Source organism: Provencibacterium massiliense (assembly GCF_900169495.1).
Taxonomy (GTDB): Bacteria; Bacillota; Clostridia; order Oscillospirales; family Ruminococcaceae; genus Harryflintia; species Harryflintia acetispora.
In genome coordinates this window covers 1-57,671 of the sequence record NZ_FWCH01000008.1, presented here as the reverse complement: position 1 = coordinate 57,671, position 57,671 = coordinate 1, and the positions used below count along the sequence as shown (strand labels likewise).

The 57,671-nt window shown below is 59.7% G+C and carries 51 protein-coding genes and 2 pseudogenes (1 of these 53 running past the window's edge); 45 read left to right on the top strand and 8 right to left on the bottom strand.

The genetic code is table 11. The annotated features are described in order from the left end of the window. The 3 genes in view from B5477_RS01070 to B5477_RS01060 are tightly spaced (at most 56 nt apart) and all read left to right on the top strand, a layout consistent with a single transcriptional unit that may run on beyond the window. A protein-coding gene (locus B5477_RS01070; RefSeq protein ID WP_159448888.1) for an ROK family protein crosses the window boundary here: on the top strand, positions 1–111 show its 3' end. It extends 1,119 nt beyond the left edge of the window; the window shows 111 of its 1,230 coding nt (coding positions 1,120–1,230); its start codon lies beyond the left edge, outside the window; the stop codon is at positions 109–111. A 56-nt stretch (positions 112–167) separates the two neighbouring features. Beyond that, positions 168–938 (top strand): amidohydrolase family protein, encoded by a 771-nt coding sequence (locus B5477_RS01065; protein WP_079697996.1) that lies wholly within the window; start codon positions 168–170, stop codon positions 936–938. Positions 939–954: 16 nt separating this feature from the next. Next, a complete protein-coding gene (locus B5477_RS01060) occupies positions 955–2,097 on the top strand; it encodes a Gfo/Idh/MocA family protein (RefSeq protein ID WP_079697995.1) in 1,143 nt (380 codons plus the stop codon). Between the two features lie 78 nt (positions 2,098–2,175). Here the strand turns inward: B5477_RS01060 and B5477_RS01055 are convergent, their stop codons facing one another. Next, complete coding sequence (locus B5477_RS01055) at positions 2,176–2,889, bottom strand: GntR family transcriptional regulator (RefSeq protein WP_159448887.1); 714 nt, start codon at positions 2,887–2,889, stop codon at positions 2,176–2,178. Positions 2,890–3,130: 241 nt separating this feature from the next. On the opposite strand from B5477_RS01055, the gene B5477_RS01050 reads away from it, so the two are divergent. From B5477_RS01050 to B5477_RS01010, 9 genes are all read left to right on the top strand, one after another. After that, positions 3,131–4,459, top strand: coding sequence for an extracellular solute-binding protein (locus B5477_RS01050; RefSeq protein WP_079697993.1), 1,329 nt, complete (start codon positions 3,131–3,133; stop codon positions 4,457–4,459). 37 nt (positions 4,460–4,496) lie between these two features. Beyond that, positions 4,497–5,825, top strand: a complete 1,329-nt coding sequence (locus tag B5477_RS01045; protein WP_079697992.1) for an extracellular solute-binding protein — start codon at positions 4,497–4,499, stop codon at positions 5,823–5,825. Between the two features lie 93 nt (positions 5,826–5,918). Further along, entirely contained in the window at positions 5,919–6,794 is an 876-nt protein-coding gene (locus B5477_RS01040; protein ID WP_079697991.1) for a carbohydrate ABC transporter permease, read from the top strand. After that, on the top strand, positions 6,791–7,642 hold the full coding sequence (locus B5477_RS01035; protein ID WP_242942089.1) for a carbohydrate ABC transporter permease: 852 nt from the start codon (positions 6,791–6,793) through the stop codon (positions 7,640–7,642). Before B5477_RS01040 ends, B5477_RS01035 begins: the two co-directional genes overlap by 4 nt. Before the next feature lie 12 nt (positions 7,643–7,654). Beyond that, on the top strand, positions 7,655–9,223 hold the full coding sequence (locus B5477_RS01030; protein ID WP_079697990.1) for an FGGY-family carbohydrate kinase: 1,569 nt from the start codon (positions 7,655–7,657) through the stop codon (positions 9,221–9,223). Between the two features lie 7 nt (positions 9,224–9,230). Next, positions 9,231–10,499, top strand: coding sequence for a family 4 glycosyl hydrolase (locus B5477_RS01025; RefSeq protein WP_079697989.1), 1,269 nt, complete (start codon positions 9,231–9,233; stop codon positions 10,497–10,499). Positions 10,500–10,513: 14 nt separating this feature from the next. Next, positions 10,514–11,716, top strand: a complete 1,203-nt coding sequence (locus B5477_RS01020) for a MalY/PatB family protein (RefSeq protein WP_079697988.1) — start codon at positions 10,514–10,516, stop codon at positions 11,714–11,716. 307 nt (positions 11,717–12,023) lie between these two features. After that, positions 12,024–13,358: a hypothetical protein gene (locus B5477_RS01015; protein WP_079697987.1), complete on the top strand. Its 1,335-nt coding sequence runs from the start codon at positions 12,024–12,026 to the stop codon at positions 13,356–13,358. Between the two features lie 113 nt (positions 13,359–13,471). Beyond that, complete coding sequence (locus B5477_RS01010) at positions 13,472–14,506, top strand: amidohydrolase family protein (RefSeq protein WP_079697986.1); 1,035 nt, start codon at positions 13,472–13,474, stop codon at positions 14,504–14,506. Positions 14,507–14,585: 79 nt separating this feature from the next. Here B5477_RS01010 and B5477_RS01005 read toward each other — a convergent pair whose 3' ends face one another. Next, a complete protein-coding gene (locus tag B5477_RS01005) occupies positions 14,586–15,398 on the bottom strand; it encodes a DeoR/GlpR family DNA-binding transcription regulator (protein WP_079697985.1) in 813 nt (270 codons plus the stop codon). Between the two features lie 331 nt (positions 15,399–15,729). Here B5477_RS01005 and B5477_RS01000 point away from each other — a divergent pair, with 331 nt between their 5' ends. The 6 genes from B5477_RS01000 to B5477_RS00975 are packed head-to-tail and all read left to right on the top strand — an operon-like array spanning position 15,730 to position 22,001. Continuing rightward, a complete protein-coding gene (locus tag B5477_RS01000) occupies positions 15,730–17,091 on the top strand; it encodes an ABC transporter substrate-binding protein (RefSeq protein ID WP_079697984.1) in 1,362 nt (453 codons plus the stop codon). A 25-nt stretch (positions 17,092–17,116) separates the two neighbouring features. Then, the gene (locus B5477_RS00995) at positions 17,117–18,070 is read left to right on the top strand and encodes an ROK family protein (RefSeq protein ID WP_079697983.1); all 954 of its coding nucleotides are present in this window, start codon (positions 17,117–17,119) and stop codon (positions 18,068–18,070) included. A gap of 58 nt (positions 18,071–18,128) precedes the next feature. Continuing rightward, positions 18,129–19,430 carry a family 4 glycosyl hydrolase gene (locus tag B5477_RS00990; protein WP_079697982.1) on the top strand — a complete coding sequence of 434 codons (1,302 nt, stop codon included), beginning with the start codon at positions 18,129–18,131 and terminating at the stop codon, positions 19,428–19,430. A 35-nt stretch (positions 19,431–19,465) separates the two neighbouring features. Continuing rightward, positions 19,466–20,383, top strand: coding sequence for a carbohydrate ABC transporter permease (locus tag B5477_RS00985; protein WP_079697981.1), 918 nt, complete (start codon positions 19,466–19,468; stop codon positions 20,381–20,383). 12 nt (positions 20,384–20,395) lie between these two features. Continuing rightward, positions 20,396–21,217, top strand: coding sequence for a carbohydrate ABC transporter permease (locus B5477_RS00980; RefSeq protein WP_242942088.1), 822 nt, complete (start codon positions 20,396–20,398; stop codon positions 21,215–21,217). Between the two features lie 49 nt (positions 21,218–21,266). Next, positions 21,267–22,001: a glucosamine-6-phosphate deaminase gene (locus B5477_RS00975; RefSeq protein WP_079697980.1), complete on the top strand. Its 735-nt coding sequence runs from the start codon at positions 21,267–21,269 to the stop codon at positions 21,999–22,001. A gap of 89 nt (positions 22,002–22,090) precedes the next feature. On the opposite strand, the gene wecB is transcribed toward B5477_RS00975, so the two are convergent. Then, a complete protein-coding gene (gene wecB, locus B5477_RS00970) occupies positions 22,091–23,218 on the bottom strand; it encodes a non-hydrolyzing UDP-N-acetylglucosamine 2-epimerase (protein ID WP_079697979.1) in 1,128 nt (375 codons plus the stop codon). A gap of 185 nt (positions 23,219–23,403) precedes the next feature. On the opposite strand from wecB, the gene wsfD reads away from it, so the two are divergent. The 15 genes from wsfD to sdaAA all read left to right on the top strand — a co-directional run bounded on the left by wsfD (position 23,404) and on the right by sdaAA (position 39,522). Continuing rightward, a complete protein-coding gene (gene wsfD / locus B5477_RS00965) occupies positions 23,404–25,092 on the top strand; it encodes a glycan biosynthesis hexose transferase WsfD (RefSeq protein ID WP_079697978.1) in 1,689 nt (562 codons plus the stop codon). Beyond that, complete coding sequence (locus B5477_RS00960; protein ID WP_079697977.1) at positions 25,089–26,195, top strand: hypothetical protein; 1,107 nt, start codon at positions 25,089–25,091, stop codon at positions 26,193–26,195. The genes wsfD and B5477_RS00960 overlap by 4 nt, the downstream gene beginning before the upstream one ends. Next, the gene (locus tag B5477_RS00955; protein WP_079697976.1) at positions 26,192–27,583 is read left to right on the top strand and encodes a hypothetical protein; all 1,392 of its coding nucleotides are present in this window, start codon (positions 26,192–26,194) and stop codon (positions 27,581–27,583) included. Before B5477_RS00960 ends, B5477_RS00955 begins: the two co-directional genes overlap by 4 nt. Positions 27,584–27,626: 43 nt before the next feature. After that, entirely contained in the window at positions 27,627–28,877 is a 1,251-nt protein-coding gene (locus tag B5477_RS00950; protein ID WP_079697975.1) for a glycosyltransferase family 2 protein, read from the top strand. A gap of 14 nt (positions 28,878–28,891) precedes the next feature. After that, complete coding sequence (locus B5477_RS00945) at positions 28,892–31,168, top strand: cellulose biosynthesis cyclic di-GMP-binding regulatory protein BcsB (protein WP_079697974.1); 2,277 nt, start codon at positions 28,892–28,894, stop codon at positions 31,166–31,168. After that, positions 31,158–32,009, top strand: a complete 852-nt coding sequence (locus B5477_RS00940) for a GGDEF domain-containing protein (RefSeq protein ID WP_079697973.1) — start codon at positions 31,158–31,160, stop codon at positions 32,007–32,009. Before B5477_RS00945 ends, B5477_RS00940 begins: the two co-directional genes overlap by 11 nt. Positions 32,010–32,030: 21 nt before the next feature. Beyond that, complete coding sequence (locus B5477_RS00935; RefSeq protein WP_079697972.1) at positions 32,031–32,237, top strand: hypothetical protein; 207 nt, start codon at positions 32,031–32,033, stop codon at positions 32,235–32,237. Positions 32,238–32,328: 91 nt separating this feature from the next. Continuing rightward, positions 32,329–33,630 carry a phenylacetate--CoA ligase family protein gene (locus tag B5477_RS00930; RefSeq protein ID WP_079697971.1) on the top strand — a complete coding sequence of 434 codons (1,302 nt, stop codon included), beginning with the start codon at positions 32,329–32,331 and terminating at the stop codon, positions 33,628–33,630. A 17-nt stretch (positions 33,631–33,647) separates the two neighbouring features. Next, positions 33,648–34,088 carry an ACT domain-containing protein gene (locus B5477_RS00925; protein ID WP_079697970.1) on the top strand — a complete coding sequence of 147 codons (441 nt, stop codon included), beginning with the start codon at positions 33,648–33,650 and terminating at the stop codon, positions 34,086–34,088. Between the two features lie 114 nt (positions 34,089–34,202). Then, the gene (locus B5477_RS00920) at positions 34,203–34,799 is read left to right on the top strand and encodes an SOS response-associated peptidase (protein WP_159448886.1); all 597 of its coding nucleotides are present in this window, start codon (positions 34,203–34,205) and stop codon (positions 34,797–34,799) included. Positions 34,800–34,973: 174 nt separating this feature from the next. Beyond that, positions 34,974–36,395: a lipopolysaccharide biosynthesis protein gene (locus B5477_RS00915; protein WP_143533518.1), complete on the top strand. Its 1,422-nt coding sequence runs from the start codon at positions 34,974–34,976 to the stop codon at positions 36,393–36,395. 22 nt (positions 36,396–36,417) lie between these two features. Beyond that, complete coding sequence (locus B5477_RS00910) at positions 36,418–36,639, top strand: PF20097 family protein (RefSeq protein ID WP_079697967.1); 222 nt, start codon at positions 36,418–36,420, stop codon at positions 36,637–36,639. Positions 36,640–36,957: 318 nt separating this feature from the next. Further along, positions 36,958–37,833 carry a class B sortase gene (locus B5477_RS00905; RefSeq protein ID WP_079697966.1) on the top strand — a complete coding sequence of 292 codons (876 nt, stop codon included), beginning with the start codon at positions 36,958–36,960 and terminating at the stop codon, positions 37,831–37,833. 118 nt (positions 37,834–37,951) lie between these two features. Beyond that, the gene (sdaAB, locus tag B5477_RS00900) at positions 37,952–38,632 is read left to right on the top strand and encodes an L-serine ammonia-lyase, iron-sulfur-dependent subunit beta (protein WP_079697965.1); all 681 of its coding nucleotides are present in this window, start codon (positions 37,952–37,954) and stop codon (positions 38,630–38,632) included. Positions 38,633–38,649: 17 nt separating this feature from the next. After that, the gene (sdaAA, locus tag B5477_RS00895) at positions 38,650–39,522 is read left to right on the top strand and encodes an L-serine ammonia-lyase, iron-sulfur-dependent, subunit alpha (protein WP_079697964.1); all 873 of its coding nucleotides are present in this window, start codon (positions 38,650–38,652) and stop codon (positions 39,520–39,522) included. A gap of 1,290 nt (positions 39,523–40,812) precedes the next feature. Here the strand turns inward: sdaAA and dnaJ are convergent. The 4 genes from dnaJ to hrcA all read right to left on the bottom strand — a co-directional run bounded on the left by dnaJ (position 40,813) and on the right by hrcA (position 45,651). Continuing rightward, positions 40,813–41,970: a molecular chaperone DnaJ gene (dnaJ, locus tag B5477_RS00890; protein ID WP_079698038.1), complete on the bottom strand. Its 1,158-nt coding sequence runs from the start codon at positions 41,968–41,970 to the stop codon at positions 40,813–40,815. Positions 41,971–42,092: 122 nt separating this feature from the next. Beyond that, a complete protein-coding gene (gene dnaK / locus B5477_RS00885) occupies positions 42,093–43,940 on the bottom strand; it encodes a molecular chaperone DnaK (RefSeq protein WP_079697963.1) in 1,848 nt (615 codons plus the stop codon). A gap of 53 nt (positions 43,941–43,993) precedes the next feature. After that, positions 43,994–44,551, bottom strand: coding sequence for a nucleotide exchange factor GrpE (gene grpE, locus B5477_RS00880; RefSeq protein ID WP_079697962.1), 558 nt, complete (start codon positions 44,549–44,551; stop codon positions 43,994–43,996). Between the two features lie 44 nt (positions 44,552–44,595). Beyond that, complete coding sequence (gene hrcA, locus B5477_RS00875) at positions 44,596–45,651, bottom strand: heat-inducible transcriptional repressor HrcA (RefSeq protein WP_159448885.1); 1,056 nt, start codon at positions 45,649–45,651, stop codon at positions 44,596–44,598. A 301-nt stretch (positions 45,652–45,952) separates the two neighbouring features. Between hrcA and B5477_RS00870 the strand changes: the two genes are divergently transcribed. From B5477_RS00870 to mobQ, 10 genes and pseudogenes are all read left to right on the top strand, one after another. Continuing rightward, complete coding sequence (locus B5477_RS00870; protein WP_079697960.1) at positions 45,953–46,609, top strand: hypothetical protein; 657 nt, start codon at positions 45,953–45,955, stop codon at positions 46,607–46,609. A gap of 262 nt (positions 46,610–46,871) precedes the next feature. Next, positions 46,872–47,816 (top strand): DUF6017 domain-containing protein, encoded by a 945-nt coding sequence (locus B5477_RS00865; protein WP_007860264.1) that lies wholly within the window; start codon positions 46,872–46,874, stop codon positions 47,814–47,816. A 36-nt stretch (positions 47,817–47,852) separates the two neighbouring features. After that, positions 47,853–48,326, top strand: a complete 474-nt coding sequence (locus B5477_RS00860) for a PcfB family protein (RefSeq protein WP_007860263.1) — start codon at positions 47,853–47,855, stop codon at positions 48,324–48,326. Beyond that, positions 48,323–48,622 (top strand): annotated as a pseudogene (locus B5477_RS00855) (hypothetical protein); the annotation flags it as partial. The gene B5477_RS00860 and the pseudogene B5477_RS00855, both read left to right, overlap by 4 nt. Positions 48,623–48,654: 32 nt before the next feature. After that, entirely contained in the window at positions 48,655–50,529 is a 1,875-nt protein-coding gene (locus tag B5477_RS00850; protein WP_079697958.1) for a recombinase family protein, read from the top strand. Between the two features lie 78 nt (positions 50,530–50,607). Then, the gene (locus B5477_RS00845) at positions 50,608–50,823 is read left to right on the top strand and encodes a transposon-encoded TnpW family protein (protein WP_079697957.1); all 216 of its coding nucleotides are present in this window, start codon (positions 50,608–50,610) and stop codon (positions 50,821–50,823) included. A gap of 134 nt (positions 50,824–50,957) precedes the next feature. Further along, positions 50,958–51,254 (top strand): hypothetical protein, encoded by a 297-nt coding sequence (locus B5477_RS00840; RefSeq protein WP_079697956.1) that lies wholly within the window; start codon positions 50,958–50,960, stop codon positions 51,252–51,254. 73 nt (positions 51,255–51,327) lie between these two features. Continuing rightward, complete coding sequence (locus B5477_RS00835) at positions 51,328–51,615, top strand: hypothetical protein (protein ID WP_079697955.1); 288 nt, start codon at positions 51,328–51,330, stop codon at positions 51,613–51,615. Between the two features lie 108 nt (positions 51,616–51,723). Then, positions 51,724–52,020 carry a DUF3847 domain-containing protein gene (locus tag B5477_RS00830; protein ID WP_079697954.1) on the top strand — a complete coding sequence of 99 codons (297 nt, stop codon included), beginning with the start codon at positions 51,724–51,726 and terminating at the stop codon, positions 52,018–52,020. A 131-nt stretch (positions 52,021–52,151) separates the two neighbouring features. Next, positions 52,152–53,759 carry a MobQ family relaxase gene (gene mobQ / locus B5477_RS00825; RefSeq protein ID WP_479725089.1) on the top strand — a complete coding sequence of 536 codons (1,608 nt, stop codon included), beginning with the start codon at positions 52,152–52,154 and terminating at the stop codon, positions 53,757–53,759. 59 nt (positions 53,760–53,818) lie between these two features. On the opposite strand, the gene B5477_RS14775 is transcribed toward mobQ, so the two are convergent. Continuing rightward, the gene (locus B5477_RS14775; protein WP_087385313.1) at positions 53,819–54,235 is read right to left on the bottom strand and encodes a hypothetical protein; all 417 of its coding nucleotides are present in this window, start codon (positions 54,233–54,235) and stop codon (positions 53,819–53,821) included. A gap of 87 nt (positions 54,236–54,322) precedes the next feature. Here B5477_RS14775 and B5477_RS00820 point away from each other — a divergent pair, with 87 nt between their 5' ends. Both B5477_RS00820 and B5477_RS00815 read left to right on the top strand, forming a co-directional pair. Beyond that, entirely contained in the window at positions 54,323–56,224 is a 1,902-nt protein-coding gene (locus B5477_RS00820; protein ID WP_079697953.1) for an AAA family ATPase, read from the top strand. Positions 56,225–56,309: 85 nt separating this feature from the next. Further along, positions 56,310–57,551: pseudogene (locus B5477_RS00815) on the top strand (VirD4-like conjugal transfer protein, CD1115 family); the annotation flags it as partial. Positions 57,552–57,671: the final 120 nt, after the last annotated feature.

The following is a 57,671-nucleotide window of genomic DNA, read 5'->3' as shown; positions in this document are numbered from 1 at the left end:
CAGGATGTGCCCAATGCCGCGGCTTTGGGCGGGGCCTTGCGCGGGTATGAGACCTTCTTTAAGCGGTATGCGCCGTCGGCTGAGGGAAACCATCTGGCGGTGAGCGGCTAAAGAAGGGAGACGCACGGCTTGCCGACAGCCGCCTCTGGCGGCAGGAGGAGCGCGCAATGATTGTAGATACCCACTGCCATTATTGGTCGCTGCAGGGCGTGCCCTATTATAACAACGCACCCCTGGAACTTTATCTAAAGGAGCAGAGAATTGATAAGATTTCCCTGATCTGCATGAATGAGAAGGAGAATGAAGGGATGTGCCGGCAGGTGCGCGCGCATCCCGGCACCTATTTTGGGATCGCCTACCTGGATTTTAACCGGATGAAGGATTCCCTCACAAAGCTGCGGGCATGGGTGAAGGAGGGAATTGTCAAGGGGGTGAAGCTCTATCCCTACTTCGAGCACTTCGATGTGGATGATAGGGCGATCTATCCCTTCTATGAAACCGCTGTCGAATTGGGGCTCCCGGTACTGCCGCACATGGGTTGGGTCTGTATGGATGAGGATGCCTCCTGCCATCACAAGGGCAGCTACCGCCATACCGGCTTCCCGGTACAATACGGCAGGGTGATGGAGGACTTCCCCGCCCTCAAGCTGATCGTCTCCCATCTGGGCGGGAACTATTACTACGAGTTTTTGACCATGGCCGAGCGGTTCGGGAGCATGATCATGGAGACCGCCTGGCTGCCAGACTACTGCATGCGGCATTATCCACCGCTCGATATGCCCGGTTGGATCGAGCACGCGGTCCGTTTTCTCGGCCCCGAGCGGGTGATGTATGCCGGGGAGGGCGTCTTCCCACAGGATATTCTGAGGCTCGACCTGCCCATGGCGCAGAAGTCGCTCATTCTCTCGCAAAACGCCGTAAGGTACTTTGGACTGTGAGAAGGGAGTGGTTGCAATGAAAAAATTAAAGGCCTGCATTGCGGGAATGGGGTTTGTCGGCGCGGTGCATGCCGAGGCGCTGCACCGCACCGGGGCGGCCGAGCTGATCGCGGTTGCCGATCCGGCCAAAGCCGCCCAAAAGGCGGAAAAATGCGGGGCTCCGCGCGGGTATGACGACGCCCTGGAGATGATCGAGCGGGAGCGCCCGGACGTGCTGCATATCTGTACGCCCAACCGCTCGCACTATGAGCTCGCCCGCTTCGCGCTGGAAAAGGGGATCCATGTGCTTTGTGAGAAGCCGCTGTGCTCGTCGTCCGACCAGGCGCGCCAGCTCTGTGAGCTGGCAGAAGAGCGGAGGCTGCGCTGTGGGCTGAACCTCAGTTTTCGCTATAACCCACAAATCATGCAGATGCGCTCACTGATTTCACAGGGAAAGCTGGGACGGCTTTTTTCGGTCCACGGCTCCTATTTGCAGGACTGGCTGCTCTACGACACCGACTACAGCTGGAGGCTGGAAACCGACTTTCCCGGCGAGACACGGGCGGTGGCGGACATCGGTTCGCACTGGATGGACCTTTGCCAATTCGTGAGTGGACAGAAAATTACGGCGGTGATGGCCGAGTTTTCCACCTTCCACCGGCAGCGCAAAAAGCCGCTGCATGGGTCGGAGACCTTTTGCGCCGCAAACGGGGCGGCACGGGAATGGCAGGAGGTGCCGGTCGGCACTGAGGATTGCGCCTTGCTGATGTTTCGCTTTGAAAGCGGGCTGGTGGGCAGCTGTACGCTCAGCCAGGCCTTTGCCGGGCGCAAGAACCAGCTCCTGCTTTCAGTCGCCGGCAGTGAGAGCTCCCTTTGCTGGGACAGTGATTGCGGCAACCGGCTCTGGTGGGGCCGGCGGGACGGCTACAATCAGGAGATCGAAAAGGCTCCGGAGCTGCTCGAGGAACCTGCGCGCCGGGTTACCGGCTACCCCGGCGGCCACGCTGAAGGGTTCGCGGACACCTTTAAGCAGGGCTTCCTGGACTTTTACGGATCTCTTACCAAAGACGCAAACGCCGCGGGCTGCTACGCCGGATTGGAAGACGGGCTGAGACTGCTGCAGCTATGCGAGAGCGCGGCGCTCAGCGCCCGTGAGCACAGATGGGTCGAGCTGCCTTGATAACGCTTGCCTAAACGGCAAAAAGGCTCCCGGTCTGAAACGATCGTTTCAGACCGGGAGCCTTTTTGCCGCCCGTCCCTACCGCAGCTCGACGGTATAGGAGAAAAAGTCGCTGCGCACCACGCCGTCGCTGAACTCGATCGCCCGCGTGCCGTCATAGGCGACGCGGGACTTCTGCATGACGGTGACGTCCGGCTCGATGTGCAGCAGCCTCGCCTCGTCCTCGCGCAGCCGGGCCCCGCGGATGGTTTCCACCGCCCGGGAGATGGACAGCCCCATCCTGGCAAAGGTGTTGTACAGCCCGTTTTGATCGATCTGCTCGGGGGTCGCCTCGGAAAAGAGGTCGTGGGGGAGATAGGTGGTGTCCAGCGCGAAGGGGACCATATCGGCGTAGAAGAGGCGACGCAGGCGGATGACGCGCCGCTCCTTGGTCACGTTCAGGCGGCTGCACACCTCCGAGTCGGGATAGATCAGGGAGAACTCCAAGATTTTCACCGTGCAGCGGATGCCCCGCCTTCTCAGCTCCTCGCGCAGGCTGTAGGACTTGGAGAGCTTGTGGTCGAAGGGCTTGTTTTTGACGAAGGTCCCCTTGCCCTGCTTGCGGTAAACCTGGCCGCGCTGCTCAAGGATGTCCAGCGCCTTGCGCACCGTGGCGCGGCTGACCCCATATTCCTCGGAAAGTTCCCGTTCGGTGGGCAGCTTTCGCCCTTCCTCCCATTCGCCGGACTGGATCTTTTCCCTCAAACGGCTCAACAGCTCACTGTAGCGATAACCGTTTTCCTCCATGCTCATGACCATTCCTTTCTCGGGAAATGCTACCGGGGCGTCCGCGTCAAAATGCCGCTGTGGAAAAGGCCGTTCCCCAGTTCGATGCAGTTTCTTTATTCTACCATATTTTACGTATCTTGTCATTATTGGTACGAATCTTTTTCAATATTATATATAAATTTTAAATAATAATTGACATAAATATAGTATAATGTTAATATTGGTATGTACCAATAGAGCAAATTAAAAATTAAGGAGGTTTATCATGAAGAGGCATATGAAGAAGATGTTGGCGGCGCTTTGCTGCCTGGCGGTCGCGATCGGCGCGTTCTCAGGCTGCGGCCAGAGCCAGGGCGCGCCGGCCGAAAGCGAGCCTGCGAGCGCGCCTCCCGCGGCGTCCGGGCAAGCGTCCGAACCGGAGAGCGAGACCGCCGCGGGCGGGGAGATCACCGTCATGCTGCCGCCCTGGGCCGAGCCGAGCCCCGAGCTGCTGCAGGAGTTCACCGACGAGAGCGGGATCAAGGTGATCCTCAACGTCGTCGGCTGGGACGACATCCGCAACAAGATTTCCATCGCCTCGGTCGGGCAGGCCGCGGTGGCCGACGTGGTCGAGGTGGACTGGTCCTGGGTGGGCGAGTTCGGTGCCGCGGGCTGGATGGAGCCGCTGGACGTGGACGCCGCGGTGCAGGAATCCATGCCGCCGATCTCCTCCTTTATCTATGACGGCCAGGTGCTGGCCGTCCCTTACTCGAACGACTTTCGGATCGCCTTCTACAACAAGGAGCACTTCGAGGCCGCCGGCGTCACCGAGCCCCCCGCCACCTGGGACGAGGTGATCGAGGACGTCAAGAAGGTCAAGGAGGCCGGGATCTGCGAGTACCCGCTCTCCCTCATCCTTTCGGCGACCGAACCGACCACCAACACCATGCTCTGGCTGACCAACGCGAAATACGGGCCCTTCTTCAACGACGACATGTCGGTGAACCACGACAACGTGCTGAATACGTTAAACTTTGTCAATGGCCTGGTCAATGTCGACAAGCTGGTCGACCCGGCGAGCCTCAACATGAAGGACACCGAGGTGGACGGCAAGATGATGGCGAACTCCTCCAGCTTCATGGTGGCGGCCATCGCCTACAACGAGCGCCTGGACGATCCCGAGCAGTCCCAGGTGGTGGATAAGACCGACCCGATCCTGGTACCCGGCAGCGAAGCGGTGCGCAGCGCCACCTTCGCGCTCCCCGAGGGGCTGGGGATCCCGAAGTATGCCGTCAACAAGGAAGCGGGCAAAAAGTTCATCGACTGGTACACCGCCCCCGAGACTCAGATCAAGCTCTACGGCGAGCAGGGCAACATCCCGACCTCCAACGTGGCGCTGGAAAAGATGATGGAGGAGGGCACGCTCAAGGACGGCGAGACGGTGATCGAGCAGACCACCTACATCAGCTCCCCCTTCCCGGGCGGCATCCCCGAGTGGTATTCCGAGATGAGCAACGCCGTGTACAACAACGTCAACCAAATGGTGCAAGGCTCGATCACCCCCGAGCAGGCCCTTGCGGGCATCGAGGATAAGGTGAACGAGCTTCGCGGATAGGAAAACGAGTATGACCAATTGACAGGAGGGAATGAGTATGAAACGCATATTGAGTCTGATTTGCTGTCTGTCGGTGATGACCTCTGCCTTTGCCGGCTGTGGCAGCAAGCCCGCCGAGAGCACATCTTCCGCACAGGCGCCGCCGTCCTCGGCCCCGGCCGATAGCCAGGCCGCCCCCGAGGAAGAGGCCCCGGCTGAGAGTGCCGCGGGAGGAGAGATCACCGTCATGGTGCCTCCGTGGGCCGAGCCTTCGCAGGAGCTTCTGGACAGCTTCACGGCCGAGAGCGGGATCAAGGTCGTGATGAACATCGTCGGCTGGGACGACATCCGCAACAAGATTTCCATCGCCGCGGTCGGGCAGACCGCGCCGGCCGACGTGGTCGAGGTGGACTGGTCCTGGGTGGGCGAGTTCGGCGCGACCGGCTGGATGGAACCGATCGAGATGACCCAGGAGGAGAAGGATGGCATGCCCACCGTACAGTCCTTCATCTACGGTGACGAGGTGCTGGCCCTGCCCTATGCCAACGACTTCCGCCTGGCCTATTACAACACCGAGCATTTTTCACAGGCCGGCGTGGACGCCGCGCCGCAAAACTGGGACGAGACGATCGCTGCCTGTAAGAAGATCAAGGAGGCGGGGATCTGCGAGTATCCGCTTTCCTTCACCCTCTCCGCCACCGAGGCCGCCACGACCAGCCTTCTGTGGATGACCCTCTCGAAGTACGGCGATTTCTTTAACGACGACTTCTCTGTCAACAAGGACAATGTCCTAGGCGCTTTGACCTTCTTAAATTCCCTGGTCAACGAAGAGAAGCTGATCGATCCGGCCAGCCAGAACATGAAGGACATCGAGGTCTACGGCAAGCTGACCGCGGGAGCCGCCAGCTTCATGGTGGGCCCGACCTACTTCATCGGGCTGATCAACAACCCCGAGGAATCCCAGGTGGTCGGCAAGGCCGCCGCGACCCTGGTGCCCGGCAACGGAACCATCAAGACCGCGACCTTCGCCCTGCCGGAAGGGGTGGGCATCCCGAAGTACAGCGAGAACAAGGAGGCCGCGCGCAAGTTCATCGACTGGTACACCTCCCCCGACATCCAGGTCAAGATGTACGGGGAAAAGGGCAACATCCCGACGCGCACCGTCGCGCTCCAGCAGCTCATTGACAACGGCACCATCGAGGGCGGCGACGTGCTCATCGAGCAGTCGGACTACATTTCCGCCCCCTTCCCGGGCGGCATCCCGGAGTGGTATCCCGAGATGAGCAACACCATCTACAACAGCGTCAACCAGATGGTGCAGGGGGCCCTGACCCCCGAGCAGGCCTACGAGAACATCGCCAGTCGGGTGGAGGAGCTCCGCCAGTAACAATTTTCGGCTTTCCGGCAGCGGCCCCAGGCGGGGCCGCTGCCGGCGGCTCGGTTCGGGGCCCGCGTTTTTCACAGGAAGAGGGGGACTATGATGAAGAAGAAACGAAACGTTTTACCATACGCCATGCTCATACCGGGCTCGGTGCTGATGATCGCGCTGGTGTTCTACCCGATCATCGTCACCTTCTACTACAGCCTGCAGCATATGAAGCTGACCGCGCCGCAGGACAACCGGTTCGTCGGGCTGCAAAACTACCAGAAGATTCTGAGCGACTCCTCGTTTTGGTACTCGCTGCAAAACTCCATGGTCATCCTGGTGGTGGTCGTGGTCCTCACCGCCGTGGTGGGGCTGGCGATCGCGCTGCTGCTCAACGTCGACAGCAAGCTCAACGGCGTGCTCACCGCCATCGCCATCATCCCCTGGGCGCTGCCGCCCATCGTCAACGGCGTGATGTGGCGCTGGATCTTCCACCCGAGCTTCGGCTTTTTAAACAGGCTGCTGCTGCGCCTGGATTTGGTGGAACAGCCGGTGCAGTGGCTCAACAGCCGGTGGTCCATCATGCTGATCGCCTCGCTGGTGGTCGCCTGGCGGAACATCCCCTTCTGCGCGGTGGTGACGCTCTCGTCATTACAGGCCATCCCGCGGCAGATCTACGAATCCGCCGTGATCGACGGCAGCGGCACCTGGCAGACCTTTAAGCACATCACCCTGCCGCTGCTGGTGCCGAGCTTCGGGATCGTGCTGACCTCGACCTCGATCAACGCGATCAATGTCTTTGACGAGATCGTCTCGCTGTCCGGCTATGGGGATATGAGCAAAAACCTGATGATCGACGCCTACCTGCGCACCTTCAGCTTCTTGGATTACGGGGTGGGCAGCGCGCTGACCTATATCATCATGATCCTGGCCGGGATATTGGGGCTTATCTATATCCGCAACGTCTACCGGGAGGTGAGTTACCTGTGAGCCGTAAGAAATCGCCTGCCTTCCGGGTGGTCTACACCCTGGCGATCATCTGCTTCGTCGCCTTTTCGCTGGGGCCGATCCTCTGGTCGTTCATCATGAGTATAACCCCCCAGTCCGAGATGCTCGCCAACTCCACCAATTTCTTTCCCAAGAACCCGACCTTCCAAAACTACATAAAGCTGATCGCCGACTCGGACCAGCAGGGCCTGCTCTTCCGCAAGGGACTCGTCAATTCCATCAAGGCGGCCTTTTTGTCGCTGCTGCTGGGGATTCCCTTCGCCGTCTCGTTCGCATATCCGCTGGCGAGGATCAAGTTTAAGGGCGTCAAGCTGATCCGCGACATCCTGCTGTTCACCATGGCCATCCCGGTCTTTGCGACCATCATCCCGCTGTACCGGCTGTTCGTCTCGCTGCAGCTGCTGGACAATCTCTTCGGGCTGGTGCTGGTCTATATCACCTCCTTTTTGCCGCTGACCGTCTGGCTGCTGATCAGCTACTTCGACACCCTGCCGCGGGAGCTGGAGGAGGCCGCCTATGTCGACGGATGCTCCCGCTTCGGGACGATGGTCCGGATCATCCTGCCCATCTCCTACCCGATCATCTTCGCCGCCTCCCTGATCGTCTTTCTGACGACCTGGAACCAGTTCCAGATCCCGCTGATCCTGGCGCCCTCCCATGCGACCAAGCCGATCGCGGTGGTCGCCTCCGAATTCGTGACCAAGATCACGGTGGACTACGGGCTGATGAACGCGGGGGGCATCCTCGCGCTGATCCCGCCTTCGATCGTGGCGATCGTCTTCCGCAAGTTCCTGATCACCGGGATCGTCGGCGGCGCGACCAAGGGATAGGGGGCGGATGGCATGAACGGTACGATGACCGAGGTCCTGGCCGGGGTGGACATCGGCGGGACCAGCGTCAAGGTGCTCGTGTGCGACGCGCGCGGGCGCAAGGTCTGCTTACAGAAATCCTCGACCCTGCCCGCGTATCTGGGCACCGACGGCAAAACGCCGGACACCGGCCCCCAGCGCCGCTTCGACGGGGAGAAGCTCTGGCTCATCACGGCACAGACGATCGCGCGGGCAATGAAGGAGCTGCCGCAGGGCTGCCGCCTGCGCTCCATCGCGGTGAGCAGCTGCGGGTGCACCGTGCTGCTGCTGGACGAGAAGGGGGAGCAGATCGACTTTTCGGTCTCCCCCGGGGAGCTCGCGCGCGAGGCCGCTTACTACGCCGGATGCTTTACCAACCAGGAGTTCTGCGCGCGCACCGGCTACCCGCTGGAGGAGAACAATTCCGGCTTCCACATCAGCGCCTTCTGCCAGAGGGAGCAGGGGCGCAGGATCGCGCACGTCGTCTCGGTGGACGATTACATCGCCTACCGCCTGAGCGGGGAGATCACCCGCAACTACAGCACCGCGCTCTCCTGCGGCATGTGGGACTGGGGCGAGCGGGGGTGGCTTTCCCGCTTCCTCATGCGCACCGGCCTTCTAGAGGAGCAGCTGGGCGCGCCGCTGGAGAGCGGCACCCCCATCGGGCCGGTCTGCCAGACGGCGCTCGAGGAGGCCTGCCTGCCCGACGGGGTGCTGGTGTGCACCGGCGGGCACGACTACGAGTGCGCCGCCTTCGCCTGCCACCCCCTGGTGGAGGGGAACCTCTTCTCGATCACCGGCACCATCGACATGCTCGCCTTTTTTCAGCGCGGGGAGCTGCCGGAGCCGATGGAGGAGTGCCGCCACATCTGTGACCGGCATGTGATGCCCGGCGAGCACAGCAGCATGATCGAGACGCTGGGCGCCGTACAGACCGAGTGGCTGAAAAACAGGGTCGTGGCCGACGAACAGTTCGGCTTCGCACTCGGCTGGGACGACTATTTTTCCCGCCTTGCGGGGCGCTATGGCGCGGACTTTCGCAGCACCGAGCTCTTCCTGCCCCGGGTGTTCGGCACCTATTTCCCATGGGTGGACCGCGACAGCCTCGGGATGTACGCGGGGCTTTCCAAGGATACCGATGCGTCCGCGCTGCTGCTGGCCACCGTCGAGGGGATGGCCTTTCAGACCAAGAAGATGGCGCATGTCCTCAAGGGGGATTTTTCGGCGCAGGACGCCGTGGTGATGGTGGGCGGGGGCAGCAAGGACCCCACCTGGCTGCAGGTCAAGGCGGACATTTTGGGAAGCAGGCTCATCATCCCCGCGCTGCCCGAAGCCTCGGCGACGGGCGCGGCGCTGCTGGGCGGGGTGGGCTGCAAGGTTTTTGCCGGCCACCGTGAGGCGGCGCAGGCCTGCGAAGGGGCCATCCGGCAGGAGGTCCTGCCGGACCCGCGGCGCAGCGCCTATTTCGGGGAAGTTTACCGGGAGGTTTACCTCCCGCTGGAGAGGACTATGAACGAGTTTGACAAAAAGAGGCTGCAAATCAATCAACGATACGAGAGGTGACAGCGTTATGAAAACGGTAAACTTCGGGGTCATCGGGGGAGGGAGCATCTTTTCCCCCGAGCTTGTGGACCTGATCGCCAAGGACATCGGCGCCTTCGGCAGGGTGAACATCCGCTTTATGGACGTCGACCAGGGCCGGCAGGAGGTGGTGTGCGGGCTCTGCGAGCGGATCGCCAAAAAGAGCGGCGCCCCGATCAGCATCTCCTATGTGGACAGCTACGAGCAGGCACTCGAGGGGTGCGACTACATCCTGATCCAGTTTCGGATCGGGGGGGAGGACATGCGGATAGACGACGAGCTGCTCGGGAAGAAATATAAGATCCCCTTTGTGGAAACGGTGTCGGTCTGCGGGATCGCCACCTTCCTGCGCACCTACTATGAGGCGGAGAAGCTGGCAAGGCTGATCGTGGACAAAGCGCCGCAGGCCTGGGTGCTCAACTTTGCCAACCCCGCCGAGCTGGTGGCCCAGGCGCTCGCCGGGTGCGGGGTCAAAAAGGTGATCGGGGTGTGCAACGCCTCGACACGGCTGATCGGCTTTTTGAAGGAGAAGTTTCACTTCGGCGACGAGGACGACTACTTCATGACCTGGCGGGGGCTCAACCACCTGACGGTGGTGGACTCCTTCCAGCTGCGCGGGAAGGAGATCATGCCCGAGATACTCCGCGATATGCAGGACTATGAGAGCGACCGCACCCCCTTCCCGGCGGAGCTTTGCCGGGAGCTCGGGTTTTTGCCCAACCAGTACTTCCAGTATTATTTCCTCGAACGCGAGCTGATCGGCAAGGAGCAGCAGGCTGCTCAGGTGCGTTCCCAGCTGGTCAAGGAGATCAACGGCGAGCTGCTGGCGGAATACAAGACGGCCGACTTTGTGCCCGAGGCGCTGACGAGGCGGGGCGGCTACGGCTATTCCCGCACGGTGGTCGAGGCGATCCGCTCGCTGCACACGGGGGACCGGCGGACCCATTACTTGGTCACCGAAAACCGCGGCGCCATCCCCGAGCTGCCCTACGAGGGCTTTGTCGAGGCGCCCTGCGTCGTCGGAAAGAATATGGTGCGCCCGATCGCCTGCGGCAGGCTGCCCGCGGCGGCGGCCCCGCTGATCGGCGCGATGAAGGCGTTTGAAACCGAGCTGATCGCCGCGGCCAAGGAGCGCAGCCGCACGCGGCTGCTGCGCTGCATGATGATCCATCCGCTGATCGGCGACTACCGGATCGCGCAGCCGCTGCTTGAGGACATCCTCTCGCACAACGCCCCCTATCTGCCCGAGTTTCACTGAGCGGAGGCGTGGAAATGAAAAAATCCGATCTCGACCGGGTGTATGACCGCTCCGGCACCCAGTGTATCAAATGGGAGCACCTTCCGCCCGACGCGCCCGAGGGCGCGCTGCCGCTCTGGGTGGCGGACATGGATTTCCCCTGCGCGCAGCCCATCGTGGACGCGCTCCATGAGCGGATCGAGCAGAAAATATTCGGCTACACCGAGTACGACACCCCGGCGTGTAAGGGGGCGGTCACCGGCTGGTTTCGCCGCCGGTTCGGCTGGGAGATCGACCCCGCTCATATCTTCTTTTCCCCCGCCGTCATCCCGGCGATGGCTTATTTCATCGACGCGCTGACAGCCCCCGGGGACGGGGTTTTGATCCAGCGCCCGGTGTACTATCCCTTCACCAACATCATCCTCGGCGGCGGGCGGCGGGTAGTCAACAACCCCCTGCGCTACCGCGGCGGGGCCTATGAAATGGACTTCGGGGACCTCGAGCGAAAGCTCGCCGATCCCGGCACCAAGGGGATGATCCTCTGCAGCCCGCACAATCCGGTCGGCCGGGTCTGGAGCGAGGAGGAGCTGCGGGAGGTGGTGCGCCTTTGCAGCCGGTACGGCAGGTGGATCCTCGCCGACGAAATCCACTGCGACCTGGTGCGCCGCGAGGAGCGGCACCATCCGATCCTCAAGGTCTGTCCCGAATATGCCGATCATATCGTCGTCTGCACCGCGCCGACCAAGTCCTTCAACCTCGCCGGGCTGCAGGTTTCCAACATCATCATCCCCGGCGCCGCCTTCCAGGAGGTCTGGCGGCGGCAGGCCGAAGCACGCTTTGCCATCTCGACCGACAACCCGCTGGGGTTCGCCGCGATGGCCGCCGCTTATAACCAGTGCGAGGACTGGCTGGACACGGTCAACGAATACATCGACGACAACATCCGCTTTGCGCGGAAATACCTCGAAAAGCGCCTGCCAAAAGCGGTGATGGTAAAAGCCCAGGGCACTTACCTCATCTGGGTCGACCTGCGCGCCTACTGCGCCGACAGCAAGCGCCTGCGCGAGCTGATGGTCCGCCGCGCCGGGGTGGTGCTCGACGAGGGGGACATCTTCGGAAAGGAGGGGAGCGGCTTCGAGCGGATCAACGCCGCCTGTCCGCGCTGCGTCCTCGCCGGGTGTCTCGAGCGGATGGCCGGGGCGCTCAATGAGGGATCGCTGCTTATAAGTTCCTCCTGACAATATGTGCCGCGCCCCGCCGCAGCAAAAGCTGCGGCGGGGCGCGGCATTTTCCCGGGAGGCTATGTGCCCGGCGGCGGGCGGAGCCGGGAAAAGAAAGACCGTTAGCATAGTCTGCTAACGGTCGTCTTTTTGTTCTGTTTTCGCGGGCGGTTCGAGCGCTGCGAACAAAATTCCCGCCTTTATCCTAATTATATCCTGTTCTGGCGAATTTTGCAAGGAAAAGGGACGGCTTTTTTCTGCTCCCCCGGGGCGGGCGGCCGCAAGCAGACTATTCTGCTGGTCTTTCTTATTTGGGGGAGACGAGATGAAGAAAAAATGGAAAATAGCCATGCTCGCCGCCGCGCTCGCCCTGCCGCTGGCTTCCGGCGCGGGGGCCGCGCAGGAGGAGGGGGTGAGTGTGCAGGTGCGGGACGGCTACAGCTGCGCTTACGGGATCGACGTCCCCTTTACCCGCTCGCCGCGCACGCGGGAATACACCTTCACCGTCTATCCCGGCGAGGCGGCATACGGGGAGCCGGAGGTGACGGCGGACGTGACCATCGAGCCCGCGGGCACGTCCACCGTCCACCTGCCGCTGCGCTACGACCCGGTCGCGCCGAGCAGCTGGACGCTGACGGTGGCCGCCCACGTAGAGGAACAGCGCACGGGGCTGGACCGGGAGGCTTCGTTTACCAAGACCTTCACCACCCGGCCCACCTGCGGGTGCGCGGTTGGGACAAAGGGGGCCTTCTACGCGGGGGACGGCAGCGGGGGCAGCCCCTTCCGGGTGGCCACGCCCGACCAGCTCAATCATGTGCGGGTGCACAACGAACGCTGCTACCGGCAGATCGCCGACCTCGATTTTGCGGGCTGGGGGGATTTTGCGCCCATCTGGCCGAACGCGTCGCTCAGCGCCAACCATGCCGTGGCGTACGGCGGGTTTATCGGCACCTATGACGGGGGCGGGCATATCTTAAAAAACCTGCATGTCGTCAGCGCGCCGCTGGGACCGGTTTACAGCCTCCCCGACTACGACGGCTACACCACCTCGCTCTTCGTGGGCCGGAATATGAAGCTCTATAACCTCGGGATGGATGCGAGCTGCACGGTGGTGAGCAAGGAAGTGTATATCGGCTCCCTGGTCAGCTCCCCGGGCATGATGGACAGCGTCGTTGAGATCGAGCGCTGCTACAGCGCGGCGGCCCTCACAGTCCCGGAGGGCTACACCAATTATGCCGGCGGCGTGGTCGGGCTGGTGACCGGGCGGGTCCTCATGAAGGACTGCTTCTTTGCGGGGAGCCTGTATTCCCCCAAGCGCTGCAGCGGGCTGATGGACCAGGTGCATGACGGCACCTCCTCCCTGTCGGACAGCTACAACATCGGCAGTATCGTGGGCAGCGCCGCCAGCCGCGACGGCCTGTGGAGCTACGCCTATGATCATACCGTCCCCACCGCCGCCAGCTTCTCGGTGAGCACCTGGCCGACCGTGCACGGGACCAACCTGGCGCTGTCCGGCTTCTCGGCGCCGGGCACCTTCTCCGCCTGGGATTTCGATTCGGTCTGGCGGATGGGCGAGGTGACCCGCCGCACCAGCGCCGGCGGCACCGAAACGGTCCAGGCCCCGGTGCTGCGCGTCTTCGACCACCCGCTCGATTCGTGATATGTTTGCAGGTCCCCGAAGCCTTCGGGGACCTTAAATTTTTGCTTGCAATTTTGATGGCGCGGGGGTAATATATGGGTGAAATGTTATAACAAACAAAGGGGTGGAAGAAAATGTTGCTGAAGGAATACCAACCGAGGAGCGAGCTGGTCCTAAAAGAGACCTATGTGGAGAAGCCCGCCTTCCCGGTCTACGACTGCCACACGCACTGGGGGAAGCTGATGATGGGGGACGGCTACACCGAGCTGTATGACACGGCGGCGGCGGTGACTTCCCTGCGCGAAAAGGGGATCCAGGCGGTGGTCAATCTGGACGGCTTCGACTTTGACGAGCTGGACAAGATGAAGCGAAAGATCGCGGGCCAGGAGGACTTTTTCCTCAATTTCGGCAACGTCGACGTCTCCCGGCTCGACGAGCCGGACTTCGGAGACTATGTCAAAAGCAGTCTGCGCTACGGCGTTTCACAGGGGATCAGAGGGCTCAAGTTCTGGAAGCCGATCGGCCTCGGGATCAAGGACGGCAGCGGGAAGTACATCACGCCGGATGACGAGCGGCTGCGCGTGATCTGGGAGGAAGCCGCCCGCTATTCGTTGCCCATCCTGTTCCACATCGCCGACCCGCCGGCCTTCTTCAGGCCGATCGACCGCTTCAACGAGCGTCTTGAAGAGCTTGGGGAGCATCCCGACTGGTCGTTCTGCAATCCCGAGCTGTACTCCTTCGAGCAGCTCATGGAGATGCAGCAGAACCTTCTGCGCAAAAACCCTGACACCACCTTTATCATCGCGCACGCCGGCTCCTATTCCGAGAATCTTTTGCAGGTGGCGCAGTGGCTGGAGGAATTCCCGAATATGCGCATAGACATCGCCGCGCGGATCGGGGATCTCAGCCGCCAGCCTTATACCGCCCGCCGCTTCTGCATAAAATACTCCAAGCGGATTTTCTTCGGGACCGACTTCCATCCCGTCGAATCGCCGGACAGCTACAACATCTACTACCGGATTCTGGAGACCGACGACGAGTATTTTGACTACAGCCTGTCCCCGACCGGCGGCCAGGGCCGCTTCAAGGCCTACGGGCTCTACCTGCCCCGGGAGACGCTCGAGGACATCTATTGCGGGAACTTTAAACGCCTGTTCCACATTTCTTAAAAATACATAGACCGACCGACAGAAAAAGCGGCCCCGGCGCTGGAAAACGAGCGCGGGGGCCGCTTTGGCTTTCGGTTTTTTATTTTGCCTGTTCGGGTGGCGGGGCGCTGGCGTAGGACGGCCCGCACAGCTCGAGGTTGCACCCCGCCTCGCGCAGATCGCCCGCCAGCGACTGGGGCAGGCCGGAGTCGATGAGCAGCGCATCCACCTCCTGAAAGCGCAGCAGGGTCGCGAGCCCGTCCTGGTAGAGCTTCTGATGGTGGGCCATGGCGACGGTGCGGTCGGCGCATTCGCGAAAGCTGCGGTACTGGGGCAGGTGCGAAAAGTCGTCGGTCATCAGCCCGTGGCGCACGCTGATGGCCTTGGCGCCGGTGAAAAAGGTGTTGATCCTGAAGTGGGCGGCGTTGTCGCTGGTGAAGAAGCCGTAGGTGCATTGCTCGGAGGCGTTGAGGATGCCGCCCAGCAGGATGAGCTGGATGTTCTCTTCGTACATCAGGGCGTTCTGCACCAGCAGGGAATCGGTGAGCACGGTCAGATGCTGGAAATCCTTCAGCAGCGGGCAGAGCTCGAGCACCGTGGAACCGGCGGAAAGCAGGATGGTGTCCCCTTCATGGATGTATTGCAGTGCCCTGCGGGCGATCGCTTCCTTCTCGGCGTGCGATTCCTGCGAGCGCCGCAGCACCGGGGGCTCGGGCCGGTTGCTGCGCAGGATCATGGCGCCTCCCCGGAACCGGCGAATGTATTTTTTTCCCTCCAGGGTCATCAGTACCCGCCTGGCGGTGCTCTCGCTGATCGAGAGGTATTCGCAGAGCCGTTCGGTGCTCACACTGCCCTGCTCCTCAATAAGGGCGAGGACCTTCTTTTGCCGTTCGCTGAGTTTTTTGCCGTCCATGCCGTTGCCCACCTTTTCGCTTACTTACCTTTATTCTATAACAGAAGGATGGGAAAATCAAGAAAATGACGGAAATCGTGCAACTTTTTCGATTGGTTTGACCGGAAATATGAAGTCAAATGGTAATTTGACAAGAAACTGCAAAGAGAAACGCGATATTTTAGAAAAATTAAATAGAAACACCTATTGACTTTCTGGATTTTGATGTGATACAATCAAACTAAACCAAGAAAATGATTGGTTTCAGTCGAAAATAAAAGGAAACACCGACATCAATTGACTGAAAACGGTCAAAATATGGAAAACAAACCAACTAAAAGGAGGAAATGTCATGAGGACTGGGAAGAGACTGCTTGCCATGCTGCTGAGCGCGGCGCTGCTGCTGGCTTCGGGCTGCACGGTGACCACCGAGGATCAGGGCGGGAGCCAGGAGGCGCAGCCCCCCGAGGCGAGCGCGAGCGAGCCGGCCGGCGAAGAAAGCGAGGAGCCCCAGGAAGGGGTGACCACCATCAACTACTGGAGCCACAACGGCGAACAATTTATCGAGGCGAACAAGCAGATCATCGCCAAATTCGAGGAGCAGAACCCGGACATCAAGATCAAGTACGACATCTTCCCCTTCAACGAATTGCAGGAGAAGATGAAAGCCTCCTACGCGGCGGGCGCGGAGAGTGACTGCCAGCAGATCTTCGGCACCTGGGCGGTGCAGTATACCAAGAACGGGATGTTCAGCGAGGTGCCCTTCCTGACGATGGATCAGGTCAAGGAGAGCTACTTCGAGCCGACCTACGCGGGCTATACCTATGAGGACAAGCTCTACGGGCTGCCGCGTGAGTTCAGCATCGAAAACGGCGGCGTGCTCTATTATCCCGAGGACCTCAAGGCCGCCGGGTACGACGAGTTCCCCAAGACCTATGACGAGCTGATCGACGCGGCCAAGAAATGCACCCAGTACGATTCGGGCGGCAACATCACCCATGTGGGCTTCGACATGTTCGGGCCGGACAACGTGCCGTATACCTTCATCTCCTTCCTGCTGCAGTACGGCGGGAACTACTGGACCGAGGACGGGCACGTCAACTTCACCTCGCCTGAGTCCATCAAGGGCATGCAGTCCCTGGTCGATCTGGTGCTTACCCACAAGGTGACCGATACCAAGCACATCTCCGAGTCGGACGACCTGTCCGAATACTTCTTCAAGGGCAACGCCTCGATGTGCATCATCGGGCCGTGGACCATCGCGACCGGCGTGAACCAGTTCGGGCTGGACAACTTCGATTACGGCCTTATGCCCTCGATCGCCAACGACTCCTATGCGTTCGCTTCCCCGACCGGCTGGGGCGAGGTGGTGTCCGCGCGCAGCAAGAACCTGGAGGCCACCTGGAAGTTCATCGAGTTCGCCACCAACGAGGAGAACAGCCTGCTCTTCAACGACGTGACCTATACCGTTCCCGCGCAGAAGGCGGTCGCCAATTCCCCGGAATTCCTGGAGAAGAAGCCGATGCTCGCCCCCTCGATCAAGGTCCTGCCCGAAGGCATTCCGATCGGTCCGTTCCCGAACGCGCCCTTCTTCAAGAAGACCGTTTACGACCACTTCGTGCGCATCTGCAACGGCGAGGAGACGGTCGAGCAGGCGTGTGAGAACATCGAAAACGAGATCAACCGAGACATCGACGACAGCAAACTCTCTTAAAGAATCATAAAGAGGAGGTGCCCGGATGGAGGGTAAGGAATATGTCCTGGGAGTGGACGTCGGCGGGACCAAGATCGCCGTCGGGCTGGTCAGCCGCGACGGGGAGATCGGCAGGAGCCGCCGCTACCCGATGGACCGCAGTGACCAGGAGCATACCCTTCGCTCCATCCGGGACGCCATCGAGGATTTCATGGAGCGGGAGAGGCCACAAATCAAGGCGATCGGTCTCGGACTGGTGGGCCGGGTGGACACCGCCGGCGGGATCTGGAGCCGGGCGGTCAACCTGTCGCTTTTCCAGCCGGTCCCGCTGGGGGAGGAGCTCTGCGCGCGCTACGGCGTGCCGGTGAGCCTCGACAACGACGTATTCAGCGCCGCGCGGGCCGAACTGCTTTTTGGCATGGGGCGGCAGTCGAAGGATTTCCTGGTGCTCAATGTGGGCACCGGCATGTCGATCGGGATCGTCAGCGGCGGGAGGCTGGTGCGCGGCGCCGGCAACGTGGCCGGCGAGGCCGGGCACACGGTCGCCGGGGTCTGCGAGCGCACCTGCAAGTGCGGGCGGGCCGGGTGCCTGGAGTGCTTCTGCTCGGGCGGCGGGATGATCGAGCGTGCGCGCGAGCTGCTACCGGACTATCCAAAGAGCACCCTTGCCTCCCTCCCTGCGGGGGAGCTGCACTCGGTCTCGATCTTCGCGCACGCAAGGCGGGGCGACGCGCTCGCCGCCCTGATCGCGCGCGACGCGGTGGACGGCCTTTGCGCCGGGTGCTGCAACCTGGTGTCGCTGCTCAACCCGCAGTGGATCGTGGCGGCGGGCGGCGTCTTCCGGGAGGAATCCCTAATCGAAACCATCGAGGACTATGTGCGCAAATACGCCTTCTCCAGCAGCCTGATGGATTTTAAAGGCGTGCGCCTGTCCGCGCTCGACCCGGCCCACGCGGGCCTGCTGGGCGCGGGAGCGGTCGGCTGGCGGCCGCTTGAATGAAAGCTTAAAGGGAAACGGGCCCCGGCGCCGGCTTCCCCGGGAAAGGATCGGATACTGAATGAGAAGAAAAATTGTACTGGTCGGCGCGGGGAGCGCCGTTTTTACAAAAGGTCTGCTGCTCGACATCATTGAGCGGCGCGACGAGCAGTGGAGCGTCGGGCTGGTGGATACCGACCCGGTGGCGCTGGATGTGATCGACAAGCTCAGCCGCAAGATGGTGGAGCAGAAGGGCGCCGACATCGAGCTGAGCGCTTCGGTGGACCGGCGCGACATCCTGCCGGGGGCGGACTATGTGGTCAGCACCATCGGCGTTGGCGGCCGCCGCGCCTGGGAGCAGGACGTGTTCATCCCCCGCAAATACGGCGTCTACCAGCCGGTGGGCGACACGGTGGGGCCGGGCGGCCTCTCGCGGGCCATGCGGATGATCCCGCAGCTGTGCGACATCGCGCGGGACATCAAGATCATCTGTCCCGACGCCCTTTTCTTAAACTACGCCAATCCCATGACCATGAACTGCATGGCCATCCGCCGCGAGACCGGGGTGCCGGTAATCGGGCTGTGCCATGGGGTGAACAACGGCCTGGGGCGCATCTCGAGGTTCATGGGCCTGCGCAAGGAGGACATCTCCTTCACCGCCTGCGGGCTCAACCACATGGTTTTCCTCTACCAGATGCGCAAGGATGCAAAGGACCTCTTCCCCTATTTTGTAGAAATGCTCGATAAGGTTCCGGTGGAGGAGCGGCAGATCGGCCCGCTGACCGAGAACTTCGTGCGCGAAAACCACAGCTATGTGGTGTCGGACGACCGGCATTATTCGGAGTTTGTGCCCGAGACGACCCTTCGGGGCGCCTACCGCGGCGGAGAGCTCGGGGTAAAGTATTATTCCTTCGAGGGGACCATCCGCGAGGGGGACGAGGAGTTTGAGGAGCACCGCCGCTACGCCTACAGCGCCGAGGCGCTGCCCGAAAGCTTCTTCGAGCGGGAGAGCGGCGAGCACGAGCAGCTAATGGACATCATCGGCGCGATGATCTACGACCGGCCCGGCATTTTCTACGTCAACCTCCCGAACTGCGGGGCGGTTGCGGGGCTGCCGGACGAGACGGTGGTCGAGCGCCCGGCGCTGATCTCAGGCTCCGGGATCCAGCCGCTGCAGTTGCCCGACTTCCCCGTTACGCTCCTGCCGCGCCTGGCGCGCTTCGCGACCATCTATGAGATGGCGGTGCGCGCGGCGCTCGAAGGGGACCGCGGCCTCCTGCTGGGCGCGATGTGCGAGGCGAGCGCCATTTCCGACAAGGAAACGGTGCGCAAAATGATGGAAGAGCTGCTCGCAGCGCAGAAGGAATACCTGCCGCAGTTCTAGGCGGCCTTTAAAAACAGGAGGGGAGGGATCCTGACATGAAAAACGCCGGTGGGAACGCACCGCCCCGCCAGAAGCTGGGACGCGCGCAATCGAGGTTCGTGTTCTGCTGTCTGGCGCCAGTGATGGTGCTGTTCGTCGTCTTCCTGCTCGCGCCCATCGCGATCAGCGTGGTGCTGTCCTTCTTTAACTACAGCCCCTTGAGCGATAAGGCGGTCTTCGTCGGACTCAAGTATTATTCCTACATGCTGACCGACCCGAACTTCATCAAGACGATCGTCAACACGTTGATCTTCGTGGCTTCGGCGGTTGCAATCAATCTGGTGCTGTCCACCTCGATCGCGCTGATGGTTTATTCCCTGACCAGTGCGCGCATGCGCGAGATGTTCCGGGCGTTTTATTTCCTGCCGGTCATCGCACCGCTGGTGGGCGCATCGCTGGTCTGGAAGAACATGTTCGATCCCCAGTACGGGCTGGTGAGCATGATCATGGAACGCTTCGGATCGGACTTTAGCATCTACTGGCTCTCGGACGCCCGCTACGCCCTGATCGCGGTGATCATCGTCACCCTCTGGCACGACCTCGGCTACAACATCGTCATTCTGACCACCGGGCTCTACTCGATCCCCAAGACCTACTTCGAGTCGGGCAAGATCGACGGGGCCAACCGCTGGCAGCTGTTCTGGAACATCACCCTGCCGCTGCTCTCGCGCACCATGGCCTTCGTGAGCGTGATGACCATCATCTCCTATTTCCAGGTCTTCACCCAGGTGCAGATTATGACCCGCGGCGGGCCGAGCTACGCCACCCAGCTGATCGCGGTGTCGATCTATCAGAACGCCTTCGAGTTCGAGCGCATGGGCTACGCCTCGGCGATGGCGGTGGTGCTGCTGGTGCTGATTCTCTGCGTGTCGCTGATCCAGATGAAGCTAAACCAATCCGACTGGGAATATTAGGAGGGATATGCCGTGAAAGATAAAACCGTGCGCGTGTTCCTGGTCATCTTCCTGAGCCTCGGCTCGGTGGTGATGATGTTCCCGTTTGTGTGGATGGTGCTCAACGCCTTCAAAACGACCTCCGAAATTCTCGCGGTGCCGCCCTCCCTTTTTCCCAAGGTGATCTACCTGGGCGGGTATGTCAAGCTTTTCAGCGAGTCGCCCATCCTGTATTGGTTCCGCAACAGCCTGGTGGTGGTCACCGCGGTGGTGATCCTCCAGCTGTTTACCAGCTCCTTGAGCGGGTATATCTTTGCCAAGTTTGATTTCCGCTTTAAGAATTTCTGTTTCATCATGGTGCTGCTCACCCTGATGATCCCGTTCCAGGTCATCATGATCCCGGTCTATCTGATCGTGAGCAAGCTGCACCTGCTCAACACTCTCTATGCCCTGATCGTGCCCAGCATGGTCAGCGCGTTCGGGCTGTTCCTGTGCAAGCAGTTCATCGAGACCATCCCGACCGACCTGATCCATGCGGCCCGGATCGACGGGGCGGGGGAATTCAGGATTTATGGGAGCATTATCCTGCCCAACGTACGCTCGACCCTGTCCGCTTTGGCCATCTTTACCTTTATGGGCACCTGGAACGATTACCTCTGGCCGCTGATCACCATCAACGACACCAACCGCATGACCATCCCGCTGGCGCTCAACTTCTTCAGCGGCCAGCACAGCAAGGAGCTCAATGTGGTCATGGCCGCCTGCACGGTGGTCATTCTGCCCGAGATCATCGTCTACCTGCTCTTCCAAAAGCAGTTCATCCAGGGCATGGCCCTCAGCGGAATGAAGGCTTAGCGCGGCCGGACGATAACAGCCGATTACAGAATAAGAAGGTGTATATTACATGGATAAAATCATAACCGAAACGGCCGCCCAGTTTGATTACGAGGTGGCGCTGCAGGTGGCGCGCCAGGTGCTGAAAAAACCGGACAGCGTGCTCTGTCTTGCGACCGGGAACACCACCGAGGGGATTTTTAACGAGCTGGTGAAGCTTGCGCAGGGCCTGTCCATCGACTTTTCAAGGGTGCGCACCGTCAACCTCGACGAGTATGTCGGGGTCTCGCCCGACGACCCGACCAGCTGCCGCTACAGGATCGAGCAGCAGCTCTTTGAGAAGCTGCATATCCCGAAGGAGAACGTCTATGTGCCCAGCTCCACTGCCGAGAATGCGCAGCAGGTCTGCGAGGAATTCGAGCGGCACCTGCAGGAGCTCGGGGGGATCGACCTGATGGTGCTCAGCACCGGGGAAAACGGGCATATCGCCTTCAACGAGCCGGGGACCCCCTTCGGCTGCCAGGTGCACATCGCGAAGATCACCCGGAGCACGGTGGAGGCCAAGGCCGCCCTCTTCGGGGGGGAGGACAAGGTGCCGCAGGCGGGCGTCTCGATGGGGGTGCGCTCCATCATGATGACCCGGCGCATCCTGCTGGTGGCGAAAGGGGAGCACAAGGCCCCGATCATGAAGAAGATCCTCTGCGGCCCCGTCACCGAGGCCGTCCCGGCCTCGGTGCTCCAGCTGCACAACAACGTGACCTTGATCGCGGACCGCGCCGCCATGGCGCGGGTGGACTGCGATTAGATGAAAAGAAGAAAAGCCTCCGCCATATGGCGGGGGCTTTTTTGATTCCAGCGAAGCGAAAAAAATGAGCGTGTCCATGGGCCGGCCGGCTACGCCTTGTTTTCTTCCCCGAACCGCTGTGCGATGATCCCGGCGATCCGCTCAGCCGCGTGTCCGTCCCCGAAGGGGTTCTGCGCATGGGCCATCCGCCCGTAGGCGGCGGGGTCGTGGAGCAGCCGCATGGCAGATTCATAGACCGACTGCTCGTCGGTCCCGGCGAGCAGGGCGGTGCCCGCCTCGATCGCTTCCATGCGCTCGGTCTCTTTGCGCAGCACCAGTACCGGCCTGCCCAGCGAGGGAGCCTCCTCCTGCAGCCCGCCCGAATCGGTCATCACCATATAGCAGCGCCCGATCAGGTTGTGCATGTCGAATACGTCCACCGGAGCCACCCGGTGGACCCGGGGCGTGTTCCGGAAGGCCGCCTCGGCCTGTCGGGAGACGGCGGGGTTTGGGTGCACCGGGAAGACGAACTCCACGTCCGGGCAGTCGTTTAGAATTCGCTTAACGGCCGCGAAGATGGCGGGAAGCCCCTGCCCGAGGTTTTCCCGCCGGTGGGCGGTCAGCAGGATCACCCGGCGGCTGAAGTCGATCTCCCGCAGTGCGCCTTGGGAGAAGCGGTGGTCCTCCTTCACGGTGTAGCGCAGCACGTCGATCGCCGTGTTGCCGGTGACGAATATTTCCCCCGGCGCATTCTGGCGCAGCAGGTTTTCGCGGTTGCGCCCGGTGGGGGCGAAGTGCAGGCTGCACAGGTTCCCCAGGAGGGTGCGGTTCATCTCCTCCGGGAAGGGGGAATAGAGGTTCCCGGTGCGCAGCCCGGCCTCGACATGTCCCAGCGGGCACCGGGCGTAGAAGGCGGCCAGCCCCGCCGCGAGGGCGGTGGAGGTGTCGCCGTGCACCAGCGCCACGTCCGGGCGCTCCTTTTCCAGGATGGGGGCCATCCCCTGCAGCACCCGGGTGGTGATGTCGGTCAGGGACTGACCGGGCTGCATGATGTCGAGGTTGTAGTCGGGCTGCACGCCGAAATGCTCCAGCACGCTGGAGAGCATCTCGCGGTGCTGCCCGCTGGCGCAGACGATGGGGGAGAGGAGCGGGTGCTCCCGGCAGGCGAAGACGAGGGGGATCATCTTGATGGCGTCCGGCCTGGTGCCGAAAACCAGAAGGGGCCTGATCGGTTTCAAGGTTGAACCATCCTTTCATGAGAACCCGGATGTAAATATAACAACTGCATTATTATAGCACAGCCCGCCCGCTTGGGAAAGGAAACGGCGAAAGGTGCGGTAACTTCCAGAATTTTAAATTGCGGTTTGGATCAAAACGTGATGCATTTGTGACCGGACGCCTGTATAATGGAAAATGAGATTTTGTGCGTTGGGAGGGGAGAGGACTGAAAACCTGGAAGGACCGGCTGCCCTCCCCGCCCCTGCTGGCGGTGCTGGCGGCCGCCGTAATCATGCTGGCCACCCTTTTCCTGCCGCCGGTGGTGGGGATGGCGGACAACGGGGACTTTTTCAGAGTGATCGACGATGCGGGGCTCTACAAGTTCGACCGCTATGAGAAAGACCAGTATTTCAACTATTTTGCCAAGGAGTTCGGCGTCTTCCAGTATTTTAAGGAATACGGCGAGCCCTTCTTCTCCTCCCAAATGCCCTTCGTGCGCGCGGCGATGCACCTGGATCGGCTTTTCACCGGCGATAGCGGCGTGTTCGACGTGCGCTTCCTGGGAGCGCTCTTCTGCCTGTGGGGGCTGCTCGCGATCTACCTGCTGGTGGATTACGCCGCTTACGGGCGCCCGCGAAGCGAGGGATATCTCATCGCTGCGCTGGCCGTCTTCTTCTTTGCCGATACCGGCTACATCGCCTACTTCAACTCCTTCTTTGCCGAGGGGCTGGTCATGGTCTCGTTCCTGACCTGCCTTGCGAGCATCCTGCTGATCGACCAGCACCGTTATAATCCTTATCTGCTGCTGGCGGTCTTTTTTGTCAGCGGGCTGGTGCTGTGCAGCGCCAAGCAGCAAAACGCCCCTTTGGGCTTCCTGCTCGCCGGGCTTTTGGCCTGTATGGCGTTCCGTTATCAAAAATATGAGCGGCTCTGGCGCTCGGTGCGCAGGGAGGGGAACGTGCTGTATATCACGCCTCCCGTCGACGCGCCCGACTTTTGGGAGCAGGAGCGCGCGCAGCTGCAAAAGCTGCGCGCGGCGCTGGGCCGCCGCGGCCCGCGCCGCTGGATCAGGGAGCGCTTTGGCCGGGAGCGCCGGGAACGCCGCCATTTTAAGAAGGCGGCGCTCCTGCTGTCCGCCCTGCTGGCGCTCAGCGGTGCGGCGGTGTATCTGCTGATTCCGCAGGAGTTTGTCAACATCAACAAGTACCACGCCATGACCCGCGGGGTGCTGATGACCTCGCAGAACCCCGAGGAGGCGGTCGGGGAATTCGGGATCGACCCGCAATACGCGCTGCTGGACCGGACCATCTATTTCGACCACTATCCCCCGGTGGATGTGGAGGGGGCGGAGCTAAGGGAAAACTTCTACCCGAAATACGGCTTCGTCTCGATCTCGCTTTACTACCTGCGCCATCCGGGCGAGCTCATGCAGATGATCGACTACGCCGCGCGCAGCGCCTACGCCATCCGGCCCGAGGCGATGGGCAACTATGAGCGCAGCGCGGGGCGCGACCCGGGGGCGCGGGACTACACCTTCGCGCTCCATAGCAGCCTGAAGCAGGCGCTCACCCCGCGCACGGTCGGCTACATGTTTATCTGGATCGCGGTGGTGCTCCTTTGCGGCATGCGGGAGCGCTGGCGCACCTTGGTGCTGGCGTTTGCCATCCTGATGGGGCTCTCGCAGTTCGGCGTATCCATCATCGGCGCGGGGGACGCGGATCTGAGCAAGCATGTGTTCCTCTACAACGTCGCCTATGATTTCACCAACTTTATCGTCATATCCACCGTCCTGGTGCCCAGCCTGAGCGCCCGCCGCGCCAAGAAGCGGCAAGGCGGGCCCGCTCTTACAGGGGAGCGCCGGGGCGATAAACAGAGGGAGGAGGCCACGGTATGATGAGGCGTATCCCGGCCGCGGCGGCGCTGTGCGGCCTGTTGCTGCTCACAAGCTGCGCGCGGCTGCTGCCCGAAAACATACCGTCCGCGCCGCCCGGCGAGGCGCTCTGCCTAAAGTTTGTGCAGGAGAAGCTGACCGGGGAGGACGGCGGGGTGCATACCAATTTCCTGCCGGGGGAGCCCGGCGGTGAGCTCGCCGCCGGGCACGAGGTGCTCCTCGAGTCGCAGGGGCTGCTCATGCGCTACTATGCGCGTACCGGGGACCGGGACCGGTTTTCGCGGGCCTTTGACTTTGTGCGGGAGGAGCTCGATTCCGGCGAGATCCTTTCCTACCGGCTGGACGGGGAGGGGAGGCGCTACCCGGTCAACGCCGCGGTGGATGACCTGAGGGTCCTGCGCGCGCTGCTCGAAGGGGAGGAGCGCTTTCGGGAGAGGTCCTTCGGGGAGCAGGCGCGGCAGTATGCCGCGCGGCTCTACAGCACCAACGTGCAGGACGGCCTGCTGCTGGACCTTTACGACGAAAGCTACAAACAGGCCGGGCGCAGCTGTACGCTCTGCTACGCCGACCTCGGGACCATGCATCTGCTCGGGAGGTCGGACCGGCGCTGGGAGAAAGCGGCCGGGCAAATGGAGCGGGTCGTGGCCGGCGGCTTCCTCGGCGAAGCGTTCCCGTTCTTTCACAGCCGTTACCTGCCGGACGAGGGCGGGTATGAGACCGATACCGTCCACATGGCCGAGGGGCTGCTCACCGTGCTGCACCTCGCCGAGGTAAACGCCTGCCCGCCCGAGACCTTGCGCTGGCTGCGCGACACCCTGGCCGGCGGGCCGATCTACGGGGAATATACCCCTGTGGGCGAGCCGGTGGTGGATTTCGAGTCCACCGCGGTCTATGCCCTCTGCGTGCGGATCGGCTACGAAAGCGGGGATAAGGAGCTCGCGCGTCTCGCGATGGAGCGCCTGTCCGCCCTGCAGGTGGGGGATGAAGCCAGCCCGGTCTACGGCGCCTTCGCCGACCCGCAGAGCCTCGCGGCCTACTCCTTTGACAATCTGAACGCGCTGCTGGCTCTGCGCGCGTGGGCCGAATGGGAGGCGGGGAGCCGATGAATGGGTTGGTAAAGAGGCTGGGGAGCGCCTTCCTTTGCCTGTGTCTCGGTTTTGGGCTGCTCGTGCTGCCGGGTTCGGCCGGGGAGGCGCAGGACGGTCAGCGGCCGGTCTCCCTGCTCGTCTGCGACGAGCAGGACGGGCGGTACCGCCTCGAAGCGCTGCTGCGCGCCTGCGGTCTTCCCGTGGTCTCGGTGAACCGGGCGGAATACTCCCCCGGGCTGCTGCCGGGATACGAGAGGGTGATCACCACCGACAACCGCCCCTACCGCGACGCGCTGGAAGCCGGGGTCCCGGTCTTCTGCGTGGGCCAAAGGAGCGGGCCGGTACAGGGCGCATCCCTGGCGACGCTTGAGCGCGGCGCGCTCACCCTGCGCCTGGATGGGCATTCCCAACAGCTTTTTGCGCGGGACCCCGTGGAGCTGCTCGCGCAGGCGCCGGGAGAGGCGGTGGGATCGCTCACCCTCACCTCGGGCGAGCAGTTCCCCTTTGCGGCGGTGATGGGCGAGGTGGGTTACGCGCCCTTTTACCGGGGGGATGATTTGAGCGCGCTCGCGCTTGCGGCGGCGGTGCGCCGCTGGATGGGCGGGCAGGGCGAGGGGCAAATGTACGTGCTGATCGACGAAATCTATCCCTTCACCGACCTTGCGATGCTCTGCCTGAGCGCCGAGCGGCTGCATGAAAACGGCATCCCCTTCATTCTGCGGATCATGCCGGTCTACGACAACCTCGACTATCCGGCCTTTTTGCGGTATGCGCAGGTGCTGCGCTATGCCCAGTCGCTGGGCGGCACGGTGGTGCTGCACGACCCGATCGTGCTCTATACCGACAAGGACGAGCCGATCGACACCCGCAAGGAGCGGGTGCGCGCCGCGCTGGAGGGGCGTTTCTCCCTCCAGCGCCAGCCCGTCATCCGCCAGACCGGCGGGGAGCCGATCGAAACTAAGCTCGCGCGCACCAAAAAGGCGCTCGAAGACCTGGGGATCCTGCGCATGGACATGGCACTTCCTCCGTTGGAGCTGACCTGCGGGCAGCTGGGCGCGATCGAGAGCGATACCCGGAATTTCGGCACCTTTGCGGTGGATACCATGGTGACCTTCGCCCCCTTTGAAAGCGAGGAGGAGCTCGACGAGGCGATCGGGATACTGAACGGCCGCTGGCTCTCCCTTTCGCGCTACGGGGGAGAGCGCTTCGAGGAGGAGCTGCGCTACGATGAAATTCCGGTCGACGAGCAGTTCGAGTACCGTAAAAAGGAGGAGCTCAGCTTTACCGCCTTCTTTGCGGGGGCCAACAAGCTGCTGATCCTGATCGTGCTGATCAGCGCCGGGGTGTTCGTGCTGATGCTCACCTTCGGGCGCAGGATTTACCGAAATAAGTTTTATAAAGAATAGTTTTATAATTTCCCATATTCAATATAAATTGGAGGAAACCTTTTTGACGCCTTTAGACCTGCTGCTGCTCGCCGCGCTGATCTGTATCTGGCTGCTGCTGCTCATCAACGTGATCCTGATTGTGGGCGGCTACCGCTATTATGTACAGAGCGAGCGCTATACACCAAAGCCTCCGGAGGAATACCCGATGGTCTCGGTCATGGTGCCCGCGCACAACGAGGGGGTCGTGATCGTGCGCACCGTGCTGTCGCTGCTGGATTTCGATTACCCGCCCGAGCGCTACGAGATTATCGTCATCAACGATAACTCCTCGGACAACAGCGCCGAGCTGCTGGAAGACATCCAGCGCACCCACCCGGGGCGGAACCTCACGGTGATCAACACCGGCCAACAAAACGGCGGCAAGGGCAAAAGCAACGCTTTAAACATTGGCTTTACCCAATGCTCGGGGGAATACGTCGTCATCTACGACGCGGACAATACCCCCGAGCCGGCGGCGCTGCGGCTGCTGGTCAGCGAGATCTGCGCGGACGACTCCCTGGGCGCGGTGATCGGGAAATTCCGCACCCGCAACAAGGAGCAGAACCTGCTGACGCGCTTTATCAATATCGAGACCCTCGCCTTCCAGTGGATGGCCCAGGCGGGGCGCTGGAAGCTGATGGGGCTTTGCACCATCCCGGGGACCAATTTCATCATCCGGCGCAAAATTTTGGAGGAGATGGGCGGCTGGGACATCCACGCCATCGCCGAGGACACCGAGATCAGCTTTCGCATCTACCGCATGGGCTACAAGATCAAGTTCCTGCCCCAGGCGGTGACCTGGGAGCAGGAGCCGCAGACGCTGAAGGTGTGGTTCCGGCAGCGCACCCGCTGGGTCAAGGGGAATATCTACGTGCTGATCAAGAACCTGCCGCTGCTCTTCGACCCGAAGGCGAAAAAGGTGCGCTTCGACATCCTGTATTTCCTCTCCATCTACTTTTTGCTGCTGACCTCGCTGGTCGTCTCGGACGGGGTGCTGCTGCTGAATATGCTCGGGATGGTGCACACCACCCTGGCGGGTTTCAGCAACATGCTCTGGCTGCTGGCGATCGTGCTCTTCATCCTGGGCACCTATGTCACGATCACCACCGAGAAGGGCGAGATGAGCTTTTCCAATCTGCTGGTCATCGCCGTGATGTATTTCACCTATTCCAAGCTCTGGATGGCGGTCGCCGTCTACGGGCTGCTGCAGTACGTCAAGGATAAGATTCTCAGGCGGGAGACAAAATGGTATAAGACAGAACGGTTCGCGTGAAGGAAGGAAAGACGATGGTAAAAAAGAGACGACTGATTGCGCTGCTCGGCGCGCTGCTGTGCGCGGGATCCCTCCTCGCCCCGGCGGCCCATGCCGCCGAGGCGGAGGACGGCGCGCCCGGCGGCGGGACATCCCTGGCCGCACAAGGGGCCGGCGGCCAAAACGCGGCCGACGAGGAGGCCGCCGCCCGGCTGGCGGCAGCCCAACGGGACGGGGCGGGAGCAGCGCAGAGTGCCGCGGGGCAGCGGAGCCCCGCCGGACCCACAGCGGACGGGAAGGCGGGGCCCTCCGGTACCACCGGGCTCTACCTGCACGAGGAGAGCTTCTCGAGCGAACACCATCTCGTGGGGCTGTTCGCCCAATGCAACGAGTACTTCTACGCCGGGGACTGGGACTTTAGGGGCGCGCGCTTCACCCTGCGCTATTCGGCCACCGGGCTGGTGGAGCAAAGCGTGTCGAGCATTACCGTCTCCCTCAACGGCCGGCCCGTCTCCTCGGCGCGGATCGAAAGGAGCCTGGGGGGCGAGGCGCAGCAGCTGCAAATCGACCTGCCGCTGGACAACATCAAAGCGGGGCAGAACGTGATCACCATCGACACCTATGTGCGCACCCAGGACTCCATGCCCTGCGTGGACGACGTGTCCAAGGCCAACTGGCTCAACGTCTACAAGGACTCCTTCGTGTCGATTTCCTACCTGCCCAAAATCCCCTGCAACACGGTCGCCGACCTGTATGAGCAGTTCACCAGTATAGACGCGCTGGAAAACCGCCAGAGCGCCGTTCTGCTGGGGCAGGGCGCGGATGAGCTGGAATGGACGCTCGCCGCGTTGGCGCTCACGGGGATTTCGGCCAATGCGCCGCTGTCCTATGAGAACATCGGCCTGCGCACGATCGGGGAGAGCGGGTTCTTTGCCGATAAATATGAAATCCTTGTCTCCCGCTTTGAAAACCTGCCGGGATCGCTTGCCGACCGCCTCTCGCAGGAGCAGCGGTCGGCGGCGCAGCAGGGGGCGCTGCTGGCGCTCCTCAAGGGGGAAAACGGTTCCAACCTGTTGCTTTTGACCGGCTCAGACGACGAGGCGCTGCTGCGCGCCGGGAAGCTTTTGGGCAACCAGGGCCTCATGCTCCAGACGCGCGCCGGCTGGCGCAAGGTGAGCGCCACCGAGGACGTGCTGAAGCCTCCCGCGGCGGTGGACGAATACCAAAAGCTGGACACGGCGGGGCGCTACCTCAAGGGGCCGTTCCGGCAGAGCACCTCCTACTCGGTCGCCTTCCCGGCCAACCGGACCCTGGCCGGGTCGAGCGAGCTGCTGATCAAAATGCGCTATGCCGAGAACCTCGACTTTGACCGCTCGCTGGTGAGCGCCTATATCAACGGGACCCCCATCGGCAGCAAAAAGCTACAGAAGGATCAGGCGCAGGGGGACGAGGCGGTGTTCGCGCTGCCGGCGGACCTCGAGATCAGCGGGAACTTCACGCTGGAAATTTCGTTCGATCTGGAAATCAAGGATTTGTGGTGCACCCTGCGCCAGAGCGAGACCCCATGGGCGTGGGTGAGCGAGGAGAGCATGTTAAAGCTGGCCTCGGTGGAAAACGACCGGATCCTCTTCGAGAGCTATCCCAGCCCCTTCATCAAGGACGGGAGCATGAACCGGGTGGTGGCGGTCATCCCCGACGAGCCCGGAGAGGCGGACGTCAGCGCGGCGCGGGATATCCTGCTCACCCTGGGGCGGTACCAAAAGGACAACCGCGGGGAGCTGAGCGTGCAGAAGATGAGCCGCATCGGGGATCTCTCGGACTCCAACGTGATCGCCATCGGCAGCCTGCAGAAAAACCGGATCGTGCAGCAGCTGGGCAGCAAGCTCTTCTTCCAGTTCAGCCCCGAGGGCACCACCCTGCGCTCCAACGAGAAGCTGGTGATCGAGCCCAATTACGGCGCTACGCTCGGCACGGTGCAGCTGCTCGACTCCCCCTATAGCCAGGAGAAGCGGGCGCTGATGGTCGTCACCGGCGTCAGCGACGAGGCGATGCTGCGGGGAGTGGAGTATATCGGCAGCGTCGAAGGGCTGTGGAGCATTTACGGAGACGGGTACGTGGCCGACGGGGTCGAGGTTTTCCCCTTCCGCTTCAAGGAGGACAACGCGGTGCGCCGCCCGATCGTGGAACAGGCGCTGCAGCGCGGAGATCTGCTGAACTTTGCCCTGGTGGCGGCGCTGGTGCTCATCCTGACCGGGATATCAGCCATCTTCCTGATACGAAAACACAGGGGAGGGAAGCCGGATGAAAAATAGAAGCTCGCTGGTGGCGGACCTTTCCTTTTTGTTCATGCTGCTTTTGATGTTCGTTTGCATCCTCTTCCTGGCCGGGGACCAGGACAACATCTGGACCAACTGCGCGGTGCTCGCCGTGGCCACCGGGGTGGTGATCGTCACCTATTTCACATCGCTGGTGACGGGGCTTATCTGCAACCTGGTGCTGATCTTCGGCTATGTGACCTTTATCATCGTGACCGCCCTCTATGGCGGGGGCGGGGTTCCGGGGTACGTCTACTTCTGGATTCTCTGGACCCCGGCGATGACGGTGGCCGTCCACCTGTTCACCCACTATACCGCGCGCCTGGACCAGGAGAACGAAAAGCTGCGCCGGCAGCTGACCAAGCTCTCGGGGGTGGATACCCTCACCGAGCTCAAGAACATGCGGGGCTTCGAGCGGGACGCCACCGTTTATATGAAGATCTCCCGGCGCTACAGCATGCAGCTCATGCTGATTGTGTGGGAGTTTCGTTACCAGCGCGAGCTGCGCCAGATCATCGGGGCGCAGAACCTCGAGCGGGTGGTGCAGCAGGTGTCGGGGGCCATCTCCTCCTCGCTGCGCGCCGAGGACGCGGTCTATCTCCTCAGCGACGACCCCTATGCCTGGGGGACCCTGCTCTTCACCAACGCCGAGTCGGTGCATGTCGTGATCGAGCGCGTGGAGAGCCGCATCCGCCAAATCGAGCTGCGGGACATGAGCGGAAAGCACGACATCTACCTCGACATGCGGGTGGGGAGTGCGAGCCTGGACGAGAAGACCGATTCCCCGCTGCTCTTTCTGGAGCAGGCGCGCAGGCAGAGCGAATACGACGTATCCTGACGATGGAAAGGACGGACTGCGATGAAGCGAATCTGGCCCCTGTTGATAGCGGTGCTACTGGCCGGCTGCGGCGGGCAGCAGGGAGTGCCCGCCTCCCCGGAGCCCCTCTCCTCCGAAGGCGGCGGCAGCGTGCCCGAGGCGTACCTCGCCGTCGAGCGGCCCGAACGGCGGGGCGAGGGCACGCCCGCCTATTGGCCGCCCAACTACCAAGGGGAGGAACCCAAGTAGGCGTTCCCGCTTTACGTTTTGGAGGAGAACTGCTATAATAGCCACAGATAAAAATTCCCCGGCAGACACAGAATAGAAAGGATTGTTTGACATGCCCAACTATTACCAGCCCGAGATAGAGTGTGCTTCACACGAGCAGATCAGGGCCTGGCAGGATGAGAGATTGGTTACAACGGTGCGGCACGTCTACCAGAACGTGCCCTACTACCGCAACCTGATGGACAAGCGGGGAGTTACCCCCGACGATATCCATTCGGTGGACGATCTTTGTAAGCTCCCCTTCCTCACCAAGGACGACCTGCGGGACGCCTACCCCTACGGGCTGCTGGCCACCCCGCTGCAGGACTGCGTGCGGATCCAGTCCACCAGCGGCACCACCGGCCGGCGGGTGGTCGCCTTCTACACCCAGCACGACATCGACCTGTGGGACGACTGCTGCGCGCGCGCCATCATGGCCGCGGGCGGGACCAAGGACGACGTGGTGCACGTCTGCTACGGCTACGGCCTCTTCACCGGCGGCCCCGGCCTCAACGGCGGCTCGCATAAGGTGGGCTCGCTCACCCTGCCGATGTCCTCGGGCAACACCGAGCGGCAGATCCAGTTCATGTGCGACCTGGGGAGCACCATCCTGTGCTGCACCCCCTCCTACGCGGCCTACCTGGGGGAGAGCATCCATGAGCGCGGGCTGCAGGATAAGATCAAACTCAAGGCGGGGATCTTCGGCGCCGAGGCGTGGAGCGAGGAGATGCGCCAGGACATCCAGCAAAAATTGGGGATCAAGGCCTACGACATCTACGGCCTGACCGAGATTTCCGGACCCGGCGTCTCGTTCGAGTGCAGCGAGCAGCGGGGCATGCATGTCAACGAGGACCACTTCATCGCCGAGATCATCGATCCGAACACCGGCGAGGTGCTCCCGGACGGGGAGAAGGGCGAGCTGGTGTTCACGAGTATAACCAAGGAGGCCTTCCCGCTGATCCGCTACCGCACGCGGGACATCTGCGTGCTCTCGCGCGAGAAGTGCTCCTGCGGGCGCACCCATGTGCGTATGTCGAAGCCCATGGGCCGCAGCGACGACATGCTGATCGTCAAGGGCGTCAACGTCTTCCCGTCCCAGATTGAGACGGTGCTGCTGAACAAGGGGTATCCCGCCAACTATCAGATCGTGGTCAGCCGCGAGCATAACTCCGACAAGCTCGAGGTGCTCGTCGAGATGACTCCCGAGATGTTCTCGGATGAGCTCTCGAAGGTCTCCGCGCGCGAGGACGAGCTGGTGGGCGCGCTCAAGGCGATGCTTGGCATCTATGCGCAGGTCAAGCTGGTGGCGCCCAAGAGCATTGCGCGCAGCGAGGGCAAGGCCGTAAGGATCATCGACAAGCGCAAGCTGTACTAAGAAAGGAGCGACGACTTATGACGGCAAAACAGATTTCCGTGTTTTTGGAGAACAAGCCCGGTCAGCTCACCGAGTTTGCCCGGCTGCTGGACCACAATGGGATCAACATGCACGCCCTGTCGGTGGCGGATGCGAAGGATTTCGGGATTTTGCGCATCATTGTGGACGACTCCTATAAGACCGCCTGCGTGCTCAAGGATGCGGGTTACGTCTTTTCGATCACCAAGGTGTTGGCCATCGAGATTCCCGACAAGCCCGGGAGCCTGGTGCGGGTGCTGGACATTCTGAGTGAGAACGGGGTCAACCTGGAGTACACCTACGCCTTCACCAGCAAGAAGGAGGACAGCGCCTACATGATCTTCAAGGTCGCGGACAACGAGAAGGCAATCGAGGTCCTGGACAAGGAAGGGATCAAGCCGGTCTGCCAGAGCGAGATGTCCGAGCTGTTCACCAGATAAAAGGCCATGTCAAAGAACGCCGGGAAAAGGGAGCTTTTCCCGGCGTTCTTTTGCGCCCGAAAGCGCCTCGTTTTTGCGCAATTTCTGTGTTATACTAAAGGGCGGAGGGAGCGTATGTGCACAAGATACCAGTTTAGCGCCGAGGGCTGCCGGGCCCTGCAGCGGATATTGGAGCTGGCGCGGCCCTTGCCCGGGCAGAGCGAAATAAAAACGGGGGACATCCGCCCCGGCGACCTGGCCCCGGTTCTGGTGGGGGAGGGCGCAAAGATCGCGGCGCGCCTCATGCGCTGGGGCTATCCGAACCCGCGCGGGAAGGGGCTGATTGTCAACGCGCGCGCCGAGAGCGCCGGCGAGCGGCCGATGTTCCGCCAAAGCCTCGCGGTGCGCCGGTGCGCGCTGGCGGCCTCCTCCTTTTACGAATGGGACGCTGAGAAGAGAAAATACCGCTTCTCCCTGCCGGGCGCGCCGCTTTACATGGCCGGGCTCTATGAGCCGGGGGAGGGGGAGGAGCGCTTCGTCGTCCTCACCACCGGGGCGAACGCCTCGCTTTTGGGCGTCCACGAGCGCATGCCGCTGCTGTTAACGCGGGGGTCGCTGCGCCCCTGGCTGCTCGATGGGAGCGCCGTCAAGGGAATCCTGGCAAGCGCTCCGCCGCTTTTGCGCCAAGAGTCGGACGCGCCCGAGCAGCAGACGCTGTATTGCGCCGAATGAGCGGGTTTGCTATAATAAAAAGCAGTATGGTTATTCTTTGAATTTTTATGGCCGACCTATGGTCGCGACCATTTTTTATTGCTTCGCCCGGGGCCCGGGAAATTTTAGCCCGGGACTTTTCCCGGCGCTTTTGGCCCACACTAAGGAAGAATATTGATTGGGGGAGATTTTTGCTTGGAACGTTCGCTTCGGCAGAACAAGTATTACAAGCTGATATCCAATACCCTGCTCTTCGGGATCGGGACCTTCGGCTCCAAGCTGCTGGTCTTCCTGCTCATGCCGCTCTATACCAGCGTCCTCAGCGAAGGGGAGTACGGCACGGTGGACCTGATGGTGCAGATGAGCAACCTCTGCCTGCCGCTGGTCTCGGTGGGGGTGCTCAACGCGATCATCCGCTTCGGGCTGGACAAAGAGGTGGACAAGCGGGACGTCTTCACCACGGGGCTGACGGTGATCGCCTGCGGCTTTCTCGCCTTTTTGCTGCTCGAGCCGCTGCTGCGGCAGATCCGCTACATTTCAGACTACACCTTTTTGATCTACCTCTATGTGCTCTGCTCGCTGCTGCGCTCGCTCTGCTCGCAGTTTGTGCGCGCCCAGCAGCGGGTCAAGCTCTATACCTTCGACGGGGTGCTCTCCACCGCGATGGTGCTCGGCTTCAACCTGTTCCTGCTGCTGGGACTGAAGCTCGGGATCGTTGGATACATGCTGGCGACCATCCTCTCCGACCTGTGCTCCGCCCTCTTTTTGTTTGTGGTGGCCGGGCTCTGGCGCTTTTTGCGCTACCGGCCCGGGATGGGCGCCGTCTCCAAGGCCATGCTGCGCTACGCGGTGCCGCTGATCCCCACCACCGTTTTCTGGTGGATCACCAACGTCTCCGACCGCTTCATCGTCTCCTACATGCTGGGGGTCAGGCTGGACGGGCTCTATGCCGTTTCCTACAAGGTGCCCACCGTGGTGGTGCTGGTCTCCAACATCTTTATCGACGCCTGGCAGATGTCCGCCGTGGTGGACGGGCAGGACCGGGACCGCTCGCGCTTCTTTTCCAACGTATTCGGCGCGTTCCAGTCGCTGGTCTTTTTGTGCTCGTCCGGGCTGATCCTATGCTCCAAGCTGATCATCCGGCTGCTGGTGTCGGACATGGCCTTCTATCCCGCCTGGGAGTATGTACCGATCCTGGTGGTCGCCACCGCCTTTTCCTGCATGGTCACCTTCCTGGGCAGCGTCTATATGGTGCAGAAGAACAGCGTGATGGCGCTGGCCACCACTGCGGTGGGCGCCGGGATCAACATCGTTTTAAACCTTGCGCTCATCCCGGAGATGGGGGTCAACGGCGCGGCGCTGGCCACCTTTGTGAGCTATTTCGTAGTCTTTTTGCTGCGCGCGGTCAGCGCGAGCAGGGCGGTGCAGATGCACTGGAATATTCCGAAGATTGCCCTCAACCTATTGATCGTGGGGGCGCAGAGCGCGATTATGATCTATGAGCTGCCCTATTGGGTGCTCTGGGAGCTGGGGCTGACCGGGCTGATGGCGGTTATCAACCTCGGGCCGGTCTGGCACAGCCTGCGCGGCGTGCTCGCGAAGAGGCGGGGGAAATAAGCGGAGAAGGAGGGCGATCGACATGAAGTGCCCCTTTTGTGATCGGGAAATGGAGAAGGGATATATCACCAGCGACGGGAACGCCATCGCCTGGAGAAAAGAGCGGCATGAATCGGCGCTCGTTGGGAAGGGCGGCGGGGTCCAGCTGTCCTGGAGTATTTTGGGCGGCGCTGCCGCCGTGAAAAACGCCTATCACTGCAAGGGCTGCGAAAAGATCGTAATCGACTATTCGGACATCCAATAACGTTGATCCAGCGGGAGCGGAAGAATTTTCTTTCGCTCCCAGTTTTGTTTTTATGAGGAAAAGGGTGGCAGGCCCCTTGGCGGCGGACGGGTTATCTGCCCCACTCTGGAAGCTGTGGGCCCTGCTTTCTGGAAGGATAATTGACAGGAAAAAGCCGATTGTCAAGCCCTTCGCGCCGTGTTATCCTCAGAGAGGAAACAACCATCCCGCGCGTTCGCGGGAAAAACCCGGGACAGCAATATCGGTGGGCAGTCATAACTGCCTGTCCTTGCGCTTATACTAGGTAACGGAAAACGACGCTTGGCAAAGGAGTGGCCTATGAAACAGAAGATCAGAAGATTGTCGGCCCTGGCGGCGGCCCTGTTGCTGACGCTTTCGCTGGCAGCCTGTACGGGAAAGAAAAACGAGGAGCCCGACGAGGGGAGCCAGGACGTTGCCGGCTGGGTCAATCCCATCCGTGACCCGCGCCCGGGAAGCGACTACCAGCCGCAGGTTCCGAGCGTCGGGGAAGCCCTTGAGCAGGCGCACGCCCAGAATTCGGACGTGGTGGCCTGGCTGCAGGTGCCGGGCACCGAGCTGAGCGAGGCGGTGGTCCAGACGACCGACAACAAATTCTATTACCGCCGGGACGTGACCAAGAACTATTCCTTCAGCGGCAGCCTCTGGATGGACTATGAGAGCACCGTCGGGGACGGCAGCACGTCTGCCCTCTCCCAGAACGTGATCATCTACGGCCACAACCTCGGCAATCCCCAGGGGGTCAAGGACGACCCGAACGGGGTGAAGTTTGCCCAGCTCTTTAAGTTCGACGATTTGGAATTTGCGAAAAACCACCCCTATATCTACCTGACCACCGGGGAGGAGACGCACATCTATGAAATCTTCACCGTCTTCTATTCGGAGGATGTTCTCAGCCCCGTGCCCTATCACTACGCCAGCTTCACCCCGCAGAAGTACGAGAAGCTGATCGCCGACGTGCGGGAGCGCTCGCAATTTGACTACAACGTCAACGTCGGGCCGCAGGACAAGATCATCTCGCTGTCCACCTGCAGCTATAAATACGGGACCTACTCGCAGAACCCGCACCAGCGCTTTGTGGTGATGGGCAAGCTGGTGACAGAGGGCGAGGACTTCTACGAAACGGCGGACGTCCACCAGAACCCCGACCCGAAGGAGCCCGATTTCAGCAAATAAGCAAAAGCCCCGGAAAATCCGGGGCTTTTTTGTCTTTGCGAAAGACGGTGGAAATTGCGGATGGATTCGTGTACAATGTACCTTGTACAACAAGGAAAGTATAAAGGAGTGGATAACGTTGGGCGATTACGGCGTTTTTGATATCATCGGCCCGGTGATGGTGGGGCCGTCGAGCTCGCATACGGCGGGCGCGGCGCGCCTGGGCGAGATGGCGCGCTCCCTCTGCGGCGGGAAGATCAGCGAGGTGACCTTCGAGCTGCACGGCTCGTTCGCGCAGACCTACCAGGGCCACGGCACCGACAAGGCGCTGCTGGCGGGGATCATCGGCCTTCGCCCCGCGGACGAGCGGCTGCCGCGCTCCTTTGAGCTGGCGGATCAGCTGGGGCTGCGGTACCGTTTCGTCCCCACCGATCTCGGCAGCGTGCACCCGAACACGGTGCGCTTTTTGATCGTCACCGAGGCCGGCGAGCACTACTCGATCACCGGCTCGTCGGTGGGCGGGGGAAATGTGGTGATTACCGATATCAACGGCATTCCCGTCAGCTTTACCGGCGAGAGCCCGATCATCGTCACCCGCCATAAGGACACGCCGGGGGTGATCTCGAACATCACGGCGCTGCTCTACAACGAGCGGGTGAACATCGGCAACATGCGGGTCAACCGGCACAAGACGAGCGGTACGGCGGACATGTACCTGGAGCTCGACAAGGAGATTGATCCGTCGGTGCTCGAAAAGATCCGCGCCCTGCCGGATATGGAAAACGTGCTGGAGCTGCGCTGCCAGCCGGATGAATTTTAAATCGAAGGAGAATGGATATGATCGAGGCTTCGGCCAAAGGCGTTCTTGCCGCCTGCGATGAAAGGGATATCTCAATCGGGGAATGTACCCTGCGCGAGGAGTGTGAGCGCAGCGGAAAATCCCGGGAACGACTACTCGCCAGGATGGAGGAGATGCTCTTTGCCATGCGCGCCTCGGTGCGCCCGGGGCTCGGCGAACCGCTGCGCTCGACCAGCGGCCTCACCGGCGGGGACGCCTTTCGTTACCACCGGTATTGCCAGGACGGCGAGCCGCTGTGCGGCCCGGTGATCGCCAGCGCGGCGGCGATGGCGCTCTCGGTTTCGGAGTATAACGCCGCGATGGGCCGGATCGTCGCCTGCCCGACGGCGGGCTCCTGCGGGATCGTGCCGGCGGCGCTGCTCTCGGTGGGGGAGCAGCGGGGAAAGAGCGACGGGGAGCTGGTCATGGCCCTTTTCACCGCTTCCGGGGTGGGCGAGCTGATCGCCCAGAACGCGACCATCGCAGGGGCGCAGGGCGGCTGCCAGGCCGAGTGCGGCTCGGCCTCGGCGATGGCGGCGGCGGCCCTGGTCGAGCTGATGGGCGGCAGCCCGCGGCAGGCCTTCCATGCGGCGGCGATGTCGATCAAAACGGTGCTCGGCCTGGTCTGCGACCCGGTGGGGGGCTTGGTGGAAATCCCCTGCATCAAGCGCAACGCCTCCGGAGTTGCCAATGCCATCCTCTGCGCCGACTTGGCGCTGGGCGGGGTGGAGAGCTATATCCCTTTTGATGACACAGTGTCCGCGATGGACAAGGTCGGGCGGGCGATGCCCGCCGCGCTGCGGGAGACGGCGCTCGGGGGCCTGGCGGCCACCGAGGCCGGGCAGAGGCTGGCGCAAAAAATTAAAAAGTAGTTTTGGGGCGGTGGACTGGTTCGCCGGCGGCTGCGCAGGCAGCAGCCAATTCCTCAGAGGAGAAGATGGCGGCCCCGCCGCCATGGGGAAACCCCTTGATAGGGTTTCCCCACGCAAAAACCTCCCACAGGGAGCTTTTTGCTCCCCTTCCTGATCCGGAGGAGGATTTGTGGACGCGTGTGACAGCGACCCGGAAAGGTCGCGGGCTCTGCCCGCACCCGCCAGAAGGACATGGCACCATCGGCGCCTTAGGCCCTTTGGAAACCGAATACTTGAAAAAAATCAAATCAAAAGAAGGCCAAGCGTGCGCCTGGCCTTCCCGCTTCACAACCCGGTTCGTCCTGTAAGTTTTATCCCCTGACCTGAACTTGGTCAGGGGCCTCCCTGGGGTGGCGGGGCGTAGGAATCCCGCCACCCCAGCCCCTTGCGGGGCGCATAAAGAAAGCGCATGGAGGGGAAAACCCCATCCATGCGCTCTGGTCGCAAGGAAACCGGTAAAAAACGACATTCTTTGCAAATGGGAAAGAATGTGTTATAATGGCATCAGTCGTGGTGCCGGGATACCGGTTGTATGGGGTGGTGCCTCACCTCATGCAGGGCGTAATGTGCTGGTAACACATTGCGCCTGCCATGGCTATTCTTTTTAAGGGGAAACCCCTGTAAGATGATTGTAGCACGCCTGTCAGGAAAAAGCAAGAAAAAAGGCGAAATTTGGGAGATAATCCTTTTCAGAGAGGTTTCTGCGCGGAACCTCCTTCGCGGGAAAAGGCCCCCGAAGGGGGTGCAATCGTTGTTGTCATCAGCTGCCTGCGCGGGCAAAAAGCCCCGCTCCGGAAAACCGGAGCGGGGCTTCGCATTTTGCGGCGGGCGAAAACGTGTATAGTCCGCGCGTGGTCGCGCGAGGGGTGGTCAAGGAGGGGCGTCCCCTCCTTTGTTTGCTTTCTTTTCCCCTTTCTTTTCAAACAAAAGAAAGGGGTCGGGGTGCGGGGCGGATAGCCCCGTAAACGCCACTCCCGGCGCGCAGCCGGGCAAGCCTGCGGCCCCCGGCCGCCCAGAAACTTCCGCCTGCGGGTGCGCGAGCACCTGCCATTGCCCCGCGAGTAGATGGCGGCCCTGCCGCCATGGGGAAACCCCTTGATAGGGTTTCCCCACGCAAAAACCTCCCATTGGGAGCTTTTTGCTCCTCTTCCTGATCTTATTTAGGCTTCTGTCAAGGCGAATTCCAGTAACCCGGCAAAGGCCGCGGGCTCTGCCCGCACCCGCCCAAGGGGCGACGCCCCTTGAGAATCCCTATTTCTCCATCATATCCTTGAGCTTGTCGAAGAAGCCCTTGCGCTTTTCATAGTTGCGGTCATTCATCGTCTTGTCGAACTCCTTGAGCGCATCCTTTTGCTTGGTGGTCAGGTTCTTGGGCACCTCGATGTTTGCGCGCACGTACTGGTCGCCCCGTCCGCGTCCGCCGACGTACTGGACCCCCTTGTTGCGCAGCCGGAAGACCGTGCCGGACTGGGTGCCGGAGGGTACCGTATAGGTGACCTTCCCGTCGACGGTGGGCACGATGATCTCGTCGCCCAGCGCCGCCTGCGCGAAGGTGAGGGGCACGTCGCACCAGATGTCGAAGCCCTTGCGCTCGAACAGCGGGTCGGGGCGCACCGACACGGTGATATTCACATCCCCCGCGGGCCCGCCGTTGAGGCCGCTGTCGCCCTGGGAGCGCAGCACGAAGGTCTGCCCGTCGTCGATCCCCGCCGGGACGCTGACCTCCAGCTTCTTGGACTTGCGCACCCGGCCCATCCCCTTACAGTCGGGGCAGGGCTGGGTGATGATCTTCCCCTTGCCCGAGCACTTGGAGCAGGGCTTGACGGTCTGGATCATCCCGAGCGGGGTGCGCTGGGAAACGCGCACCTGCCCGCTGCCGCCGCATTCGGGGCAGGTTTCGGGCGCGCTGCCCGCCTTGGCGCCGCTCCCGTGGCAGGAGGCGCACTCCTCGAGCCGGGGCACGGTGATGTCCTTTTTGCAGCCCTTGACCGCCTCCATGAAGGAGAGCGCAATGCTGATATTGACGTTGTTCCCCCGGATCGGCGCGTTCGGATCGCGGGTACGGGTGGAGCCGCCGAAGCCGAAGCCCCCGCCGAAGAAGCTGTCGAAGATGTCCCCGATGTCGCCGAAGTCGAAGCCGCCCGCGCCATAGGCCGGGCCGGCCCCGCCGCCATAGCTCGGGTCCACCCCCGCGTGGCCGAACTGGTCGTACCGCGCGCGCTTCTCCTTGTCCGAGAGAATTTCATACGCCTCGTTGACCTCTTTGAACTTTGCCTCGGCTTCCTTGTCGCCGGGATTGAGGTCCGGATGGTATTGCTTGGCGTATTTGCGGTAGGCCTTTTTGAGCTCGTCGTCCGAGCAGCCCTTGGATACGCCCAGAACCTCATAGTAATCGCGTTTCTCAGGCAAAATCATCACCCTCTCGTTGCCGTCGCCATTCTATTCTATATGAAACATTCTCAATGGTTATCCGCCAAAAAGGGGTAAGGTAACCGGCCCTACCCCTTTTGTGCCAACCTATTATAGATGAATTACTTGTTGTCGTCAACCTCTTTGAAGTCGGCGTCCACATAGCCGTCGTCGCCGGTGGAGCCGCCGGGGGCGGCGCCGCCCATGTCCGGGCCGGGTGCCGCGCCGTCCTGCGGGGCGGACTGCTGGTAAATCTTTTCGCTGACCGCGTAGAAGGCCTTTTGCAGCTCATCCTGTTTTTGCTTGATCGCCTCGAGGTCGCTGCCCTTGAGCGCTTCCTTGAGCGCGTCGATCTTCGCGTTGATGTCGCTCTTCTCACTGTCGGACATCTTGTCGCCCAGGTCGGTCACCGTCTTCTCGCACTGGTAGACCATCTGCTCGGCGCCGTTGCGCGTGTCGATCTCCTCGCGGTGCTTCTTGTCCTCCTCGGCATACTGCTCGGCCTCGCGCACCGCCTTGTCAATGTCGTCCTTGGACATGTTGGTGGAGGAGGTGATGGTGATGTGCTGCTCCTTACCGGTGCCCAGGTCCTTGGCCGAGACGTGGACAATGCCGTTGGCGTCGATGTCGAAGGTCACCTCGATCTGCGGGGTGCCGCGGCGCGCCGGGGCGATTCCGTCGAGGTGGAACATCCCGAGGGTCTTGTTGTCCCTGGCCATCTCGCGCTCGCCCTGCAGCACATGGACCTCGACCGAGGTCTGGTTGTCCGCGGCGGTGGTGAAGACCTGGCTCTTCTTGGTCGGGATGGTGGTATTGCGCTCGATGATCTTGGTGAACACGCCGCCCAGGGTCTCAAGGCCGAGGGAGAGCGGGGTCACGTCGAGCAGCAGCAGGCCCTTGACGTCGCCGCCGAGCACGCCGCCCTGGATGGCCGCGCCGATGGCCACGCACTCGTCGGGGTTGATCCCCTTGAACGGGTCCTTGCCGGTGATCCCCTTGACCGCTTCCTGCACGGCCGGGATACGGGAGGAGCCGCCCACCAGGAGGATCTTGTCGAGGTCGCTCGGCGAAATCCCGGCGTCCGAGATGGCCTGCTTGACCGGGCCCATGGTGGCCTGCACCAGGTCGGCGGTCAGCTCGTTGAACTTCGCCCGGGTGAGGGTGATGTCCAGATGCTTCGGGCCGGAGGCGTCGGCGGTGATGAAGGGGAGGTTGATGTTGGCGCTGGTCATGCCGGAAAGCTCGATCTTGGCCTTCTCGGCGGCCTCCTTGAGGCGCTGCATGGCCATCTTGTCGGCCCGCAGGTCGATCCCGTTGGACTTTTTGAATTCGTCCGCGAGGTAGCCGATGACCCGCTCGTCGAAGTCGTCGCCGCCCAGGCGGTTGTTGCCCGCGGTGGCCAGGACCTCCTGCACACCGTCGCCCATCTCAATGATCGACACGTCGAAGGTGCCGCCGCCCAGGTCGTAGACCATGATCTTCTGGTCCTGCTCCTTATCTACGCCGTAGGCCAGCGCGGCGGCGGTCGGCTCGTTGATGATCCGCTTGACGTCGAGCCCCGCGATCCGGCCGGCGTCCTTGGTCGCCTGGCGCTGCGCGTCGGTGAAGTAGGCCGGCACGGTGATGACCGCCTCGGTGATCTTTTCTCCGAGGTAGGCCTCCGCGTCGGATTTGAGCTTCTGCAAAATCATCGCGGAAATTTCCTGCGGGGTGTACTTCTTGCTGTCGATCGAGACCGAGTAGTCCGACCCCATGTGGCGCTTGATGCTCATCACGGTGCGGTCGGGGTTGGTGATCGCCTGGCGCTTGGCCACGGTGCCGACCATCCGCTCGCCGTCCTTGGAGAAGGCGACGACGGACGGGGTGGTCCTGGCCCCCTCGGGGTTCGCGATGACGACCGGCTCGCCGCCCTCCATGACGGCGACGCAGGAGTTGGTGGTGCCAAGGTCAATGCCTATAATTTTTCCCATAATAGTTTCCTCCTAAAAGCATGTATCGTTTTATCTCAAATATGGAATCTTAACTAGTTCGCCACGGCGACCATCGCGCAGCGGATGACCCGCTCGCCGATCCGGTAGCCCTTTTGCAGCACCTGGCTGACGACGTTTTCGCCGAGCGAATCGTCCTCCACATGCATGACCGCGTGATGGAGGTTGGCGTCGAACGCCTCTCCGACCTCCCCGATGGGAACGACCGACAGCCCCTCGAGCGCCTGGCGCAGCCCGTCCAGGATCATCTCCATCCCCTTCTTGAACTCGGGGTCGGCGCATTCGCAGTCGAGCGCCCGCTCGAAATTGTCCACCACCGGCAGGAAGCGCTCGACCGTCGAGGCCACCGCCTGCGGATAGACCGATTCCTTCTCCCGCACCGAGCGCTTGCGGTAGTTGTCGTACTCGGCGAGGATGCGCAGGTGCTTGTCGTTCAGCTCGTCGTATTGCTTTTGCAGCAGCTCGAGCCCGTTTTGTTCTTCCTGTGCCGGCTGGGCCTCGGTGACAGGCGCCTCCTGCCCGGCGCCGTCCGGTTTCTGCTTTTCCTCCGCCTGCGCCTGCGGCGCGGCGTCGTGCTTTTTCTTCTCAGACAAGTCGGATCCGTCCCCTTTCGGTATCTGTAAATTGTCGTGTTCCCTTATTGCTGGGGCGATGAAGCCTCGCTGCGGTAGGTGTCCGATAGGAGTTTGCCCAGGGTATTTGCGAAATACTCCAGATGCGGGATCAGCCTCGGATAGGGCAGGCGCACCGGCCCGATGATCCCGATCGCCCCCGCCGAATCGCTGCCGATCCGGTAGCGCGCCACGATCAGCGCGGTGTCGCACAGCTCCTGCTCGCGGTTCTCCTTGCCGATGGCCACCTTGACCCCCGGGGCGAGCGACCCCTGCGGATAGAGCAGTTCGGTCACCCGCTCGCGGCTTTCCAGCAGCGTGAAGAGCTCGCGCGCGGCGGCCTCGAGCTCGTGGTAGGAAAGGAGGTTGGTCTCCCCGCGCCGGTAGAACTGCCCGTCGTAGATCTCCTTGCACAGCTCGTAGATGGCCGCCAGGAGGGGGGTCAGCAGGCGGGAATATTCGCCCAGCGAAACCGCCACCGAGTTGAGGTAGAGCAGGGAAATCTCATAGAGGCTTTTCCCACGCAGCATCCCGTTGGCAAAGTTGGTGAAGAAGTCGCAGATGTCCTGCGTCACCCGGAAGCCCACCCGCACGACCTTGTTCTTGATCACGCCGTTGTTGGCCATGACCAGGATGACCACGGTGGTCTCGTCCACCTTGATCAGCCCCACCCGCTTGACGTAAACGCTTCTGGCCGTCATGGTGGCCGACACGGTCGCGCAGCCGGTATACTGGGCCAGCCGCTCGGTCGCATCCTCGATCAGCCGGTCGGGATCGGGGTCGCCCACGTTAAAAAGGGCGTCCAGCTCGTCGCGCTCGTGCTGGGTGAGGGGGTCACACCGCATGAGGGAGTCGATGTAGACCCGGTAGCCGAGATGGGAGGGAATCCTCCCCGCCGAGGTGTGCGGCTGTTCGAGCAGCCCCATGTCAAAGAGCGCCGCCATCTCGTTGCGCACCGTGGCGCTCGAAACGTTGATCCCCTCCAGATCACAGATGCTCTTGCTCCCGACGGGCTCCCCCGTCTGGATATACTGGCTCACGATAGCAGCCAGAATCCGCCCTTTTCTCGCGTCGAGTCCCACTGCTATCACCTCGCTTGCTGTATTAGCACTCAATATATTCGAGTGCTAAATATAATGTATCACGGAAAAAACAAGAAGTCAATAGGATTCATAATTTATTTACAGTTATTTTCATCCGTCCCTGGCTTTTGAAAAGGAAAGGGCTTTTTTGCAAAGCGCAATTTGCAGCCGCGCGCCGTACGCGGGCGGCGCGCTCACAAATGTGCACGCTCACATTTGTGCACGCTCACATTTGTGAGCGTATACATATAATAAAAGGAGGGAACATGTCTCTCAATTATTCCCCATGGAGGTTTAAAAATTGAACATCTATTCATGCAATTCGGGGCAGGACCCCTGCTGCTGTTGTCCGGTTCCCTGTCCGGTACCGGGCCCGACCGGACCCACCGGAGCCACCGGTGCGACTGGCGCGACCGGAGCGGCTGAAACGATCACCGTCCGCCAGACCACCACCGCCGAGCCTGGGACGCCCGCCCAGGTGAGCGATGTGAGCGGCGGACCGAACCATATTCTCGATTTTGTCATTCCCCGCGGCGCGACCGGCTCCACGGGCGCTGCAGGGCCCACCGGCTCAACCGGCTCGACCGGGGCTACAGGCGTCACCGGCCCTGCTGGAACCACTGGATCGACCGGCGCCACCGGCGCGACCGGAGGCACTGGTGCGACGGGAGCTACCGGACCTGCCGGTCCTGCCGGGACAACTGGCGCGACCGGCAATGCGGAGACGGTCAATGTGCGTTATACCACCACCGCCGAGCCGGGCTATGCGGCCCAGGTCAATGACGTGACCGGAGGGCCGGATCATGTGCTCGACTTCATCATCCCCCGCGGCGCGACAGGAGCTGACGGCGTAGCTGGGCCCACCGGCCCCACTGCCCCGTCAATATATGCACAACAAGGAAAATGCCGTAACCATGCGGCTTTCAGCACATTAAAGACAATTAAACAACCCCTATAATTACACCTAAAACGCCGTAGCAAGGTTGGACAAGCCTTGATATGGCGTTTTTAAGTGAGTAGGATATGTCGCCGCAGCTTGAAAAGAGTTGCGGTTTTTTTATGCCCGAAAACAGGCGGTAACGTGGAACGTTAGGCGCGAAAAAGCCCTTGCAATACAAGGCTTTTCAGACACAAAAACGGCAAAGGCATACTGCAATACCAAAACCGCCGAAAACGGCTTTCTAATATTCCACGCAGACCAAGAGAGGAAGTGATGAAACATGGCAGTTTTCAGAGTGGAACGCAATACGGGATATACCGTTATGAGCAACCACCACTTGCGCAATAAGGAACTCACCTTAAAGGCAAAAGGCTTGCTTTCGCAAATGCTGTCTTTGCCCGAAGATTGGGATTATACCCTTGCGGGCTTATCTCACATCAACCGCGAGAAGATCGACGCAATCCGCGAAGCGGTAAAAGAACTCGAAAAAGCCGGATATATCGTGCGCAGCCGGGAGCGCGACGAGAAAGGACGCTTGCGGGGCGCGGATTATGTCATATACGAGCAGCCGCAGCCGCGAGAGCCGGAAGCAGCTACCAGCGGCGAACAGCCGTCTATATCGGATTACCCTACATTGGAAAATCCAACATTGGAAAATCCAACATTGGATAATCCAACGTTGGAAAAACCTACGTTGGAAAATCCAACGCAATTAAATAAAGATATATCAAGTAAAGAACAATCAATTACTGATTTATCAAGTACCCATTCCATTCCTTTCCATTCCCCAAACCCCTTGCCCTTTGCACAGGACGAAGCGGCTACGCCGCCGGAAAGGAAAAGAACGGAAGCGAAAAGCAATAGCGCAGTAGAGATTTACAGGGAGATTATCAAGGACAATATCGAATACGACCATCTCATTCAAAACTGTAAAATCGACGCAGACCGCCTAAATGAGATTGTTGACCTTATGCTGGAAACCGTCTGCACAGCCCGAAAGACAATCCGTATTGCCGGGGACGACTACCCCGCCGAACTTGTCAAATCCAAGTTTTTGAAGCTGAACAGCAGCCATATTGAATTTGTTTTGGACTGCATGAGGGAAAACACAACCAAAGTGCGCAATATCAAGCAGTATCTAAAAGCGGTGCTGTTCAACGCGCCGAGTACCATTGACAGCTACTATACCGCCCTTGTCAATCACGATTTTTACGGCGGCGAATGAGCATAGCCACACTTTACCGGGAAAGGAGTTGATACCTTGCAGGAGGAAGTAACCCAAAAAACGATTGCCCTATACGTCAAAGTGGGAAAAGGCGCGGCGCGGCTTACCGAACAGGCGTTGCAGAAAGCAATCCGAAAGTTTTTGGAGCAGAAAAGCAAGCCCGCGCATGGGAAACAGACCATGCGCCAGCTTATGAAGCAGAACGCGGGCGTTTCCAACATCGAGATCACCGACAGCAATATTAAAGCCTTTGAGAGTACGGCGAAGAAATACAACATAGATTTTTCGCTGAAAAAGGTTAAGGGCGAGCAGACCCGTTACCTTGTGTTTTTCAAAGGCCGGGACGCGGACGTTATGACCGCAGCATTTCAAGAGTTTTCCGCAAAGAAGCTGAACCGGGATAAAAAGCCCTCTATCCGCAAAGCCCTTGCCGCTGCAAAGGACAAGGCGAAGCAGCTTAACGCCGCCCGCGACAAGGTAAAGAAAATAGACAGGGGGCGCGAGATATGAAGCAAATAAACTACAAAAAGCTGATACTTCCGAATATCCCCTATGTGTTCTTTGTCTATCTCTTTGATAAAGTCGGACAGGCGGTGCGACTTGCCCCCGGCGCGGATATATCCGCAAAGATACTGAATATCACAAAAGGATTTTCCGCAGCATTTGAAAACGCCTTGCCGAGCGTGTACCCGCTGGATTTGCTTGTTGGCATTGTAGGCGCGGTGGTTATCCGCTTGATTGTCTATGTCAAAGGGAAAAACGCAAAGAAATACCGCAAGGGCGCGGAGTACGGCTCTGCCCGATGGAGTGCATAATCTTAAGTGTAAAGGACACCTACATGGACGCACAGGAGGATATGCACATGAATGATTACAACAAAATCACAGCCCTTTACTCCCGCCTTTCCGTAGGGGACGAGGACAGGGACGGCGGCGAGAGCAACAGCATACAGAACCAGAAAATCTTTTTGGAGAACTACGCCAGAGGGCAGCGGTTGACGAATATCCGGCACTACATCGACGATGATGAAAGCGGCAGATTTTTTGACCGTTCTGCCTACTCCCGCATGATGGAGGACGTTGAAAACGGAAAAGTCGGCGTTTGCATTATGAAAGACCTGACGCGCTGGGGGCGCGACTATCTCCAAGTCGGCAACGCTATGGAGATATTCAGACGGAACAACGTGCGCTTTATCGCGGTCAACAACGGCATTGACAGCGAGAAGCCCGACACATTGGAGTTTGCGCCCTTTATCAACATCATGTCGGAGTGGTACGCAAAGGACATCAGCAAGAAAGTGAAAACGGGCATTAAGACCAAAGGCATGAGCGGAAAGCCGATTGCCACCGAAGCCCCCTACGGCTATGTCAAAGACCCGGACAACAAGGATTTTTGGATAATCGACGAGGAAGCCGCCGAGGTTGTGCGCCTTATTTTCCGTTTGTTTATCGGCGGGAAGAACCGCAACCAAATTGCCGTATATCTGAAAAACGAGCAAATCCCTACTCCCACATTCTACATGAAAGACCGGGGACGGGGAACGTGTAAAAATAAGGCGCTCAATGAGGATAACCGCTACAAGTGGAACAAAGCCACCTTGACCCATATCCTTACGCGGCAGGAGTATTGCGGCGATGTAGTCAACTTCAAGACTACAAAGCATTTCCGGGACAAGCGGAACCACTATGTAGACCGGAGCCAATGGCAGATAACCGAAAATGTGCATGAGCCGATTATTGACCGCGCCGACTTTGAAACCGCACAGCGGATTTTGGAAAACGCGCCCGTCAGACGCCCCAACGGGGACGGGGAAATCCACCCTTTGTCGGGCTTGCTTTTCTGTAAGGATTGCGGCGCAAAAATGCACATCCGCATAGATTACAGATACGGCAGCAAGCGGCACGTTGCCTATTGCAGCGAGTACCACAAGGGGAAAGCCAAAAACCCCAAGTGCCATTCCCCACACATCATTGACGCTGACTTGCTTATGCAGACCGTCGCGGAAGTGCTGAAGAAAATCGAGGACTACTCTATCAGCAACCGGGCGGAGTTTGAAGCCTTAGTGAAAAAGAACCTTGCCATGCAGCAGACCGACCAGACCAAGAAGCAGCAGAAACGTATCCCGCAAATCACAACGCGCCTTGAACAGATTGACAAGGTTCTGAATAAACTCTATGAGGACAACGCCCTCGGCGCTATCCCGCAAGACCGCTATGAGCAAATGTCGAAGAAATATTCGGAAGAATACTACACACTGAAAACGGAGCTTGCGGGGCTGCAAGAGCAGCTATCCGCTTTCGAGAACGCGGGAGGACGGGCGCAGAAGTTTTTGAAACTGACGGAACGCCATGCCGCTTTTACCGACCTCACCCCCGCCATTCTCAACGAGTTTATCAGCAGGATTGAAGTGCATGAGCGCGACCAGAAAAGGGCGAGATACGCAATCCAACACATCAGCATATATTTCAACTATATCGGCAGGTTTGAGAACGAAGTAACGCAGCTTGCAGAGCCGACCGAGCAGGAAATCCGGCAAATGCGGGAGGAAATCGAAGAAGCCAAAAAGGAAAAGAGCCGCGCCTACCACCGGCAGTATTCAAGGGAGTACCGGGCGCGAAACCTTGAAAAGCAGCGGGAGTATGACCGTATCAAGGCGCGGGAATACCGGGCAAGGAGAAAGGCGCAGACCGCCGCCGCACAGCCCGCACAGTAAAACAGAATAACCGACAACCAAGAGGGATTTTCCGGCTACGGGAAGTCCCTCTTTTGCGCCCGGAGAAAGGAGCCGCCTATGGCAGAACAGAACGGGACGCCCACCGAACCCCGGAACGCCGACAGTATCATCACGACGCAGAGGAACGGGCAGACCATTGTTGCGGAGTTATTTTTCAATCACAGCAGCACAGAAACATTCCGCGACAAGCTGCTCAAGACGATACTTGCCGACAGTTCGCGTTTATCCGTGTCTGACGGTCAAGAGCCGGAAAAAACAGAAATCTTGCGATAACAACCGCCCCGACGATACATTCCCCGTCCGGGCGGTTTTTATCGTCAAATACGCTGTTTTCTCCAAGTCAAAAGCCGGAGAAAACACCCGAAAAATGCCCCTATTGCGTAACAGGGGCGCAGAAAGGAGCTTGCATGAGAACAGGGCTTACCAAGCAGGAAAAGACCACCGATATTTGGTTTGACGAGAAAGACCCCCTTATCCATATCCGCACCCACAACACCGCCTTGAAAAAGCGTCTGCTTGCATACAGCCGCCGTTATCCGGCGATCTGCCAGCAGACCGACGCAGACCCGGAAACGGGCTGCATGGAGTTTGACATCGAGAAAGGCCGTTTCTCTTTCCGCCTGACCGTCCCATACAGTGAGGAACGCCGGGAAAAGGCGCGGCAATATGCAAAAGAAAACAACACCGCTGATAGACTGAAATGATATAGATTTGTTCATAGTCTTGTGATATATTAAAAATAAGCACTTGAGCAAAAACAGACAAGGGGGTGGCAACATGAAAACAAAAGCATCAAAATATCTTGAGATTGTGATTGAGTCTATAAACTATATCATTATCAGTTACGCATTATCCAATATGGCAATGCTGTTTCAAAGCAATCCGCTGTTCATCCTGTTTTTTGCGTCCGAGATATGGGTAATTGGAAACTATTGGCGCAAAGTTTGCGATATGGTCAAAAATAAGATTTTAGCAGTAGTACTCCTAATTATTTGTTTCGCAATTCACATTGGCATAGTGTATTTTATTGGCCGCGTTGTCGGAACTGTTGTTCCGTTTAAGTAATGCCATAAATACCGCAAATAACTAAATATATTAAACCGAGAGCAGCTATTTTCGTACAGAAAACGGCTGCTCTTTATTTCGCCGACGGGCAGAAAGGAGCGACCACCCATGACGAAACCGAGAGAGAAAACCCGCGAGGAATTGACCGCCGAGATTGAGGAAAGCAAGAAGAAAATCCGGCAGTTTGAAAACCGGGAGAAAATCATCAAGCAGAAGTTATCCGTTGAGGAACGCAAGGCGAGAAACCACAGGCTTTGCAAGCGCGGCGGCTTCATGGAGAGCCTTGTGCCGGAGCTGATTGCCATGCCGGACGAGGACGCGAAAGCCTTTTTACGGCTTGCCTTGACGAGCGAGCCAGCACAGGAGTTTTTGAAAAAACGAGCCGAGGACGGGAACGCGGAATAATCCCTTTGGAACAAAGGGCGCACTTATACACCCTTGCGGGCGTGTGCGCTCTGCCGAGGGCTTATCTCCGCACAGGGAACTTTCCCCGCGCTCCGATATGGCGGCTTTGCCGCAACAAGGGGCTGCACCCCTTGCGCCGCTTACGCGGCTATCCCTGCATACCCACAAAAACAGTACACCCGCCCCGGCGTCTGTACTATTTTTGCGGGTTTTATTATCCTATCCGGGAGGTGATACCCATAGCTATTTACCATTGTAACATCGGCATTGTGAGCCGAGGAAAAGGCAAGTCAGCCGTTGCCGCAGCCGCCTACCGAAGCGGCGAGAAAATCACAAACGAATGGGACGGAATGACCCATGACTACACCCGCAAGCGCGGCGTTGTCCATACGGAAATCCTACTGCCGCCCCATGCCCCGCCCTCTTTCTCTGACCGCGCTACCCTATGGAACAGTGTGGAGCTTTACGAGAAAGCCGGGAACGTCCAGCTTGCCAGAGAGATTGACGCAGCACTCCCCATAGAATTATCCAGAGAGGAACAGATCCGGCTTGTCCGGGAATACTGTTCCTCTCAATTTGTTTCAAGAGGAATGTGCGTTGACTTCTGCCTACACGACACCGGCAGCGGCAACCCCCATTGTCATATCATGCTTACCATGCGTCCCCTTGACGAGCGTGGCGCATGGGCGGCGAAGTCCAAAAAGGAATATGACCTTGACGAAAACGGTGAGCGCATACGCTTACCAAGCGGCAGATACAAGACACACAAAGTTGACCTCACAGGCTGGAACGACAAGGGCAACGCGCTTTTATGGCGCAAGGCATGGGCAGATATTTCAAACGCCTACCTTGAACGCGCCGGAAGCCCGGAGCGTATCGACCACCGCAGCAACGCCGAGCGCGGCATTGACGAGCTGCCCACCGTCCACATGGGCGTGGCGGCTTGTCAAATGGAGAAGAAAGGCATAGCCACCGAGAAAGGCGAGCTGAACCGGAATATCCAAAAGGCAAACCGCCTTATCCGGGAAATCCGGGCGCAGATAGGAAAGCTCAAAGAATGGATTGGCGAACTGTTCAAGGCGCGGGAAGCCGCCCCGGAGCAGCCCCCGCAATCCCACGGCCTTGCAAATCTGCTGATGAAGTATTTAAGCGTTCAGAGAGAAAAGAGCCGGAAGTATTCGCAGAGTTGGCAAAGGCAGCACGCCGCCGATGAACTGAAAACCGTTGCAAAGGCGGTCAACTATCTTTCCGAGCATAGCATTTCCACCCTTGCGGAGCTGGACGCTGCCCTTTCCTCTGTCAGCGACCAAGCCGACGCTATCCGGGAGGGCATGAAAACCGCCGAGAAGCGCATGAAAGAATTGCAAAAGCTGATTGAATACGGGAAGAACTACAACGAGTACAAGCCCATTCACGACGAGCTGAAAAAGCTGAAAAATGGCTGGACGAGCAAGCGCGACAAGTACGAGGAAACCCACCGCGCCGAGCTTACCCTATGGAACGCAGCGAGCCGCTATCTCCATGCAAATCTGCCGAAAGGGACAAAGAGCTTGCCTATCGCTGAATGGGAAAAGGAGTACGCCACCCTCAGCGGGCAGAGAACAGCGGAATATACCAAGCTGAAAGAAACCCGCGCCGAGGTTGCCGAGCTGCACAATATCCGCAAGTGCGTTGATATTGCCCTGAAAGCAGACCAGCCGGAGCAGACCCGCGCCAAGCGTCACGAACAGGAGCGATAAGGGAAAGGACGGGCAAGCTATTTTGCTTGTCCGCCCTATGTACTGTTCGATTTCAGAATTTATCGAGACATTTCTTCTGTTCTGCGTCCGATATACTTCTTATGACATTCAAGCTGGTGTTGTAATCTTTCTGCCAACTGAAAACATTCAGATTTTTCGCAAAGTTCAATTCCAAATTGCAGTAAACGAATGTCTGTTGCTAACGGAAGTTCGTCAGAATTATCAACTGCCCACCACGGAAATACCTTGCTACTTTTTTCACTTTCCGCAATCAAAAACATATATCCAATAAATTCGCCACTCCTACGGACAAAAATATATTGTGGCAAAGTATGACCTTTAGACTTCTCCATTTCATTTTTCATACAAGAAATACTACCATAAGCCGGAGTAAATCCAAGCCCATTGAGTTGACGAAGGGCTTTGTCTTTTTCATGTTCTGATAAATCATGATAATTGATAATTTCGTCTGACACTTTACCTACCGCCTTATTCGCAATCTTATATTTTTATTATACGCAATAGCTATGAACAATTCAACCACAGAAAGCGAGGTATCAACCATGTACTACACCCAAGAACAGATAGACCGGGCAAACCAAGCCGACCTTGTTTCTTTCCTGCAATCACAGGGCGAGCAACTTACCCGCGCCGGGAATGAATACCGCTGGAAACGGCACGACAGCTTGACCGTCCGGGGAAACAAATGGTACAGGCACAGCCAGAGCAAGGGCGGCGGCCCCGTTGATTTTATCATGGAGTTTTTCGGCAAGAGCTTTACCGAAGCCGTGGAACTTCTCACAGGAGAAAAGGGAGCCGCACCACCGCCGGACAAACCTTGCCCCGCGTCCCTCTCTGACTTCCGGCTACCGCCCCCAAACAACGACAACAGAATAGCGAGGAACTACCTCACAGCAGCCCGCCGCATTGATGAAGATGTGACGGGCTTTTTCTTTGCCCGCGGCGATATTTACGAGGACACAGCCCACCACAACGCCGTATTTGTGGGGCGGGACGAGGACGGAATACCGCGCTACGCCCACAGCAAGGGAACGGCGGGAAACTTCCGGCTTGATGTGAAAGGCAGCGACAAAGCCTTTAATTTCTGCTACCGGGGCGAGGGTGACAGGCTTTTTGTCTTTGAAGCCCCCGTTGACCTGCTCTCTTTCCTCTGCCTGTTCAAAAAGGCATGGCAGAAGCAGAGCTATTTGTCATTGGGCGGCGTGGGAGAAAAAGCCCTGTTGCGTTTCCTCTCTGACCGTCCGAACATCAAGACCGTCTACCTCTGCCTTGACAGCGACCAAGCGGGAAACGACGCTTGCAGCCGCCTTGCGGAGCTTGTGCCGGAGGGCTTGACCGTCCACCGCCTTGTGCCGCTTTACAAGGACTGGAACGAGGTATTGCAGCACCGGGCAGAAATCACAGACGGGAAGTATATCCGGGAAGCGGTTTACGGCTTGAAAGAGCCGCCGCAGGAAGAAACCGTCGAGATTATCCGCATGAGCGAGGTTGACACGCAGACCGTTGAATGGCTATGGGAGCCGTATATCCCTTTCGGGAAAGTAACCATTGTGCAAGGCAACCCCGGCGAGGGCAAGACCACCTTTGCCCTACGCCTTGCCGCCGCCTGTACCACCGGGGGAACGCTGCCGGGAATGAAGCCCTTGCCGCCATTCCATGTGATTTACCAGACCGCCGAGGACGGGCTGGGCGATACCGTCAAGCCCCGCTTGATAGAAGCCGAAGCCGACCTTGACCGCGTGCTTGTGATTGATGAAGCCAAGCGGGAGCTTACCCTCTCCGACGAGCGCATAGAAAAGGCAATCACGCAGAACGGGGCGCGGCTGATTATCCTTGACCCCATACAGGCGTACATGGGCGAAAAGACCGACATGAACAGGGCAAATGAAGTGCGCCCCATGTTCCGCCGCCTTGCCGATGTTGCCGAGCGTACCGGGTGCGCTGTTATCCTTATCGGACACCTGAACAAAGCTGCCGGAGGGCAGAGCGCATACCGGGGCTTAGGTTCTATCGACTTCCGCGCCGCAGCAAGGAGCGTCCTGCTGATCGGGCGCGTGAAGCGGGAGCCGAATGTGCGTGTTATCGTCCATGACAAATCTTCCCTTGCGCCGGAGGGCAAGCCCGTTGCCTTTTGCCTTGACCCGGAAACAGGCTTTTCATGGATAGGCGAATACGACATAACCGCCGACGAGCTGCTATCCGGCGCGGGCGGGAACACCGCCACCAAGACCGAGCAAGCCGAGAAGCTGATACTTGACCTGCTTGCAGACGGGAAAGAACTTGCCAGCGAGGACATTGTAAAGGCCGCAGCCGAAGCCGGAATATCCGAGAGGACGGTACAGAACGCCAAGCGCAACATGGGCGGTATTTTAGGCGCAAGGCGTGTCGGCGGTCAATGGTATAACTTCATCAAGAAGAAGCAGCCGCCCGAACCCGCAATCTGAAAGTGCAAAACGCAGACCCTTTGCACTTTGCACTTTCGCACTTTCACAAGAATTTGCGTCAATAACTCAAAAAAGCACTTGACAAAACGCTTCATGGGGCAACGCCGAAGATATAAAGCCCTACATTGACCCGGATTTTCAGAACAACATCATTTTGACGCAGACCGAACGCCTTACCATGAACAGCCGCCCGAAGCAGCCGAAATATGCGAGAAATAAAAACGTCGTGGTGATCGGCGGCAGCGGCAGCGGCAAGACAAGGTTTTTCGTAAAGCCTAATTTAATGCAGCTTCATTCTTCCTACGTCTTGACCGACCCAAAAGGCACCGTCCTAATCGAGTGCGGAAAGCTGCTGCAACGGGCAGGCTACCGCATTAAGGTACTGAACACGATAAACTTTCGGAAAAGTATGCACTATAACCCCTTTGTCTATATCCGCAGCGAAAAGGACGTGTTAAAGGTTGTCAATACCCTTATTGTCAATACCAAAGGCGAGGGAGAAAAAAGCGCGGAAGATTTTTGGGTGAAAGCCGAGAGATTATTATATTGCGCGTTGATCGGCTACATTTGGTATGAAGCCCCCGCCGAGGAAATGAACTTTACAACGCTGCTTGAACTTATCAATGCAAGCGAAGCACGCGAGGACGACGAGGAATACCAAAGCCCCGTTGATCTGCTCTTTGCCGATTTAGAAGAACGCAGCCCCGACCATTTCGCGGTGAAGCAATATAAAAAATACAAATTGGCGGCGGGCAAAACGGCAAAATCAATCCTTATTTCTTGCGGTGCGCGTCTTGCCCCTTTTGATATAGAGGAACTCCGGGAACTCATGTCCTATGATGAATTGGAACTTGATACATTGGGCGACAGGAAAACCGCGCTTTTCCTCATAATGAGCGATACCGACGACACCTTTAATTTTGTTATCGCTATTCTGCAATCGCAGCTTTTCAATTTGCTTTGTGATAAAGCGGACAACGAATACAACGGCAAATTGCCTATTCATGTCCGGTTTTTGCTTGATGAATTTGCCAACATCGGGCAGATACCCCGCTTTGATAAGTTAATTGCGACCATTCGCAGCAGGGAAATGTCCGCTTCTATCATTCTGCAATCGCAGAGCCAACTAAAAGCCATTTACAAGGACGCGGCAGAAATCATACTTGATAATGCCGACAGCACCTTGTTTTTGGGAGGACGTGGGAAAAATGCAAAGGATATTTCGGATAACTTGGGACGGGAAACAATCGACAGTTTCAATACTTCCGAAAATCGCGGCACGCAGGTTTCTCATGGACTTACTTATCAAAAATTAGGAAAGGATATGCCATACTTGTTCGTGAAGAGTTCAGTTGCCTTGAATTTATCATGAACAGGGACACGATCAACTGGATTCTGAAAAAACTGAATACAGGAGGTCGAATATGGAGCATTTACCAAAGGAAAT

Bases quoted from the DNA above. Each gene is read 5' to 3' on its own strand.
- B5477_RS01065 (WP_079697996.1), top strand. From the start codon at position 168: ATGATTGTAGATACCCACTGCCATTATTGGTCGCTGCAGGGCGTGCCC.
- B5477_RS01060 (WP_079697995.1), top strand. From the start codon at position 955: ATGAAAAAATTAAAGGCCTGCATTGCGGGAATGGGGTTTGTCGGCGCG.
- B5477_RS01055 (WP_159448887.1), bottom strand. From the start codon at position 2,889: ATGAGCATGGAGGAAAACGGTTATCGCTACAGTGAGCTGTTGAGCCGT.
- B5477_RS01050 (WP_079697993.1), top strand. From the start codon at position 3,131: ATGAAGAGGCATATGAAGAAGATGTTGGCGGCGCTTTGCTGCCTGGCG.
- B5477_RS01045 (WP_079697992.1), top strand. From the start codon at position 4,497: ATGAAACGCATATTGAGTCTGATTTGCTGTCTGTCGGTGATGACCTCT.
- B5477_RS01040 (WP_079697991.1), top strand. From the start codon at position 5,919: ATGAAGAAGAAACGAAACGTTTTACCATACGCCATGCTCATACCGGGC.
- B5477_RS01030 (WP_079697990.1), top strand. From the start codon at position 7,655: ATGAACGGTACGATGACCGAGGTCCTGGCCGGGGTGGACATCGGCGGG.
- B5477_RS01025 (WP_079697989.1), top strand. From the start codon at position 9,231: ATGAAAACGGTAAACTTCGGGGTCATCGGGGGAGGGAGCATCTTTTCC.
- B5477_RS01020 (WP_079697988.1), top strand. From the start codon at position 10,514: ATGAAAAAATCCGATCTCGACCGGGTGTATGACCGCTCCGGCACCCAG.
- B5477_RS01015 (WP_079697987.1), top strand. From the start codon at position 12,024: ATGAAGAAAAAATGGAAAATAGCCATGCTCGCCGCCGCGCTCGCCCTG.
- B5477_RS01010 (WP_079697986.1), top strand. From the start codon at position 13,472: ATGTTGCTGAAGGAATACCAACCGAGGAGCGAGCTGGTCCTAAAAGAG.
- B5477_RS01005 (WP_079697985.1), bottom strand. From the start codon at position 15,398: ATGGACGGCAAAAAACTCAGCGAACGGCAAAAGAAGGTCCTCGCCCTT.
- B5477_RS01000 (WP_079697984.1), top strand. From the start codon at position 15,730: ATGAGGACTGGGAAGAGACTGCTTGCCATGCTGCTGAGCGCGGCGCTG.
- B5477_RS00995 (WP_079697983.1), top strand. From the start codon at position 17,117: ATGGAGGGTAAGGAATATGTCCTGGGAGTGGACGTCGGCGGGACCAAG.
- B5477_RS00990 (WP_079697982.1), top strand. From the start codon at position 18,129: ATGAGAAGAAAAATTGTACTGGTCGGCGCGGGGAGCGCCGTTTTTACA.
- B5477_RS00985 (WP_079697981.1), top strand. From the start codon at position 19,466: ATGAAAAACGCCGGTGGGAACGCACCGCCCCGCCAGAAGCTGGGACGC.
- B5477_RS00975 (WP_079697980.1), top strand. From the start codon at position 21,267: ATGGATAAAATCATAACCGAAACGGCCGCCCAGTTTGATTACGAGGTG.
- B5477_RS00960 (WP_079697977.1), top strand. From the start codon at position 25,089: ATGATGAGGCGTATCCCGGCCGCGGCGGCGCTGTGCGGCCTGTTGCTG.
- B5477_RS00955 (WP_079697976.1), top strand. From the start codon at position 26,192: ATGAATGGGTTGGTAAAGAGGCTGGGGAGCGCCTTCCTTTGCCTGTGT.
- B5477_RS00945 (WP_079697974.1), top strand. From the start codon at position 28,892: ATGGTAAAAAAGAGACGACTGATTGCGCTGCTCGGCGCGCTGCTGTGC.
- B5477_RS00940 (WP_079697973.1), top strand. From the start codon at position 31,158: ATGAAAAATAGAAGCTCGCTGGTGGCGGACCTTTCCTTTTTGTTCATG.
- B5477_RS00935 (WP_079697972.1), top strand. From the start codon at position 32,031: ATGAAGCGAATCTGGCCCCTGTTGATAGCGGTGCTACTGGCCGGCTGC.
- B5477_RS00930 (WP_079697971.1), top strand. From the start codon at position 32,329: ATGCCCAACTATTACCAGCCCGAGATAGAGTGTGCTTCACACGAGCAG.
- B5477_RS00925 (WP_079697970.1), top strand. From the start codon at position 33,648: ATGACGGCAAAACAGATTTCCGTGTTTTTGGAGAACAAGCCCGGTCAG.
- B5477_RS00920 (WP_159448886.1), top strand. From the start codon at position 34,203: ATGTGCACAAGATACCAGTTTAGCGCCGAGGGCTGCCGGGCCCTGCAG.
- B5477_RS00910 (WP_079697967.1), top strand. From the start codon at position 36,418: ATGAAGTGCCCCTTTTGTGATCGGGAAATGGAGAAGGGATATATCACC.
- B5477_RS00905 (WP_079697966.1), top strand. From the start codon at position 36,958: ATGAAACAGAAGATCAGAAGATTGTCGGCCCTGGCGGCGGCCCTGTTG.
- sdaAA (WP_079697964.1), top strand. From the start codon at position 38,650: ATGATCGAGGCTTCGGCCAAAGGCGTTCTTGCCGCCTGCGATGAAAGG.
- dnaK (WP_079697963.1), bottom strand. From the start codon at position 43,940: ATGGGAAAAATTATAGGCATTGACCTTGGCACCACCAACTCCTGCGTC.
- B5477_RS00865 (WP_007860264.1), top strand. From the start codon at position 46,872: ATGGCAGTTTTCAGAGTGGAACGCAATACGGGATATACCGTTATGAGC.
- B5477_RS00850 (WP_079697958.1), top strand. From the start codon at position 48,655: ATGGACGCACAGGAGGATATGCACATGAATGATTACAACAAAATCACA.
- B5477_RS00845 (WP_079697957.1), top strand. From the start codon at position 50,608: ATGGCAGAACAGAACGGGACGCCCACCGAACCCCGGAACGCCGACAGT.
- B5477_RS00840 (WP_079697956.1), top strand. From the start codon at position 50,958: ATGAGAACAGGGCTTACCAAGCAGGAAAAGACCACCGATATTTGGTTT.
- B5477_RS00835 (WP_079697955.1), top strand. From the start codon at position 51,328: ATGAAAACAAAAGCATCAAAATATCTTGAGATTGTGATTGAGTCTATA.
- B5477_RS00830 (WP_079697954.1), top strand. From the start codon at position 51,724: ATGACGAAACCGAGAGAGAAAACCCGCGAGGAATTGACCGCCGAGATT.
- B5477_RS00820 (WP_079697953.1), top strand. From the start codon at position 54,323: ATGTACTACACCCAAGAACAGATAGACCGGGCAAACCAAGCCGACCTT.